The 57,671-nt window shown below is 69.5% G+C and carries 44 protein-coding genes and 1 tRNA gene (2 of these 45 only partly in view); 19 read left to right on the plus strand and 26 right to left on the minus strand.

What is annotated here, in order from left to right:
• Nucleotides 1–68, minus strand: the 5' portion of a protein-coding gene (locus ACIG5F_RS02605) for a hypothetical protein (RefSeq protein WP_396515610.1). Its footprint begins 619 nt before the window's first position; 68 of the gene's 687 nt are visible here — the first part of the coding sequence; its start codon is at nucleotides 66–68; its stop codon lies beyond the left edge, outside the window.
• A gap of 136 nt (nucleotides 69–204) precedes the next feature.
• Between ACIG5F_RS02605 and ACIG5F_RS02610 the strand changes: the two genes are divergently transcribed.
• Nucleotides 205–972 (plus strand): hypothetical protein, encoded by a 768-nt coding sequence (locus tag ACIG5F_RS02610; RefSeq protein WP_396515611.1) that lies wholly within the window; start codon nucleotides 205–207, stop codon nucleotides 970–972.
• Here the strand turns inward: ACIG5F_RS02610 and ACIG5F_RS02615 are convergent.
• Nucleotides 959–1,402, minus strand: coding sequence for a MarR family winged helix-turn-helix transcriptional regulator (locus ACIG5F_RS02615; protein ID WP_396515612.1), 444 nt, complete (start codon nucleotides 1,400–1,402; stop codon nucleotides 959–961). The two genes, ACIG5F_RS02610 and ACIG5F_RS02615, sit on opposite strands and share 14 nt — an antisense overlap.
• Nucleotides 1,403–1,612: 210 nt before the next feature.
• Between ACIG5F_RS02615 and ACIG5F_RS02620 the strand changes: the two genes are divergently transcribed.
• From ACIG5F_RS02620 to ACIG5F_RS02630, 3 genes are all read left to right on the plus strand, one after another.
• Nucleotides 1,613–3,370, plus strand: coding sequence for a glycosyl hydrolase family 18 protein (locus tag ACIG5F_RS02620; RefSeq protein ID WP_396515613.1), 1,758 nt, complete (start codon nucleotides 1,613–1,615; stop codon nucleotides 3,368–3,370).
• Between the two features lie 98 nt (nucleotides 3,371–3,468).
• Nucleotides 3,469–4,194, plus strand: a complete 726-nt coding sequence (locus ACIG5F_RS02625; RefSeq protein ID WP_396515614.1) for a TIGR00266 family protein — start codon at nucleotides 3,469–3,471, stop codon at nucleotides 4,192–4,194.
• A complete protein-coding gene (locus ACIG5F_RS02630; RefSeq protein ID WP_396515615.1) occupies nucleotides 4,194–5,189 on the plus strand; it encodes a GNAT family N-acetyltransferase in 996 nt (331 codons plus the stop codon). The genes ACIG5F_RS02625 and ACIG5F_RS02630 overlap by 1 nt, the downstream gene beginning before the upstream one ends.
• On the opposite strand, the gene ACIG5F_RS02635 is transcribed toward ACIG5F_RS02630, so the two are convergent.
• On the minus strand, nucleotides 5,154–5,777 hold the full coding sequence (locus ACIG5F_RS02635) for a maleylpyruvate isomerase family mycothiol-dependent enzyme (protein WP_396515616.1): 624 nt from the start codon (nucleotides 5,775–5,777) through the stop codon (nucleotides 5,154–5,156). The two genes, ACIG5F_RS02630 and ACIG5F_RS02635, sit on opposite strands and share 36 nt — an antisense overlap.
• A 74-nt stretch (nucleotides 5,778–5,851) precedes the next feature.
• On the opposite strand from ACIG5F_RS02635, the gene ACIG5F_RS02640 reads away from it, so the two are divergent.
• The 7 genes from ACIG5F_RS02640 to ACIG5F_RS02670 all read left to right on the plus strand — a co-directional run bounded on the left by ACIG5F_RS02640 (nucleotide 5,852) and on the right by ACIG5F_RS02670 (nucleotide 15,675).
• A complete protein-coding gene (locus ACIG5F_RS02640; RefSeq protein WP_396515617.1) occupies nucleotides 5,852–6,295 on the plus strand; it encodes a MarR family winged helix-turn-helix transcriptional regulator in 444 nt (147 codons plus the stop codon).
• 72 nt (nucleotides 6,296–6,367) lie between these two features.
• The gene (locus ACIG5F_RS02645) at nucleotides 6,368–7,372 is read left to right on the plus strand and encodes a LacI family DNA-binding transcriptional regulator (RefSeq protein WP_396515618.1); all 1,005 of its coding nucleotides are present in this window, start codon (nucleotides 6,368–6,370) and stop codon (nucleotides 7,370–7,372) included.
• A gap of 68 nt (nucleotides 7,373–7,440) precedes the next feature.
• Nucleotides 7,441–8,658 carry an extracellular solute-binding protein gene (locus ACIG5F_RS02650; RefSeq protein WP_396515619.1) on the plus strand — a complete coding sequence of 406 codons (1,218 nt, stop codon included), beginning with the start codon at nucleotides 7,441–7,443 and terminating at the stop codon, nucleotides 8,656–8,658.
• Nucleotides 8,659–8,919: 261 nt separating this feature from the next.
• Complete coding sequence (locus tag ACIG5F_RS02655) at nucleotides 8,920–9,774, plus strand: carbohydrate ABC transporter permease (protein ID WP_396515620.1); 855 nt, start codon at nucleotides 8,920–8,922, stop codon at nucleotides 9,772–9,774.
• A gap of 47 nt (nucleotides 9,775–9,821) precedes the next feature.
• Nucleotides 9,822–10,583 (plus strand): carbohydrate ABC transporter permease, encoded by a 762-nt coding sequence (locus ACIG5F_RS02660; protein ID WP_396515684.1) that lies wholly within the window; start codon nucleotides 9,822–9,824, stop codon nucleotides 10,581–10,583.
• 9 nt (nucleotides 10,584–10,592) lie between these two features.
• Nucleotides 10,593–12,569 carry a TIM-barrel domain-containing protein gene (locus ACIG5F_RS02665; RefSeq protein WP_396515621.1) on the plus strand — a complete coding sequence of 659 codons (1,977 nt, stop codon included), beginning with the start codon at nucleotides 10,593–10,595 and terminating at the stop codon, nucleotides 12,567–12,569.
• A 37-nt stretch (nucleotides 12,570–12,606) separates the two neighbouring features.
• A complete protein-coding gene (locus ACIG5F_RS02670; protein ID WP_396515622.1) occupies nucleotides 12,607–15,675 on the plus strand; it encodes a hypothetical protein in 3,069 nt (1,022 codons plus the stop codon).
• A 73-nt stretch (nucleotides 15,676–15,748) separates the two neighbouring features.
• Here the strand turns inward: ACIG5F_RS02670 and ACIG5F_RS02675 are convergent, their stop codons facing one another.
• Nucleotides 15,749–17,371, minus strand: coding sequence for a long-chain fatty acid--CoA ligase (locus ACIG5F_RS02675; RefSeq protein ID WP_396515685.1), 1,623 nt, complete (start codon nucleotides 17,369–17,371; stop codon nucleotides 15,749–15,751).
• Nucleotides 17,372–17,985: 614 nt separating this feature from the next.
• Between ACIG5F_RS02675 and ACIG5F_RS02680 the strand changes: the two genes are divergently transcribed.
• Both ACIG5F_RS02680 and ACIG5F_RS02685 read left to right on the plus strand, forming a co-directional pair.
• Complete coding sequence (locus ACIG5F_RS02680) at nucleotides 17,986–18,498, plus strand: ATP-binding protein (RefSeq protein WP_396515623.1); 513 nt, start codon at nucleotides 17,986–17,988, stop codon at nucleotides 18,496–18,498.
• Nucleotides 18,499–18,536: 38 nt separating this feature from the next.
• The gene (locus ACIG5F_RS02685; RefSeq protein WP_396515624.1) at nucleotides 18,537–18,959 is read left to right on the plus strand and encodes a DUF6292 family protein; all 423 of its coding nucleotides are present in this window, start codon (nucleotides 18,537–18,539) and stop codon (nucleotides 18,957–18,959) included.
• A gap of 15 nt (nucleotides 18,960–18,974) precedes the next feature.
• On the opposite strand, the gene ACIG5F_RS02690 is transcribed toward ACIG5F_RS02685, so the two are convergent.
• From ACIG5F_RS02690 to ACIG5F_RS02700, 3 genes are all read right to left on the minus strand, one after another.
• Nucleotides 18,975–19,130, minus strand: coding sequence for a hypothetical protein (locus ACIG5F_RS02690; protein WP_396515625.1), 156 nt, complete (start codon nucleotides 19,128–19,130; stop codon nucleotides 18,975–18,977).
• A gap of 203 nt (nucleotides 19,131–19,333) precedes the next feature.
• Complete coding sequence (locus ACIG5F_RS02695) at nucleotides 19,334–19,735, minus strand: hypothetical protein (RefSeq protein ID WP_396515626.1); 402 nt, start codon at nucleotides 19,733–19,735, stop codon at nucleotides 19,334–19,336.
• Nucleotides 19,736–19,779: 44 nt separating this feature from the next.
• Nucleotides 19,780–19,902, minus strand: a complete 123-nt coding sequence (locus ACIG5F_RS02700) for a hypothetical protein (RefSeq protein ID WP_396515627.1) — start codon at nucleotides 19,900–19,902, stop codon at nucleotides 19,780–19,782.
• 269 nt (nucleotides 19,903–20,171) lie between these two features.
• Here ACIG5F_RS02700 and ACIG5F_RS02705 point away from each other — a divergent pair, with 269 nt between their 5' ends.
• A complete protein-coding gene (locus tag ACIG5F_RS02705) occupies nucleotides 20,172–21,572 on the plus strand; it encodes a glycoside hydrolase family 28 protein (protein WP_396515628.1) in 1,401 nt (466 codons plus the stop codon).
• A gap of 125 nt (nucleotides 21,573–21,697) precedes the next feature.
• Nucleotides 21,698–22,198 carry a hypothetical protein gene (locus ACIG5F_RS02710; protein WP_396515629.1) on the plus strand — a complete coding sequence of 167 codons (501 nt, stop codon included), beginning with the start codon at nucleotides 21,698–21,700 and terminating at the stop codon, nucleotides 22,196–22,198.
• Here the strand turns inward: ACIG5F_RS02710 and ACIG5F_RS02715 are convergent.
• Together ACIG5F_RS02715 and ACIG5F_RS02720 are read right to left on the minus strand one after the other, a co-directional pair.
• Nucleotides 22,182–22,652 carry a heme-degrading domain-containing protein gene (locus ACIG5F_RS02715; protein WP_396515630.1) on the minus strand — a complete coding sequence of 157 codons (471 nt, stop codon included), beginning with the start codon at nucleotides 22,650–22,652 and terminating at the stop codon, nucleotides 22,182–22,184. The genes ACIG5F_RS02710 and ACIG5F_RS02715 overlap by 17 nt on opposite strands.
• Nucleotides 22,653–22,741: 89 nt before the next feature.
• Nucleotides 22,742–23,680 carry a glycosyl hydrolase family 18 protein gene (locus tag ACIG5F_RS02720; RefSeq protein WP_396515631.1) on the minus strand — a complete coding sequence of 313 codons (939 nt, stop codon included), beginning with the start codon at nucleotides 23,678–23,680 and terminating at the stop codon, nucleotides 22,742–22,744.
• A gap of 246 nt (nucleotides 23,681–23,926) precedes the next feature.
• Between ACIG5F_RS02720 and ACIG5F_RS02725 the strand changes: the two genes are divergently transcribed.
• Nucleotides 23,927–24,622, plus strand: a complete 696-nt coding sequence (locus tag ACIG5F_RS02725; protein WP_396515632.1) for a hypothetical protein — start codon at nucleotides 23,927–23,929, stop codon at nucleotides 24,620–24,622.
• 69 nt (nucleotides 24,623–24,691) lie between these two features.
• Here ACIG5F_RS02725 and ACIG5F_RS02730 read toward each other — a convergent pair whose 3' ends face one another.
• From ACIG5F_RS02730 to ACIG5F_RS02760, 7 genes are all read right to left on the minus strand, one after another.
• Nucleotides 24,692–26,101, minus strand: coding sequence for an amidohydrolase (locus ACIG5F_RS02730; protein ID WP_396515633.1), 1,410 nt, complete (start codon nucleotides 26,099–26,101; stop codon nucleotides 24,692–24,694).
• Nucleotides 26,098–26,898, minus strand: coding sequence for a dienelactone hydrolase family protein (locus ACIG5F_RS02735; RefSeq protein ID WP_396515634.1), 801 nt, complete (start codon nucleotides 26,896–26,898; stop codon nucleotides 26,098–26,100). The genes ACIG5F_RS02730 and ACIG5F_RS02735 overlap by 4 nt, the downstream gene beginning before the upstream one ends.
• Nucleotides 26,899–27,010: 112 nt before the next feature.
• Nucleotides 27,011–28,027, minus strand: coding sequence for a LacI family DNA-binding transcriptional regulator (locus ACIG5F_RS02740; RefSeq protein WP_396515635.1), 1,017 nt, complete (start codon nucleotides 28,025–28,027; stop codon nucleotides 27,011–27,013).
• Between the two features lie 9 nt (nucleotides 28,028–28,036).
• A complete protein-coding gene (locus ACIG5F_RS02745) occupies nucleotides 28,037–29,389 on the minus strand; it encodes a GH1 family beta-glucosidase (RefSeq protein WP_396515636.1) in 1,353 nt (450 codons plus the stop codon).
• The gene (locus ACIG5F_RS02750) at nucleotides 29,386–30,201 is read right to left on the minus strand and encodes a carbohydrate ABC transporter permease (RefSeq protein ID WP_396515637.1); all 816 of its coding nucleotides are present in this window, start codon (nucleotides 30,199–30,201) and stop codon (nucleotides 29,386–29,388) included. The genes ACIG5F_RS02745 and ACIG5F_RS02750 overlap by 4 nt, the downstream gene beginning before the upstream one ends.
• Nucleotides 30,198–31,145, minus strand: coding sequence for a carbohydrate ABC transporter permease (locus tag ACIG5F_RS02755; protein ID WP_396515686.1), 948 nt, complete (start codon nucleotides 31,143–31,145; stop codon nucleotides 30,198–30,200). Before ACIG5F_RS02755 ends, ACIG5F_RS02750 begins: the two co-directional genes overlap by 4 nt.
• Before the next feature lie 11 nt (nucleotides 31,146–31,156).
• Nucleotides 31,157–32,428, minus strand: coding sequence for an extracellular solute-binding protein (locus tag ACIG5F_RS02760; protein ID WP_396515638.1), 1,272 nt, complete (start codon nucleotides 32,426–32,428; stop codon nucleotides 31,157–31,159).
• 331 nt (nucleotides 32,429–32,759) lie between these two features.
• Between ACIG5F_RS02760 and ACIG5F_RS02765 the strand changes: the two genes are divergently transcribed.
• Nucleotides 32,760–32,833: transfer RNA gene (locus tag ACIG5F_RS02765), tRNA-Pro, on the plus strand.
• A 754-nt stretch (nucleotides 32,834–33,587) separates the two neighbouring features.
• Here the strand turns inward: ACIG5F_RS02765 and ACIG5F_RS02770 are convergent.
• Nucleotides 33,588–33,782, minus strand: coding sequence for a 2-hydroxymuconate tautomerase (locus ACIG5F_RS02770; protein WP_396515639.1), 195 nt, complete (start codon nucleotides 33,780–33,782; stop codon nucleotides 33,588–33,590).
• 277 nt (nucleotides 33,783–34,059) lie between these two features.
• Here ACIG5F_RS02770 and ACIG5F_RS02775 point away from each other — a divergent pair, with 277 nt between their 5' ends.
• Nucleotides 34,060–34,635 carry an SDR family NAD(P)-dependent oxidoreductase gene (locus ACIG5F_RS02775; RefSeq protein ID WP_396515687.1) on the plus strand — a complete coding sequence of 192 codons (576 nt, stop codon included), beginning with the start codon at nucleotides 34,060–34,062 and terminating at the stop codon, nucleotides 34,633–34,635.
• A gap of 116 nt (nucleotides 34,636–34,751) precedes the next feature.
• Here ACIG5F_RS02775 and ACIG5F_RS02780 read toward each other — a convergent pair whose 3' ends face one another.
• From ACIG5F_RS02780 to ACIG5F_RS02790, 3 genes are read right to left on the minus strand one after another with little or no spacing between them, the layout of a single operon-like run.
• Nucleotides 34,752–35,306 (minus strand): hypothetical protein, encoded by a 555-nt coding sequence (locus tag ACIG5F_RS02780; protein WP_396515640.1) that lies wholly within the window; start codon nucleotides 35,304–35,306, stop codon nucleotides 34,752–34,754.
• 17 nt (nucleotides 35,307–35,323) lie between these two features.
• Nucleotides 35,324–39,742: a ricin-type beta-trefoil lectin domain protein gene (locus tag ACIG5F_RS02785; RefSeq protein ID WP_396515641.1), complete on the minus strand. Its 4,419-nt coding sequence runs from the start codon at nucleotides 39,740–39,742 to the stop codon at nucleotides 35,324–35,326.
• 14 nt (nucleotides 39,743–39,756) lie between these two features.
• A complete protein-coding gene (locus tag ACIG5F_RS02790) occupies nucleotides 39,757–48,648 on the minus strand; it encodes a LamG-like jellyroll fold domain-containing protein (RefSeq protein ID WP_396515642.1) in 8,892 nt (2,963 codons plus the stop codon).
• 236 nt (nucleotides 48,649–48,884) lie between these two features.
• Here ACIG5F_RS02790 and ACIG5F_RS02795 point away from each other — a divergent pair, with 236 nt between their 5' ends.
• Nucleotides 48,885–51,782, plus strand: coding sequence for a BTAD domain-containing putative transcriptional regulator (locus ACIG5F_RS02795; RefSeq protein WP_396515643.1), 2,898 nt, complete (start codon nucleotides 48,885–48,887; stop codon nucleotides 51,780–51,782).
• Between the two features lie 336 nt (nucleotides 51,783–52,118).
• Here the strand turns inward: ACIG5F_RS02795 and ACIG5F_RS02800 are convergent, their stop codons facing one another.
• From ACIG5F_RS02800 to ACIG5F_RS02825, 6 genes are all read right to left on the minus strand, one after another.
• On the minus strand, nucleotides 52,119–52,463 hold the full coding sequence (locus ACIG5F_RS02800) for an SDR family oxidoreductase (protein ID WP_396515644.1): 345 nt from the start codon (nucleotides 52,461–52,463) through the stop codon (nucleotides 52,119–52,121).
• A gap of 229 nt (nucleotides 52,464–52,692) precedes the next feature.
• Nucleotides 52,693–53,568, minus strand: a complete 876-nt coding sequence (locus ACIG5F_RS02805; protein WP_396515645.1) for a hypothetical protein — start codon at nucleotides 53,566–53,568, stop codon at nucleotides 52,693–52,695.
• A 15-nt stretch (nucleotides 53,569–53,583) separates the two neighbouring features.
• The gene (locus ACIG5F_RS02810; RefSeq protein WP_396515646.1) at nucleotides 53,584–54,849 is read right to left on the minus strand and encodes an FAD-dependent oxidoreductase; all 1,266 of its coding nucleotides are present in this window, start codon (nucleotides 54,847–54,849) and stop codon (nucleotides 53,584–53,586) included.
• A gap of 1 nt (nucleotide 54,850) precedes the next feature.
• Nucleotides 54,851–56,200, minus strand: coding sequence for a cytochrome P450 (locus tag ACIG5F_RS02815; protein WP_396515647.1), 1,350 nt, complete (start codon nucleotides 56,198–56,200; stop codon nucleotides 54,851–54,853).
• A 7-nt stretch (nucleotides 56,201–56,207) separates the two neighbouring features.
• Nucleotides 56,208–57,182, minus strand: coding sequence for a terpene synthase (locus ACIG5F_RS02820; RefSeq protein ID WP_396515648.1), 975 nt, complete (start codon nucleotides 57,180–57,182; stop codon nucleotides 56,208–56,210).
• Nucleotides 57,166–57,671, minus strand: partial view of a class I SAM-dependent methyltransferase gene (locus tag ACIG5F_RS02825; RefSeq protein WP_396515649.1) — the 3' portion only. Its footprint extends 349 nt past the window's final position; the window shows 506 of its 855 coding nt (coding positions 350–855); the start codon falls outside the window, past its right edge; the stop codon is at nucleotides 57,166–57,168. Before ACIG5F_RS02825 ends, ACIG5F_RS02820 begins: the two co-directional genes overlap by 17 nt.

Genomic DNA, 57,671 nt, shown 5'->3' on the forward strand with positions numbered 1-57,671 from the left:
AGGTCGGCGAGGTGGAGCACGGATCGCAGCACCGTGTCGCCGCGGGGCGCCACATTCGTCATCGTCACGGGTGTCTCCTGACGTCGTCGATGGCTGCCCCCATCTGGCGTCGATCACAGCATCACGCCAGGGTTGCGGCAGGGTTGCGTCAGGGCTGCGCGCCGGCCGTCTACATTGTCCGAGGATCATCCAAGGAGGACTGACGTGCACGCAGCCGACCTGGCTACGGCCCGCCACCTGCTCAGACCCAGACGGGTCGTGGTGGCGCACCTGGCCGAGGCCGAGGCGCTCATCGACCACCTGATGCTGCCCGGCGCCGGGGCCAACCTGTACAAGGAGCCCGACGAGCCGAACATCGTCACCTGGGGCGTGCCGGGCGAGCCCGGGACCTGGTCCAACCAGAGCCAGTGTGCCTCGTTCGTGACGGCGGTGCTGCGGCGGGCCCACCCGTCGTGGGCGCGGTCCCGGTTCTTCACCGAGCACTTCGACAGCGCCAGCCCGTTCGCCCGTGACTACCAGCGGGTCTTCGCCGCTGGCGGCGCTGCCCACTTCCGCCCGGTCCGGCGCGTGGCCGACCTGCGGCCCGGCGACCTGATCGCCATCGACTACGCCAACGCCCAGGACACCAACACCGGGCACGTGGTGATGGTCCGGCGCATGCGCGGCGTCTACACCGCCCCGTCGGCCGGGCTCAACTTCGACGGCGAGATCCAGTACGCCGTGCAGGTCGCCGACTGCACCGCCGAGCCGCACGGCCTGGCCGGGGTCGGCAACTACGAGGACTTCCCGGACACCCGGATCGCCGGTGACCGGCAGGCCCAGGGCGTCGGGTACGGGCACATGATGTTCTACGCCGACGAGCTGACCGGGGAGTTCACCCGCTACCGGTGGAGCGTGAACACCAGCTCCGCCGGCGTGTTCGAGGTCGGCGAGCGGCCGGTGTCGGCGGCGCGGGTGGTCAGCGCCGGCTGAGCGTGTCGACCAGCCGTTCCAGCGAGGACGCGAACCGCTGGGCCTCCTCGTCCGGCCAGTCGGCGGTGGCCTCCTCCAGGTGCCCGACCAGGCGGGACCGCATCGTCTCGACGATCTGCTCGCCGGCCGGGGTCAACCGCAGCAGGGTGGCGCGGGCGTCGGCCGGGTCCGGCACCCGGTCGACCAGGCCGGCCTGCTGCAACCGGCTGGCGTAGCGGGTGGTCGCGGTGCGGTCGATGCCGATCTCCTGCGCCAGGTTGGTGGCGCTGATCGGCTGCCAGCGGGCCACGCCGCTGAGCACCGGATAGGTGGTCGAGTCCACCCCGTCCAGGCCGGCGACCATGCTGTCGTAGAGGTGGGTGCGGGTGCTGCGGCGCAGCAGCTGCCCGATCGCGGCCTCGATGCGCGCCGACGTGGTCCGGGACGACATTCGGGGGAGGATAACCGCCCTCCGGTCCGGCCGGAACACACGGATGTGAACCAGTGGCCGAACGCACCGCCCGGAACGCCCGAAACGCCGCTCGACCCGCCCTCGCGTGACCACCCCTCGACCGTTCGGACCCTTGACACGACCGGTGGTCTAGTCCAATTGTGAGCAGGCCGTCGCCCTGTCCTATCCCGCCCACCTCCTGGAGCCAGGATGCGTTTGAGAACGGCACTACTGAGCGCGGCCGTGCTGGCCGCCTCGGTGTCCGGCCTGGTCGCGACCGCCGCGGCGGCGACCGCGCCGAAGGCGGCCACTCCCCTGCCGACGCATGTGTTCGCCCCGTACTTCGAGACCTACCAGGAAGGCCAGAGCCCGTCGGCGCTGGCCAAGCAGGCCGGCGTGAAGTACCTGACGCTGGCCTTCCTGCAGACCGCCCAACAGGGTTCGTGCACCCTGCTGTGGGATGGCGCCACCGCGATCGGCGGCGGCAGCTTCGGCGCCGAGATCGCCGCACTTCAGGCCGCCGGCGGCGACGCGATCCCGTCGCTGGGCGGCTACGCCGCCGACACCACCAACACCGAGCTGGCCGACAGCTGCACCGACGTCTCGAAGATCGCCGCCGGCTTCGAGAGTCTGATCACCACGTACAACATCAGCCGGATCGACCTGGACGTCGAGGCCGACTCCCTCAACAACAGCGCCGGCATCGACCGCCGCAACAAGGCCATCAAGCTGACCGAGGACTGGGCCGCCGCCAACGGGCGCGGCATCCAGTTCTCCTACACGCTGCCGACCACGCCCACCGGCCTGGCCACCGGCCTGGCCGTGCTGCAGAACGCCGTCAGCAACCAGGCCCGCGTCGACGTCATCAACCTCATGACGTTCGACTACTACGACAACGCCCAGCACAACATGGCCACCGACACCCAGACCGCGGTGGCCGGTCTGATCAACCAGATCACCCCGCTGTACCCGGGCAAGACCCAGGCGCAGCTCTACGCCATGGTCGGCGTCACCGAGATGCCCGGCCGCGACGACTACGGCAGCAGCGGCGAGACCGGCCCGCCGGAGATCTTCACCGTCGCCAACGCCACCACCGTCTACAACTGGGCCGTCTCCAAGGGCATCAACACCCTGTCGTTCTGGGCCCTGCAACGGGACAACGGCGGCTGCAACGGCACCCCCGGCAACGACTCGTGTTCCGGGATCCAGCAGAACACCTGGGACTTCAGCCACGTGTTCGCGCCGTTCACCAGCGGCTCCACCCCGCCGCCCGCCAACGACTTCTCGGTGGCGGTCAACCCCGGCTCGGCCGCGGTCAACCCCGGCGGCTCCACCAGCGCCACCGTGCAGACAGCCGTCACCGCCGGCTCCGCGCAGAACGTCGCCCTCAGCGTCAGCGGCGCGCCCTCCGGCGTCACCGCCTCGGTCAGCCCCACCTCAGTGTCCGCCGGCGGAACCGCGACACTGTCCGTGAGCACGACCTCCGGCGCCGCGCCCGGCAGCTACCCGCTGACCGTCACCGGCACCGCCGGCTCGACCAGCCACTCCAGCACCTTCACCCTCACCGTCAACGGCACCGCGCCGCCTGGCGCGATCGTCAACCCCGGCCTGGAGACCGGGGCCCTGAGCCCGTGGACCTGCCAGTCCGGCGGGGCCGTCGTCGGCACGCCCGTGCACGGCGGCGCCCACGCCCTGTCCGTGGCCGCCACCAGCAGCCAGACCGGCGAGTGCGACCAGACGATCACCGTGTCGGCCAACGCCAGCCACAGGCTGACCGTGTGGGTGCGGGGCAACTTCGCCTACGCCGGCGTCAAGGGCGGGGCCAGCGCCGAGACCTGGACCTCGTCCAGCGGCTACACCCAGCTCACGATTCCGTTCACCACCGGGGCTTCCGGCGCCGTCACCGTGTACGTGCACGGCTGGTACGCCCAGGGCACCGTCTACGCCGACGACTTCGCCGTCAGCTAGCCCGATCCGGCGACCCCCGCCCGGTCGGCGGGGGTCGCCCGGAACCGTCCTGCCATGATCCGCGTCAGACCGGGGCGACCCACTCTGGAGGGATCTTCATGCAGGACCGTGTGCACGGCACCGTGATGCCGGTGCTGGACATCATGCTCAATCCGGGCGAATCCGTCTGCGCCGAGTCCGGCGAGCTGTCATGGATGTCGGCCAGCATCCAGATGACCACCTCGACCCAGGGGGCCGGCAGCAGCGGCGTGTTCGGGGCGCTCAAGCGGAGCCTGTCCGGCGGCACGTTCTTCATGACCACCTACACCGCCGCCGGCCAGCCCGGCTCCGTGTCGTTCGCCGCCCACCTGCCCGGGCAGATCTTCCCCGTCGACGTCGCTCCCCAGCCCGGCTACGGCTTCATGGCCCACCGCCGGGCCTACGTCGCCGGCACCCCCGGCGTCACCCTCACCACCGGCTTCCAGCAGCGGCTCGGCGCCGGCATCTTCGGCGGCGAGGGCTTCCTGCTCCAGCGCATCGGCGGCCAGGGCCGGGCCTGGGTGCAGCTGTCCGGCGAGGTCATCCCGTACGACCTCCAGCCCGGCCAGGTCATCCGCGCCCACCCCGGCCACATCGGCATGTTCCAGGACACCGTGCAGTTCGGCATCACCACCGTGCCCGGCATCCGCAACAAGCTCTTCGGCGGCGACGGCTTCTTCCTCGCCGAACTGTCCGGCCCCGGCCGCGTGTGGCTCCAGTCCCTGCCCATCGACCGCCTCGCCCACTCCCTCACCCCGTACCTCCCCCAGAACGAGGGCGGCCGCCCCGGCCTGTTCAACAACTGATGAAGACTCAGCTTCTCGACGTCGACCGGGACGATCTGCTCGGCTACTACGACGTCTGGTCGGCCAGCTACGCCGACTGGAACGACGAGCCGTTCGGCGACTACGACACGATCGTCGCGGCGGTGCGCAACCCGTTGACGACCTTCGGGCCACAACTGCACTGGGCCGCCTACGAGGACGGGCGGATGGTCGGGCACTGTCAGCTCTCCCTGCCATCGGATTCGACCGTCGGGATGGCCAAAGTCACCGTGCATCCCGACTTTCGCCGCCGCGGCATCGGCGCGGCCCTGCTGCGCGCGGCCCTGCCGACGCTGCGTTCCCATGGCCGCACGACCCTTGAGGGATGGTCGCTGACCAAGGACGGTCCCGGCCACCGCTGGGCCGCCAGGCGTGGGTTCGCCACCGTGCACGAGACCGTCCTTCAGCGGCTCATGATCGACGAAGTCGATCAGTCGCTTTGGGACGTTCCCGATGTCGCCGGCTACCGCACCGTGTCCTGGAACGACCGCGCCCCCGACGATCTCGTCGCATCGTACGCCGCCGTGCAGGACGCCATCCAGGACGCGCCGTTGGGCGACACCGGTTTCCGCTACGCCCGGTGGACCGCCGACCGCGTCCGGCGGGCCGAAGACGAGCGTCGCTCACAGGGCATCGAACAGCGGGTCGTGGTCGCGGTTTCCTCGTCGACCGGCGAGGTCGTGGCGTACACCGAGATCGACCTGCGTCGCAAGGACCGGGCCGTTCAACTCGGGACCGCCGTGCTGCCGGCCCATCGCGGCCACGGCCTGGGCCGGTTGATCAAGGCCCGGATGGCCCGTTGGCTGCGGGCCGACCGACCCGATCTCGACCGGGTGCTCACCACCACCGCCTCGTCCAACGTGCACATGATCGACGTCAACCACCGGATCGGGTTCACCACCACCAGAACCATGCTGGTCGTCAGCCGCGCGGTCGAGGGTCTAGACCAGGGCGTCGACTCCCGGGCCGCGCAGTGAGTCGAGGGCCGACTCGATGCGGCCGGTGGTGAGCATGAGCAGAGCCAACACTGGGCCGGTGATCGTGGGGCCGGAGCCGACGGTCCAGTCGGTGTCGGTGGCGGTGAGGGTGACGCCGGCGAAGCGGCGGCGGGCGTGGAAGGGGAAGCCCACGGCCCAGACGCGGTCGAGGCCGGCGCGGGCGTAGTCGACGGGGATGGGGAAGTCGCGGCCGAGGGGACGCGCGATGTCCTGGCTGTGGACGATGGCGTCGAACAGGGAGTTGCGGGTGTCGAGGACCTTGGCGGTGCGGCGGTCGGCGGCGTGGTCGCGGAGACGGGCGACGATGGCGGGGCCGCCGAGCGCGCCGTAGCGCAACGCCAGGACGGTGTTGATGTGGTGGGGATTGAAGCGACCACGGGGACCGGCGGCGATCAACTCCCACGTGGTGATGGTCGGCACGAGCGAGAGGTGGCCGGCGACCTCGCGGACCCGCCAGCCGGCGCACAGGGACGGGGCGTCCCACTCGGCCGGACTCAAGGTGTCCAGCAGGTCGGCGATGCGCAGCCGCATGGTCTGAACGGCCGACCAATAGTCGTCTTCCGACATCCGACGCCTCCCCAAATAGTCCGAACTTCGGACAAAGAGTAGTACGGAGTTCGGACTTCTGCAATGGTGGGCGGATGACGATCGAGGACGAGCCGCTGAACCTGGGGCTGCTGCTGTTCATCCCCTACCGCCACATGGAGTCGGCAGTGCTCGCCAAGCTCAAGTCGCACGGACACGACCTGCCGCTGAACCAGGCCCGCGTGTTCCAGCGGATCAACGCCGACGGCTCGCGCCTGAGCGAACTGGCCCAGGCGTCGCAGCTGAGCAAGCAGACGGTGGGCTCGATCGTCGACCAACTGGAGGCCGCCGGCTACGTGGAACGGATCCCGGACCCCAGCGACGCGCGGGCCCGCCTGGTCACCGTGACGGCGAAGGGGCGGAGCCTGGTGGAGCTGAGCATCCCGGTGATCCGCGAGATCGAGGCCGAGTGGACGACGACGCTCGGCCGGGCTCGCATGCTCCAGCTCAAGGAAACGCTCACCGCACTGCGCGCGATCACGGATCCGTACGACAACTGATCCACCCCTTGTGGCGGCACGGTCGCGTTGCTACAGTCCCCGTCGAATCGGTTCGACACAAGGATGTGGACGATGGCAGTGACGATCGGGGACGTGGCGAGCCACGCCAACGTGTCACGCAGCACCGTGTCCTATGTGTTGTCCGGCAAGCGATCCATCTCGCCGGAGACGGTCGAGCGGGTCCAGCGCAGCATCGAGGAGCTGGGGTTCCGCCCGCACGCGGGAGCCCGGTCGGTACGGGCGCGGCGCAGCGGAGTGATCGGCCTGTCGCTGCCGATGGTGCACGGCCGGCGCAACTCCGTGCAGATGCCGCACGTGTGGGCGGTGTTGGCGGCGGCCCAGGAGATGAACCTCAAAGTCCTTGCCCTCGTTGACGACGACGGCGAGACGGCGGTCCGGGACGCGGTCGGCAGCGCGATGGTGGACGGCGTGATCCTGATGGAGGTCCAGCGCCATGACCCCAGGATCGCCCTGCTCAAGGAACTCCGGTGCCCGGCGGTGATCGCCGGGTCGCCGGACGACCCGACCGGACTGTCCCAAGTGGACTATGACTTCGACGCGGCGGCCCAGATGGCGGTCGAACACCTCCAATCGTTGGGCCACCGCAACATCGGCTACCTCGGGCACCCGTCGGCGGTGTTCGAGCGCAGCCTGGCCTACGTGGCCCACGCCCGCGACGCCGTGCTCAGGCACGTCCGGGACCGATGCGGCCGACCGGCGGCGTGGTCGGCGTGCGAGTCCACTCCGGATGGTGCGCTGGAGTCGGTCAAGGGACTGTTGAGCCAAGATCCCGACCTGACCGCCCTGATCGTCTACAACGAGCGGGCCCTGCCGCTGGTGGTGCACCACCTCGGCACGCTCGGGCACCGCATCCCGCAGGACATTTCCGTGGTGGGCATGGGATACGACGACGAGGCCGAGCACTGCGTGCCGCCGTGCACCTCGGTCACCCTGTCCGCCGACAGCATCGCCCGGGCCGCCGTGAACGGCCTGGCGCAACTCATCCGGGGCGAGCAGCTGCCCGCCCGCGTCGACCTTCCCCCGACGCTCACCGTCCGCGCCAGCACGGACTCCTGACTCCCCGAGCGCCGCCCTCCGCCAGCCCGCGGCCTGTATCGAATCGATTCGACGAAGGGTCGGACACCATGGTCACCACCCACCGCCGCGCGGCGCTCGCCCTGGCCACCGCGCTGAGCGCAGTCCTGACGCTGGCCGCCTGCGGGGACAACGGCAGCACGTCGTCCGACACCGCGTTGACGGAGATCGACTACTACAACGCCGCCCCGCAGAATACCGTGCTGCCCAAGCTGCTCCAGGAATGCGGCGCCCAGGCCGGCGTCACGATCCAGCGGCAGGAGGTGCCGCAGGCCCAGCTGATGTCCAAGCTGCTGTTGCAGGCCTCGGCCCGCTCGATGCCCGATCTGGCGTTGGTGGACAACCCGAATCTGCAACAGCTGGCCGCCACCGGCGCCCTGGTCCCGCTGACCGACCTCGGCACGAGCGGGCTGTACCCGTCGATCGTCGCCGCCGGCCAGTACCAGGGCCAGACCTATGGCATCGCGCCCGGCGTCAACGGCCTCGCCCTGTACTACAACACCGATCTGTTCACCGAGGCCGGCCTGACCCCGCCGAAGAACTGGGACGAACTGACCGCGGCGGCCAAGAAGCTGACCCAGGGCTCACGCTACGGCCTGGCGTTCAGCGCCGCCGCGACCGAGGAAGGCGCATGGCAGTTCGAGCCCTTCCTGTGGACCGGCGGCGGCGATCTGTCCAAACTGGACTCCCCGCAGGTGACGGCCGCGCTGACGTTGTGGCAGGGCATGGTGCAGGCCGGCTCGGTCTCCAAGTCGGTGGTCACCTGGACCCAGTCCGACGTCAACGACCAGTTCATGGCCGGCAACGCCGCGATGATGGTCAACGGCCCGTGGCAGCTGCCCACCCTGAACGCCAACAAGAACCTCCACTTCGGCATCGTGCCGATCCCCCTGCCCACCGCCGCGGACAAGCCGGTCACTCCGCTCGGCGGCGAGGTCTGGACCGTCTCCCACAGCACCCCGGCCCGCGAGGCCAAGGCGCTGGCGGTGGTGAAGTGCCTGCTGGGCAAGGACAAGAGCGCCGAGTGGTCCAAGCAGGTCGGCTACGTCCCGAGCGACCAGGCCGCCGCCGCGCAGCTGGCCGCCACCGATCCGCAGATGGCCGCCTTCGTGCAGGAGATCGCCACCGCCCGGTCCCGCACCGCGGAGCTGGGAACCAACTACCCCAAGGTCAGCCAGGCCCTCGCCGAGGCCATCCAGGCGGTGCTGGCCGGCACCACCAGCCCCCAGGCGGCGCTGACCCAGGCCCAGCACGCGGCGCAGGGATAGCCCATGGTCCAGATCCGACGCAGTCAACGCCAGGAAAGGCCCGATACTGGCGCTGGACGCGGTGAAAGGCCCGTTCCTGGCGTTCCGCGCCGCGAAGGGACCGATCCTGACGTTGAACGTCAGGAAGGGCCCCATCATGACACTCCACGCGGTGAAGGGACCCTTACTCACGTTGAACGTCAGGAAGGGGCCCTTCATGACATCAGATGCAGCGCGAGCCAGCAGGGTGGGCGGTGGTGGGGCGGAAAGCGGTGGGCGGCGGTGGCCTTTCTGGCGCCGGCGTGGATATATATCGCGGCCTTCTACCTCTACCCCCTGGTCGCCAACATCAGGATGGGGTTCCAGGACTACAGCGTCTCCTCCTTCTACACCGGCATCGCCCCGTTCGTCGGCTGGGCCAACTACGCGGCGGTCGTCAGCGACGGGAACTTCGGTCGGACGGTGCTGAACACCGTGCTGTTCACGGTGGGATCGCTGGTGTTCCAGTTCGGCATCGGGCTGGGGCTGGCGGCGTTCTTCAACCGGAAGTTCCCGTTGAACGGCCTGCTGCGGTCGCTGTTGCTGGTGCCGTGGCTGCTGCCGCTGGTGGTCTCGGGCACGGCCTGGCGCTGGATCCTGGACACGGACTCGGGCGTCCTCAACCACGTGCTGCTGACGCTGCATCTGACCGACCACCCGATCCCCTGGCTGGCCAGCACTCATGACGCGCTGACGGCGGTGACGATGGTGAACGTCTGGATCGGCATCCCGTTCAACACGGTGATCCTCTACGGCGGCCTCCAGGGTGTCCCGGCGGAACTGCACGAGGCGGCGGCGCTGGACGGGGCGGGGGCGTGGCAGCGGTTCTGGCGCATCACTTTTCCCCTGCTGCGCCCGGTGACGGTGGTGGCACTGGCCCTCGGCCTGATCTACACGGTCAAGGTGTTCGACGTGATCATGGTGCTCACCCAGGGCGGCCCGGCCGGCTCCTCGCAGACGCTGACCATCCTGGCCTACAACGACTCCTTCCAGCAGCTGCTGTTCGGCCGGGGTGCGGCGGTCGGCAACCTGCTGATCCTGGTGGCGGTGGTCTTCGCCGCGATCTACCTGCGCGCCACGAGAAGGGAGGCGCAGTGAGCAGGCGCTGGCTCAGCACGGTGATCGCGCTGGGGATCCTGGCGGTGATGTTGTTCCCGCTGTACTGGATGCTCAACGCTTCCCTGCTGCCGTCGACCGATCTCGTCCGGCCCGATCCGACCTGGTTGCCGATCAACGGCACCCTCGCCGGCTACCGCAACGCCCTGTCCAGCCAGGGCGGGCACCTGCTGACCAGCGTGCTGGTGTCGGCCGGAACCATGGTGCTGACGCTGGTGATCGCCGCGCCCGCGGCCTACGGGCTGGCGCAGCTGGGCGCGCCGAGCGGGCGGGCGATGCTGTTCGCACTCCTGGTCGCGCAGATGATTCCGGGCGTGGTCATCGCCAACTCGCTGTACGTGGCGGCGGATCGGCTGGGCCTGTTGAACTCGCCGCTGGCCCTGGTGCTGGCCGACTCCACGCTCTGCGTGCCGTTCGCGACGCTGATCATGCAGGCGTTCATGCGTTCGATCCCGGCCGCCCTGGGCGAGGCGGCGATGCTCGACGGGGCGTCGCGGCTGCGCACCTTCCTCTCGGTGATCCTGCCGGTCAGCCGCAACGCGGTGCTCACCGCCGGCCTGTTCTCGTTCCTGTTCGCCTGGGCCGACTTCCTGTTCGCGGTCACGCTGACCACCAGGGACGACCGGGCGCCGGTGACCGTCGGCATCTACCGGTTCATCGGGGCCCACCTCAGCGACTGGAACAGCGTCATGGCCACCGGCGTGATCGCCTCCGTGCCGGTGGCGTTCCTGCTGGTCTTCGCCCAGAAGTACGTCGCGGCCGGGGTGGCCGCGGGTGCCGTCAAGGACTGAGGAGAAACGTTGCCCGCGTTTGCCATCGCCCCCAACCGCCTCCAGTGGCGGCACGACCACCACGTGTTGACCGTCGAGCCGTGGGGAGCCGACAGCGTGCGGGTGCGGGCCGCCCCCGGTCAGATCCACAGTGGACTTCCGGGCGCGCTGGCCTACGGCGTCGCGCCGCGCACCAACTGCCTGGTCGTCGAGCACGGCGATCACGCGACGCTGGTCAACGGCTTGATCACGGTGCGAGTGGACACTGTGGACGGTCGGGTCACCGCCACCCGAACCGACACCGGTCAGGAGCTGCTCCGCGAGGAGCCGCCGCACTTCTGGTGGCCGGGCGCGCGCAACTTCGACGCCGCCGGCGCCGGCCTCTACCGGATCGAGCAGCGCTTCGCGGCGTACGACGACGAGCGCTTCTACGGGCTCGGCCAGCGCGGTCACGGCCGGTTCGACCAGAAGGGCCTGGTCCTGGACCTGGTGCAGCGCAACGGGGAGGTGACGATCCCGTTCACGGTGTCCAGTCGCGGCTACGGCTTCCTGTGGAACAACCCGGCGGTCGGGCGGGTCGAACTGGCGGCCAACGCCACCCGCTGGGTCGCCGACCGGGCCCGCCAGATCGACTACTGGCTCACCACCGCCGAGAACCCGGCCGGGATCATGGCCCACTACGCCGACGCGACCGGGCACGCGCCGACTTTTCCGCGCTGGGCCTCGGGTTTGTGGCAGAGCAAGCTGCGCTACCGCGACCAGGAGGAGATCCTGGAGGTCGCCCGCGAGTACCGGCGGCGTGACCTTCCGCTGTCCGCCCTGGTCGTCGACTACCTGCACTGGCGCCGGGTCGGCGACTGGGACTTCGATCCGCGCGACTGGCCGGACCCGGCGGCGATGGCCGACGAACTGCGCGAAGCCGGTATCGAGCTGGTCGTGTCGGTGTGGCCGACCCTGAGCCCGATGTCGGCCAACTTCGTGGCCATGCGCGAAGCCGGGCACCTGGTGACCGACGACAACGGGGCCGTCCTGCACGCGGCCTGGCCGGACACCGACGAGCCCGACACCCACATCGGCGTGGCCTTCTACGACGCCACCAACCCCGACGCCCGCGACGCCCTGTGGGAGCGGCTCGACGACCACTACCACAAGCGCGGCATCCGGACCTTCTGGCTGGACGCCTGCGAACCGGAGATGCAACCGACCGCCCCGCACCACCTCCGCTACCACCTGGGCGCCGGCCACGAGGTGGCCAACCTCTACCCGCGCGAGCACGCCCAGGGCGTCTACGAGCACCTCCGGGCCGCCGGCGAGGACGAGCCGCTCACCCTGATCCGGTCGGCCTGGGCCGGCTCCCAGCGCTACGGCGCGGCCCTGTGGTCCGGCGACATCCCCACCACCTTCGCCGCCCTGCAAGCCTCGGTGCGGGCCGGACTGAACGTGGCCATGAGCGGCATTCCTTGGTGGACAACGGATATCGGCGGCTTCCACGGCGGCGATCCGGACGACGAGGCCTTCCGGGAGCTGATGGTGCGCTGGTTCCAGTTCGCCGTCTTCTGCCCGATCCTGCGCCTGCACGGCCACCGCGAACCCCGCACCTTCAGCGGACCGGTCGGCACTGGTGGCGGCCCCAACGAGCTGTGGTCGTACGGCCCGGACGCCGAGCAGGCGATGACCCGGGCGCTGCACCTGCGCGAACGACTACGCCCCTACCTGCACGAACACCTGGCCCAGCGCAACGGTTTGCCGCTGATGCGCCCGCTGCTGCTGGAATTCCCGGACGATCCGGTCAGCTGGACCGTCGAGGACCAGTTCCTGTTCGGGCCCGACCTGCTGGTCGCGCCGGTGACCGAGCCGGGCGCGCGCACCCGTGAGGTGTACCTGCCGGCCGGCGCGAAATGGTCGCACCACCAACGCGAAGGCGGCCCGACCAGTCACAGCGGCGGCGCGTGGATCACCGTCGACGCGCCGCTGGACACCATCCCCCTGTTCGTCCGCGTGCCGTAATCCCATCCCCTGCACAGTTCGGAGTTGCACTGTGTCCTTGCGACGACAAAGAAACCCGATCGCCCTGGTCCTGATCGCCTTGCTGGCGACGGTGTTCCTGGCCGCCCCCGCGCAGGCCAGCGCGATCCCGGCCGCGCCGACGATCTCCAAGTCGCACTGGGTCTACTTCGGCTGGCCCGGCGAGCCGACCAGGCTGAAGTCGCTGGCCTTCCCCGGCGGCGGCCTGGCCCCGGCCCGCCGACAGGCCATCACGTACTTCGTGAGCCAGGGATCGACCACCTACTACCCGAACGACAACGCCACCGACCTGCGCGGCCAGCTGGGCTGGTCGCTGGCCGACGGCTACCTGCCGAGCCCGATCTCCACCTGGCCCGCCGGCTCGGCCCAGGTCACCGTCCAGCACTTCGCCAACTCCGTGCACGGCGCGACGGCGGTCTTCTCCCGGGTGACGGTCACCAACCGCGGCGCCACGCCGTTGACCATGGCGCTCAACATCACCGCGCCGGCGACCGCGGAACGGCCTCTTTCCGGCACGCCGACCCGTAGCGACGCCGCGTCCATGGCCTACGACCTGTCGGTCCCCGCCGGCAAGAGCGTGGCCAAGGACTTCGTCACGCTCGCGGCCGGCGCCACCGATCTGACCAAGGTCGGCACCTTCGACGCCAACTACCAGGCCATGGCCAAGTACTGGAACGACCGGCTGAGCCACGTGGCCGTGCCGACCTCGCTGCCCGACCCGCAGCTGGTGAACATGTTCAAGGCCACGCAGATCACCATGTGGGAGTCGGTGGAGGTGATGCCCAACGGCGACGCGCAGCAGATCACCTCGGGCGGCAACCAGGCCGGGCTCTACAGCTACGACGCCGAGAACGACAACGACGAGATCGACATTCTGTTGCAGCACCTGAGGATCGGTGACTACGCCACCGCGGCCTCGATCATGTCGTCGACGGCCTACGAGTCGATTCCCAGCACATGGCAGGACCGCAACCAGTACCTGGAGGCGGCCCTGAAGTTCACCGAGCCGTACGAGCTCTACCTGCGCCTGTCCGGCGACAAGTCGTTCTTCACCGCCGCGCGCAAGGACCTCATCCGCTCGGCCGCCCACCAGATCCAGGGCTACATCGTCACCGATCCGGCCGATCCGCACCGGGGCCTGATCATGAAGTCCAACGACTTCGACAACGGCAGCGACTATCTGATCAACGACGAGTTCGCCGCGATCTACGGCCTGACCTCGTACCAGAACCTGGCCACGGTGTTCGCCAAGACCGACCCGAGCTGGGCCGGCGAGGCCGACTGGGCCAAGGGCGTGGCCGCCGGGATCAACACCGCGCTGAACAACTACCTTGTCGCCTATACGTTCCCGCGCGTCGGCGAGCCGCATTACTACGCCTGCCTTGACGCCTGCGACAAGGCGGCCGTCTACAACGGCAACTACCTGAGCACCACCTGGCTGATGAGCAGCCTGCCCTGGGACGGCGCGCTGACCGGCAATACGCTGGGCGGCGCCTGGCGGGACACCTTCGACGCCACCAACTACGCCGCCTTCACCGCCCGCGACTTCCAGGCCCCGCCGATCCCGCCGCACAGCTGGGGCGCGTGGTGGAACGACGCCGGTGGCTACGGCAACACCTTCAACGGTGGCGGCGGTGTGCAGCTGCTGGCGTCCTCGGACACCTATCTCCGCACGGAGGCGATCAGCAACCTGGAATGGCTGCTGGCCAACCAGTCCGCGCCGATGCAGTGGGGCGAGAGCTTCCGCAACGGCTCGTGGACGCAGCCGGAGGCCGACTTCAACGCCTACGGCCTGGCCAGCACCGGCAAGGCCCTGCTGGAGTCCAACGTCTCCGTCACCGCCGACGGCGTCGCGATCATCGGCCGCGGTGTGCCGACGAGCTGGATCACCTCCGGCAAACCCGTGTCGTGGCAAGGGGTTCCGGTCGGCGGCAACAAGACGATCGACTTCACCATCACCCCGCAGGGCAGCAACCAGGTGAAGCTCACCGTCAAGGGCAACGCGCCGGTGAAGTTCGAGCTTCCCCTGTTCGCCGACAACATCGTCTCCGCCACCGCCGGCAAGGTCGACAACGACACCGTGTCCCTGCCGGCCGGCACGACCTCCACCACCGTCACCGTTCGCACCGAAGCGGCCCCGCCGCTGGTGGTCAACTCCTCCACCGCCGGCTCGATCGACGTCGGCCGGACCGGCGACAACCAGGCGGTGGGCCAGAGTTTCTTCGCCAACTCCTCCCCCACCGTGTCCGGCGTCAAGGTCAACCTGCGCAAGGTCGGCACCGGCCAGAGCGACGTCACCGTCAGCCTCCAGGCCATGTCCGCCGGCCTGCCGTCGGGAATTCCCCTGGCCACCGCCACAATCCCCGCCGCCTCCGTCGGCGCCGGCTTCACCACCGTCACCGCGCCGCTCAAGTACGACGGCCTGGTCGACGGCCGCAACTACGCCATCGTGGTCGGGCAGCAGCACAACAGCCCCGACGCCTACTACCAGTGGGCCACCACAGGCAGCGGCGGACCGCTGGACATGGCTGCCTACAACGGATCCACGTGGACCAGCCGTAGCGTGCAGTTCGGCAACGCCTGGCTCACCCTCGACGTCCAGGGCTCGCTGGCCCTGTCGCCGGACCTCTCGACCGACAGCACCGCCAGCTACTACTTCGGGCAGCCCACCGACCAGGTCTCCCGGGGGCAGCTGTTCGTGGACACCGGAATCACCACCCTGCACGACGTTCGCGTGAAGGTCCGGCGCGCCGTCGGCACCGGGCAGAGCGCGATGACGGTCGGCCTGTACGCCACCGACAACGGCAAGCCGACCGGCAAGCCGCTGGCCACCGCCACCGTGCCGGCGTCGCAGATCGGCGCCGACGACACTCTCGTCGACGTCCCGCTGGCGTACTCCGGCATGACGCCCGGCGCCACGTACGCCATCGTGCTGGGGCAGCAGACCCCCGGCGATTCCCTCTACGGCTGGACGACGTCCGGCTCCAACGGCCTGTTCGGCTTCGGCAAGTTCCAGCCCGACGGCAGCTGGCAGCCCGAGAGCGGCCTCGGCGACGCCTGGCTCCAGATCAGCGGCACCCTCCACTGATCCGATGTCATGAAGGGCCCCATACTGACGTTCAACGTCAGTATGGGGCCCTTCATGACACAAAAAGCAGCGGTCAGCGGAGGCGTTCGATCTTGAGCTCGTCGTCGCGGTAGCGGGTGCGCAGGGGCTTCTTGTCGAACTTGCCGACGGTGGTCTTGGGGATCTCGGGGACGAAGGTCCAGTTCTCCGGGACCTGCCACTTGGCGACCTTGGCCGCCAGGAAGTCGGCCAGCTCGGCGGCGGTGACCGCCGAGCCGTCGCGGACCACGACGAAGGCCAGCGGCCGCTCGTCCCAGCGCTCGTCGGGGATGCCGATGACGGCCGCCTCGGCCACCGCGGGGTGGCCCATGAGGTGGTTCTCCAGCTCCACCGAGGAGATCCACTCGCCGCCGGACTTGATGACGTCCTTGGCCCGGTCGGTGATCTGGAAGAAGCCGCGGCCGTCGACGGTGCCGATGTCGCCGGTGCGCAGCCAGCCGTTGTCGAACTTCTCCGGGGCGTCGTCGCGGAAGTAGGAGCCGGTGATCCACGGCCCTCGCACCTCGATCTCGCCGACCGACTCGCCGTCCCACGGCAGCACCTCGCCGAGGGCGTCGACGATGCGCAGCTCGACGCCGGCGGCGACGCGGCCGGATTTGAGACGCCACCGGAGGTCCTCGGGCGTGCCCGGCTCGACCTCGGCCGGCGGCATGGCCATGCCGCCCAGCGGGCTGGTCTCGGTCATGCCCCAGCCCTGCACGATCCGCAGCCCGTACTTCTCCTCGAACGCCCGCAGCAGCGACTCGGGGATGGCCGCGCCGCCGGAGGTGCCGGCCCGCAGCGAGGACAGGTCGAGCTCAGTGCCGGCCCCGTAGTTGAGGATGGCGTTCCAGATGGTCGGCACGGCCGAGGCCAGGGTGGACTTCTCGGCGGCGATGAAGCGGGTCAGCTGGTCCGGCGTCATGAACGGGCCGGGCATGTGCAGGGCCGCGCCGGACAGGAAGGCTCCGTAGGGCAGGCCCCACGCGTTGACGTGGAACATCGGCACGATGGTCAGCACCCGGTCGGCCTCGGTGATGCCCATCAGGGTCGCCGACAGCACGGCCATGGAGTGCAGGTACGAGGAGCGGTGCGAGTAGACGACGCCCTTGGGGTTGCCGGTGGTGCCGCTCGTGTAGCACATGGTGGCGGCCGACCGCTCGTCCAGCTCTGGCCACGCGAAGCCGGGCTCCTCGGCTGCGACGATGTCGGCGTAGCGCAGCACCCGGTCGCCCAGCACGGTGGCGTCGCCGTCGCCGACCACGATGAACTTCTCCACGCCGCCGAAGTCGGCCAGGCTGCGGGCCAGCAGCGGGATCAGGTTGTCGTCGACGATGATGATCTTGTCTTCGGCGTGGTTGACGATGTGCGACAGCTGCTCCGGGAACAGCCGGATGTTCAGCGTGTGCAGGACCGCGCCCATGCTCGGCACCGCGAGGTAGGTCTCCAGGTGCTCCTGGTGGTTCCAGCAGAAGGTCGCCACCCGGTCGCCGGCCTGCACGCCCAGCTTGGTCAGCGCCGCCGCCAGCCGCTCGGCGTTGGCGGTGACCTCGCGGAAGGTGGCGCGGCGGAAACCGGTCCCGGTGTTGGTCACGCACTCGCTGTCGCCGTACACCGCGGCGCCGTGCCGCATGATCGCGGTGATGGTGAGCGGGTACTCCTGCATGGTGCTGGCGATCACGCGGCGACCTCCGTTGGACGACTTGTCGCCACGTTAGTACCGACCAGTTGGTATGGCAACGCCGGTCGGCCCACCGCATGACCGAACAACCTTTGACCGCACCGGAACCGGTCGTCGCGGCGCGCCGGCCCGGGGGTCGGTGACCGCGGCCCCGCGCACCGTGGCGGCCGACGATGCGGAGCGGATCGCCGCCGACCGGCAAGCGTCCATTGTGGACATGGCCGAGCCGCGGCCGCGGCTACCGGTCGAGGCGCTCACCTCGGCTGGACCGGATCGCCGAGGCGCCGTGCGGCCCACTAGTCCGTCCGGCCGAGTCGAGCGCCTCCCCCGGAATCGCCGCCACTGACCGGCCGCTGGCCGTGCAGACCTTCCTGACCACGCCCCGGCGACCCGGCGGGTGGCCACCGGGCCGAGCGCCTGCTCACCCGGTTCGACCTGCTGGAACAGGAGGCGGAGGAGTTCGACGACGCCGACGCCCGCCGGCGGGAGGACCAGCTCGGTCACCTGCGGAACCGGGCGCGTCGCGACAAGAAGTGACCCGGTTAGCGTAACGTTCGCGCAGGTTGGCAAGATACGCGGCACCACTGCTCCGACTTCGGGAAGGAACTCGGTTGAACAACCAGACCTCCCAGGTGGACGATCTGCGCTTGGTGGCGACGCCGAGCGCTGTCAACGTCGCCGAGATGTTCGTCCGCTTCTCGCTCATGGAGTGGTCGCTGCGACCTCTCGTGCCGTTGGCGACCCAGGTGGGTCGGCACATGGTGGCCGCGGTGGTGGACAACGCCGGACCGGGGGTCGCCGGCTTCCTGACTGTGCGGCTGCGCCTGCAGGGCGACGGCCTGGTCGTGGAGATCGAGGACGAGCAGGTGGCCACCCGCCCCGTCGTGTCGCCCGAGGTGAACGGGGCCCGCATCGGCGTCGTGCCCACCGCCTACGGCACCCGGCTGTGGTCGGAGTTGGCGCTGCCCAACAACATGAACGCCAAGTCGGTGCCGCTGCCCCGCCGCGAGCAGCGCCGCTCCCCGGCCGCCGAGGCGCTGGCCGACGAGCCGCTGGGCGTGGACCCCCAGGTGATGCAGCGCATCCTGAGCGCCCTGGGCGGGCCGCAGGATTTCCGGAATTGAGCAGTTTCGGCGGGCGGTCCCGCGGGTAGTCACGGGGCGTGAATGTTGATCCCGATAGCCTCACCGCGCGGGGCCTGACCCGCTACGTCTACTCCGTCGCCGCCGCGCTTGCGGTGCCGAGGCACGCGGTGCACCACGAGGTGAGCGAGCTGTCCAGCGCCTACCTGGCATTGCCGCGGCGCAGCCCGGTGTTCCCGGAGCTGGACCTGATGCTGCTGTGGGACGAGCGGCATGGCTGGTCGGTGGCGCTGGAGACCGCGCCGGCCGACGACCCGGTGGTGCTGGCCTATCTCGGCGGCGACGTGCTCGCCGAGGCGGACGAGGTCCACCGGTTCGTCCAGGACGTCATCGCCGGCCGCTGCCCCGGGCAGCCCGATCCGCCGCCGTCGCTGGACGCCGACCAGGCCGAGGAGCTCGTGTGGCGGCTGGCCACCCGGGCCGAGGACGGCCTGGCCGCCTGACCCTCCACTGTAGACCTACCAGGGCACCGTCCGCCCGAACCGGTCCACGTACTCCAGGCCCGGTTTTCCCAGCCGGGCCAGCAGAACGTCCACCACCTGCGGGATCGCCTCGGCCATGGTGAACGGCGCGTCGGGTCCGCCCAGGGCCGTGCGGATCCAGCCCGGCGCCATCGGCGCGAAGCCGCGCCCGGAGATCGATCGCCTTCGCCGCCGCCCTGTCCGGGCCGCACAATCTCCACGCGGTGGCCGGATTCCGGGACTTCGACGAGCTTGTCGAGTTCACCTCGGACCGGGTCGGCGCGTTGGCCGGGATGGAGAGCCTGGCGGTCTCGCCGCTGCTGCGGCACGTGAAGCAGGCCGGCTGGCGCGACCCGCTACTTGGCCGCGGCGGCCGTGCGGATGAAGCGGACCAGATCCTCGATGTCGTAGCCGAGCTGCTGTCCCCGCGAGGACGCCATCAGCAGCAACTGGCCGACGATGGTGGCGCCGAAGCCGTCCCGGCCGTCCGGCGACCACTCCCACAGCTTCTCGATGCCCAGATCGGTCATCAACAGGTCGTATTTGGTCCGGACCTCGTGGCACACCTCGGCCACCGCGTCGAGCAGGGTCGGGGCCTCGCGTTCGCAGCGCAACCCGAACAGGCCGCCGAAGTCCTCGGGCACGCAGCCGGCCGGCGGGTCGGCCTTGATGGCGTCGTAGATCGGGTCCTCATACTTCGGCGCCGGCCAGGACTGGGTCACGTGCAGGAGTTGGAACTCGTGGACTGGTTCGACCACCTGTGCCTCCTCCGCCGACCCGATCAGAAGAGGATACCGCCTGATCAGCGCCATGGGAGAGTCGTCCATCCGCCGCACGCGGCCGGATCGCCGACCGGTAGCACCGCGTCGGCCACGGGCGTGACCGCATCGGGCGTCCCGGCCTCGACGGCGGCCCGTCTGGTCACCTACCGTCACCAATTGGTCGCTGTGGGCGGGTTCGCTTGTGCTGACCGTGACCGAGATCGCGCCGAAGATCATTGTGGCCTCGCCCACCCGGCCAGGCCGGCCGGGGCAGTGTGAACGGCGATTTCACCGGAACGTCGGTGTCAGCCGCCACACTGTGGGCGACGCACCAGCCCCAAAATGTGACCCACGCCACACTGCGTCAGATACTGGAAACCTTTACAGTTACGAACGGCCCGCCGCCGCGACCCCTCACCGAGGAGGAACGTCGATGGCTGGCGCGCTCTCGCGCAGGCAGACACTCAAGCTGGGCCTCACGCTGGGCGCGGCCGTGACCGGCGCGGCCTCGCTGCTCACCGCCCCCGCATCCGCCGCCTGCTTCGGCCGTCACGGCCACGCCGTGCCGACGCTGCCGTGGCCGGCCGCGAACGACATCGTGGCCAACACCAAGCTGCCGGTGTTCCCCGACCGCACGTTCAAGGTCGCCGACTACGGCGCCGTCGCCGACGGCAAGACCGACAACACCGCCGCCTTCGCCAAGGCCATCACCGCCGCCAACGCCGCCGGCGGCGGGCATGTCGTGGTGGCCAAGGGCGCCTACGTCACCGGCGCGATCTACCTCAGGAGCAACGTCGACCTCAACCTGGCCGACGGAGCCACCCTCAAGTTCAGCGGCGACGCCTCGAAGTTCCCCACCGTGCTCACCCGGTACGAGGGCATCGAGTGCATGAACCGCTCCCCCATGATCTACGCCAACGGCGAGCACAACATCGCCGTCACCGGCAGCGGCGTGCTCGACGCGGGCGGCACGTCCTCGTGGAACAAGGGCAGCGACCGGGCCTACCTCGACGACCTGGTGGCCAAGGGAGTGCCGGTGGCGCAACGGGTCGTGCCCGGCTCCGGGCACACCATGCGGTCCACGTTCATCGAGCCCTACTCGTGCGACACCGTGCTGATCCAGGGCATCACTCTGAAAAATCCCATGTTCTGGCAGATCCACCCCACGCTGTCCCGCAACGTCACCGTCGACGGCGTCAGCACCGACCCCAGCACGTCCCACTCCAACACCGACGGCTGCGACCCCGAGTCCTGCGACCACGTCGTGATCAGCAACTGCGTGCTCGGCGCGCACGACGACAACATCGCCATCAAGTCCGGCCGCGACGCCGACGGCCGCCGGGTCGACGTGCCGTCGCAGAACATCGTCGTCGTCAACTGCACCATGAACGGCAACTGGGGCGCCATCACCGTCGGCAGCGAGATCACCGGCGGCGTCCGCAACGTCTACGCCTACCAGCTCAAGGTCACCGGGGCCACCAAGTTCGCCCTGTACGTCAAGTCCAACACCCTGCGCGGCGGCTTCGCCCAGAACATCAACCTGGACACGGTCTCCGGCTCCTTCGACCGTGACATCGCCTACGTGACCATGACCTACAACGGCCAGACCGGTGGCTATCCCCCCAAGTTCGGGCCGTTCAGCCTCACCAACTGCACCAGCGCCAAGGTCAACGGCAAGGCCTTCGACGTCAGCGGCCTGTCCGGCGACCACATCGCCGGCCTCACCGTCTCCGACTGCGCCTTCAAGGGCGTCTCCGACACCGGCAACACACTGTCCAACATAGACAGTCGCAAGTTCACCAACGTCACCGTGAACGGCAAGAAGGTCACCTGACCCCCTGACCGGCCCGGGCCGCCACCCGGGCCACCCTTGGGCCATCGGGGTCAAGCCACCTGAATGTCCGACAGACGGGGACAAAACGCCGGGTGACACTGGGCCCGCCCGAAAGGGGGGTCCCCATGGCGAACACACCGGCCCAGCACAGACCCAACGTCCTGTTCAACCTGATCGGCGTGCTGCTGATCGTCGGCGGCGTCGCGCTCACCGTCTACGGCCTGCTGTCGGCGTTCCAGGTCATCCGCGGCTTCGACGCCTTCCGCGACGACGCCCCGCCGTTCCGGGTCGCCGACTACACGGCCGCCGCGTTCTGGGGCATCATCGTGCTCACCATCGGCCGCTACTTCTGGCGCGGCGCCCGCAGACGCGGCGCCCGGGACCGCTTCGGCCGGCTCCTGATCATCTGCGGCTACCTCCTGCTCGGCGTCGCCCTCGACCGCGGCGTGCACGCCGCGGTCCGGCTCTGGAGTGCTCGGTCCGAGGCGGCCATCCAGTCCGCCGGCCTCAACACCCTGGCCGTCGTCGCCCTCTGGGGCATTCCCGCCTCCGTCCTCGCCATCATCGGCTTCAGGCTCGCCAACGAGAAGGCCCTCGCCAAGGCCGAGATCAACGTCGAGACGTGAGGAACCGCTCCAGCTGCTCCACCACGAAGGCATGGTCGTCGGCCTGCGGCAGGCCCGACACCGTGATCGAGCCGACCACGCCGACATCGCGGATCGTCAGCGGGAACGAGCCGCCGTGCGCCGCGTACAGGTCCGGGTCGAGCCGGGACTTCTCCTCGAAGGCGCCGCCCTCGGCCCGGAAGTGGCAGCCCACCTGGTACGAGCTGCGCCCGTAACGCCGGACCACCCGCACCTTCCGCTCCACCCAGGCGTCGTTGTCCGCCGCCGTCCCCGGCAGCGCCGCGTGGAACAGCCGCTGCCCGTTCCGCTCGATCGACACCACCACCGGCAGGCCCCGCTCCCGGGCCGCCGCCACCATCCGCGCGCCCAGTTCCCACGCGTCGTCGTAGTCGAACCGCTCGAACACGAGCCGCCGCTCCTGCTCCACCAGCACACTCAGCTCCGGGTCAGCCATGCCCCCGACTTAATCAACACTGTTGCAAAAGGGCAAGCCGGAGCCGCCGACCGGCCCCGCCGCGCGGCGGGGCCGGTCGGACGCGCAGGTCAGCCGATGCCCTTGAAGATCTTCGAATAGGCGTAGCCGACCTTCTTGTCGTACGAGTCGACCTCCCAGAAGGCCAGCACGCTGACGCCGTTGCTCTGGGCGAACGACAGCAGGGTCTTGGCGTTGGCCTGGGTGAAGTTCTCGTTGTCGTCGTTCTTGCCGGCGATCGGGGTCAGGCCGAGCAGGGCCCAGGCCTGGGCCGAGGAGACGCCGTAGAGGCTGGCGAGCTGCTTGGCGGTGGCCTTGGCCGCGGCCTCGGCGTCGTTGAGGGCGTTCTCGCCGTCGCCGAAGTCCATGGTCATGATGTTGACGGTGCTGACCTTGACGCCCTTGGCCTTGGCGTCCTTGAGCAGGTTGAGGGCGTTGCTCTCCAGGCCCGACGGGTCGACGGGCAGGGTGAAGTCGACCTGGACGGACGGGTCGGCCTTCTGGAGGGCGGCCAGCGCGGTGTCGCGGCGCTGGATGGAGGCGGTGTTGTCGAGCGGGCTGCCCTCGATGTCGAAGTCGAGGCGGTGCACGTTGTAGGTGTTGACGACATTGGCGTAGGCGGCCTGGAGGCTGGTGGCGCTGGTGCAGGTCAGGGCCAGCTCACCGCCCTCGGCGCCGCCGAAGGAGATGATCACGTCGCCGCCGCCGGACTGCAGCGAGCTGATCTGGGACTTGAAGGTGCCGACGGAGTAGCCGCCGGCCTCCCACTGCGGGGTGCACCCGCTCTTGGGAATCAGGAAGGCCAGCGTGTAGTGGTTGACGCCGGAGGCGCTCTTGTCGGCGGCCAGGTCGCCGACGGTGCTGTTGGACAGCTCCAGGTAGGGCGCGGCGAACTTGGCGGGGAAGGACTTGGGGGTCGTGGCGGCGGAGGCCGTGCCGGCGGCCAGGGCGGCCGCGGGCAGCAGCGCGGCGGCGGCGATGGCGAGGGCACGGCGAACTGCGGTCACCATGGGGCAGGGTTCCTTCCTAGCAGGGACGAGGAAGGCGGCGGTCGAGCCTCCGTGTCGGAATGGTTAGGAAACCTTCCTGACGGATTGGGACGACGCTAGAACCCCGCCCGATGGCCGTCAAGACGCGCGCCGGTTAGGCGGCTTTTGCCGCTTTCGGCGGGTTGGCCGGGACAAGACGGCTACCCGGACGATCCCTATCCCCGGTTCGGGTGAACGTCGACATGATCGTCTCAGTAGGGTGGAGGTATGACAGGCGACGAAGCGGCTGGCCCCGAGGCCCGCAGACCCAACCACTTCGACGTGGTCATCCGCGGCTACAACACCCGTCAGGTCAACGAACGCGTGACCCGGCTGGAGTACGACCTGCGCACCGCCGGCCGCGAGCGGGACCTGGCCCAGGCCGGCAACGCCGAGCTGGCCAAGCGGCTCGGCGCGGCCGAACAGGAGCTGATCACGCTGCGCGAGCGGGTCCGCAAGCTGGCCGAGGAGCCGGTCACCGGCGAGAACGTCAACGAGCGCGTGCGCATCATCATGGACCTGGCCGCCGAGGAGATCCGCGAGCAGCGCGGGGCGGCCGAGCGCGAGCTGGCCGAGCAGCGCGCGGAGCTCCAGCAGCGGCGGATCGCCCTGGAGCGCAAGTACAACGAGCACAACGACACGCTCGACCGGGAGTACGACGAGCTCAAGGCGAAGCTGGGCCGCGAGCACGAACAGCTGATGGCCCGGGCCCGCGCGGAGGCGGCCAAGGTGACGCGCTTCGCCGAGGAGCGAGCGGCCCTCACCGTGCGCGAGGCCGACGAGCACGCGCGGCAGCAGACCTCGGCCGCGGACGAGCACACGGCCCGGATGCAGGCCCTGCACAACGAGTTCCGCGAACGTCTGGTCGCCGCCCGCAGCATCGCGCACGAGGCCGTGGCGGAGCTGGAGCGGATGGTCGACTGAGGGGCAGAACTTCCCGTACGTGAACCACCTGGCCAGCAGCGTGTCGTCGCCACTGGCCTGGACGCGCGGTCACGGTTGTCCACCATGGGTGATGCGGCCGCCCAGCATGGTCAGCGCGACCGGCATCTCCCGCAACTCCTCTTTCCACGGATCCCGTTCGGCGACAAGGAGATCCGCCACATCCCCGACCTCGACCGAGCTGCGCCCGCCGCACGCCGCCGCCAGCGCGACCTTCAGTGGGATGCGCTGCTCTGGATGCCAGGCCGGCCGGTCGTCGTCGGTGCGGGTGACGGCGCTGGCGATGCCGTCCCATGGATCCAGCGGCGCAACCGGGGCGTCGGAGCCGATCTCCAGCGTCGCCCCGGCGGCCAGCAGCGAGCCGTACGGGAAGGCCCGCCCGGTGCGGCCGGCCCAGTGCCGATCGGCGACGTCACGGTCGTCGGGCGCGTGCGCCGGCTGCACGGAGGCGATCACTCCCAACCGCGCGAACCGAGGCAGGTCCGACTCCGACACCAGCTGCGCGTGCTCGATGCGCCCCGGGCAGCCGACGGTCTCGAACGCGTCCAGGGCGATCTGGTTGGCCCGGTCGCCGATCGCGTGCACCGCCGGCACGATCCCGTGCTGCCAGGCCCGGCGCATCAGGGCGACCAATTCCTCTTGCGGCACAACGGCTACGCCGTGCCCATCGCCCTCGTACGGGTCGTGGCAGAGGGCGGTTCGCGTGTTCAGCGAGCCGTCCGAGAACAGCTTCAGCGGCCCGACGGTCAGCAGGCCGCCCGTCCCCGGCACCACCTCGCCGGTTCGATGCCCACGGTCGATGGCCACGTCCAGCAGGTGCTTGGCGATCACACAGGCCACCCGCACCGACAGCTGACCCGAGCCGAGCCGCCGGGTCCAGTCGGCGACCGTGTCGGTCAGCTCGTAGTCACGGATCCCAGTGACACCACGGGCCGCCGCCGCGTCGGCCGCCGCCAGCACCCAGGCATCCGGGTCGCCGGCCGGCAGCTTCGCCGTGACGGCCATGCATTCCGCCTCGACCAGCACGCCGGTCGGGTGATCCACGCCGACTTCCCTCAGCGCCGCCGGGCTCAGCCACAGCGTGTGCAGGTCGGCGCTGAACAGGGCGACCTTGCGGCCCGGCAGCGCCCGCTCGATCAGGTCCTTGTGCGGCGCGTCCGGCCACAGCCCGTCCACGAAGTTCGCACCGAACACCCAGTCCTCGTCGCCGCCGCGCACCAGCTCCACGGCCTCCGCCGCGGATTTGGCCGCCGCCAAGGAGATCCGCCGTCGATTCGACGCCCACTGCTGCATGTGCACGTGCGCGTCCACCAGCCCCGGCAGCAGGTAGCCGCCCTGGCCGTCGACTCCGTCACCCGACAACACCCCGGGCGCGGCGAAAGCCTCGACCACTCCCCCACGCACCTGCACGTCCACCACCTGCCCGCGCCGATGGACGTTGCGCAGCACCAGATCCGTCACGCCGACAGCCGCTCGCGCAGGAAGGCCACCACCCGCTCGCGGGCGGCCAGCGCCGGATGCCCCGGCTGGTCCCGGACCTCGGCCGTCAACACCGAGTGCGCCATCTTCCCGAAGCCGCCGGGGTTGCCGGGCTTGGAGTCCAGCTCGATCACCTCGAACGCGTCGCCGAGGCGTTGGCGCAGCGTGCCGAACCGCTCCCGCGGCGCGGTCCGGTCCTCGCTGAACCGCAGGCCCAGCACGCACAGGCCGTCCTCGGCCCGCTTGGCCACCGTCTGCATCTCGGCCTCGGACAGCCCCGGATCGGCCTTGCGGGCCGCGCCCAGCGGGAACGGCACCGATGGCTGGCTCAACACCGGCGCCAGCACCACGTCCTCGACCGCCGTGGCCAGCGCGAAACCGCCGGTGAAGCACATGCCGATCACGCCGACGCCCTTGCCCGGGGTGCGGCCGGCCAGGTCACGGGCGACCGCGCGCAGGTACTGGGTGATCGGCCGCTCGGCGTTCACCGCGAACGCCCGGAACTCGGCGCTCACGCACAGCCGGGCGATCACGCCGAGCGCGTAGCCGGCGCCGACCGGCTTGCCCGGCGTGCCGAACGGGGACGGCACCACCACGGTGAAGCCCTGGTCGACGAGGTGATCGGCCAGGCCAAGCACCTCCGGCGTGATGCCAGGCACCTCGGGCACCAGCACCACGCCCGGGCCATCGCCCTTCTCGTAGCAGTCGTAGGTCAGGCCGGCCCCGGTGAACGGCGCCTGGCGCCAGCCGGTGAGTTCGGAAGTGGGCGCCTTGCTCATGCTGCCTGGTCCTCTCCCCACGATTGATCTTGCGGCCCATCGTAGGCGGCATCCGGCGACCACAGCGCGATGACCTCGAACGAGATCCCGTGCCGGACGCCCGGACCGGCGCTCAGGCCGTTTCCCGTCGAATCAGCTCGGTCGGCAGCAGCACCGACGGCGGCAGGTCCTCGTCGCCATCGAACTGGGCCAGCAGCCGCCACGTCATGGTGCGCCCCAGATCCTCTATCGGTTGCCGGACCGTGGTCAGCGGCGGCACCGAGGTGGCGGCCAGGCCCGAGTCGTCGAAGCCGATCACCGCCACGTCCTCGGGCACGCGCAGGCCCCGGCCCCGCAGCACGTGCAGGGCCCCGACGGCCATCAGGTCCGAGGCCACGAACACGGCGTCCAGGTCGGGATGCTCGGCCAGCAGCTGCTCCATCGCCGCCGTGCCGCCCTCCAGGCTGAAGTCGGCGTGCGCGACGGTGTCGGTCGGCCGGCCGGCCATCGACAGCGTGCGCCGCCAGCCGCTGAGCCGGTCGATGCCCACCGCCATGTCCCGTGGGCCGGCGATGGTGCCGATGTGCCGGCGGCCCAGGTCGATCAGGTGCTGCGCGGCCTGCCCGGCCCCGTTGAAGTTGTCGGCGTCCACATAGGGCACGTCCACTTTGGCCAGCGGCCGGCCGCACAGCACCACCGGCAGGCCGGAGGCGACCAGCTGCGCCGGCAGCGGGTCCTCCCCGTGCAGGCTGACCACCAGCGCGCCGTCCACGTGGCCGGAGGTCAGGTAGTTGGCCATGGTGGTGTGGTCCTGCTCGTCCTGGGACATCAGCACCACCAGTTGCAGGCCGCTGCCGGCCAGGCCGGCGTGCACGCCGCGCAGCACGCGGGCGAAGAACGGGTCGCCGAGCACCCGGTCGCCATGCTCGGACACCACCAGCGCGATCGAGTTGGTCCGCTTCATCGCCAGCGACCTGGCCAGCATGTTCGGGCTGTAGCCGAGGGTGGTCACGGCCTGCGCGACCGCCTCCCGGGCCTTGGCGCTGACGTAGGTCCGGCCGTTGATCACCCGCGATGCGGTGGACCGGGACACCCCGGCCACCCTGGCCACCTCGTCGAGGGTCGGGACCTCCCGGCCGTCTTCGGCCACGCTCTACCCCTACTCCGGCAGGGCGTTCGCCCTCGCCACCGTCGCGTACCACCTGCCGCTCAGCTTAGGAGTGCGGACGAAGGTGTCGAAGTCGACGTGCGCGACGCCGAACCTCTTTCCGTAGCCCTCGGCCCACTCGAAGTTGTCCAGCAGCGACCACGCGAAGTAGCCGCGCACGTCCACCCCGGCCCCGATCGCCGTCTCCACCGCCCGCAGGTGCCGTTCGAGATACCAGCGCCGGGCGTGGTCTTCGACATAGCCGTGGGCATCGGGCACGTCGTCGTAGGCCGCCCCGTTCTCGGTGATGTGCACGGGCAGCCGGGGGTATTCGGTGTGCAGCCGGTTCAGCACCCTGAACAGCCCCTCCGGCAGTTCCTCCCAGCCCATCGCCGTCGTCGGCAGCCCGCGCGGCACCGCGTGCACGTGCTCGGAGCCGATCCATTCCGCCGTGTGCCCGCCGGGCCGGCCGGTGACGTGGTGGCCGGTGTAGTAGTTGACGCCCAGCGTGTCCAGCGGCGCGCCGATCAGCTCGAGGTCGCCCGGCTTGATGTGGTCGGTGAACCCCAACGCCTCCAGGTCCCCCAGCACGTCCGACGGGTAGGCCCCTCGCAGCACCGGGTCCAGGAAGATCCGGTTCTGCAACCCGTCAACCCGCCTTGCCGCGTCCACGTCCACCTGGTCGTTCGGGTCCGCGGGATCGACCGGGTACAGGTTCAGCGTGATCCCCACGCTGTTCCTGTCACCGATGACCGACCGCGCCGAGCCGTGCGCCAGCAGGAGATGGTGCACGGCCGCCGCCGCAGCCCTCGGTTCCCTCCGACCCGGCGCGTGCACACCGGCCCCGTAGCCGAGCAGCGCCGCACAGTACGGCTCGTTCAGCGTCGTCCAGTCGTGGACCCGGTCGCCGAGCGTCTCGTGCGCGATCTGCGTGTAGTCGGCGAAGTGCTGGGCCGTGTCCCGATCGGCCCAGCCGCCCCGATTCTCCAGTCGCTGCGGCAGATCCCAGTGGTACAGCGTGAGAAACGGCCGGATGCCCCGCTCGAGCAGCCCGTCCACCAGTCGTTCGTAGAAGTCGAGGCCCTTGCGGTTGATCGCGCCGTCGTCGTCCACGATCCGGGGCCAGGACACGGAAAACCGGTAGGCGTTGAGGTTCAGCCCGGACATCAGGGCCAGGTCGGCGCCGAGCAGGTGGTAGTGATCGGCCGCCACGTCGCCGGTGTCGCCGTTGGCAATGCGCCCCGGCTGCCGGCTGAACACGTCCCAAATGGACTCACACCGCCCGTCCTCGGCCGCCGCACCCTCCACTTGGTACGCCGCCGTCGCCGCACCCCACAGGAATCCTTCGGGAAAAGCCACAGTCATCCCTTCACGGCGCCCTGCATGATGCCGGCGACCAGTTGACGGCCGACCGCCACGAACAGCAGGAAGATCGGTATCGTGGCCAGCGTGGTGCCGGCCAGCACCAGCGCGTAGTTCACGTAGTAGCCGGCCTGGAGCTGTTCCAGGGCCAGCTGGATGGTCGGGTTGTTCTGGTCGAGCGCGATCAGCGGCCACAGGAAGTCGTTCCAGGACTGCATGAACGTGAACAGGCCCAGCATCGCCGCCGCCGGCCGGGCCGCCGGCGCCGCCACGTGCCAGAAGACCCTGATCATCGAGCAGCCGTCGGCCCGGGCCGCCTCGATCAGCTCCGAGGGCACCGCGTCGGCCAGGTACTGGCGCATCCAGAACACCCCGAACGCGCTGACCAGGTTGGGCACGATCACCGCCTGGAGGTGGCCGGCCCAGCCGAACTCCGACATGGCCATGTACAACGGGATGATGCCCAGCTGGGTGGGCACCGCCATGGTCACCACCACGAGTGCGAACAGGATGTCGCTGCCGCGGAACCTCAGCTTGGCGAAGGCGAACCCGGCCAGCGTCGAGAAGACCACCACCGACAGCGCCACCGAGCCCGACACGATCACGCTGTTCGCCATGGCGTGCCAGAACGGGACCGTGTCCAGCACCTGCTGGGCGTTGGCCGGGAAGTTGCCGCCGGGCAGCAGCGGCGGCACCTGGTCGGTGAGGATGTCGTTGCCGTGGCTGGGAACCAGGAACGACCAGTAGAGCGGGAACACCGAGCCCAGGATGAAGGCCGCGAGCAGGCCGTAGGTCGTGAAGCGCGGGCGTCTCACCGGCTCAGCCTCCTGGTCAGGAAGTAGTTGCCGACTGCGGCCAGCACGATCACCAGGAACAGCATCCAGGCGATGGCGCTGGCGTAGCCCAGGCGCAGGTTCTCGAAGGCCGACTGGTACAGGTAGAGGGTCACCGTCTGGAACTGGTTGGTGGACCCGCCCGTGTTCGCGCCCGGCATCGCGCTGAACAGCTTGGGCTCGGTGAAGATCTGCAGGCCCCCGATGGTCGACGTGATCACCACGAACGTGATCGTCGGCCGCAGCAACGGCAACGTCACGCTGCGAAACCTCCGCCAGGCGCCCGCCCCGTCGATCATCGCCGCCTCGTGCAGCTCCGGCGGTATCGCCTGCATCGCCGCCAACACGATCAGCGCGTTGTACCCCGTCCAGCGCCAGTTCACCATCGTCGCGATCGCGATGTGACTGGCCAGCCGGTCCGCCTGCCAGTCGATCCGCCCGATGCCCACCAGTTCCAGCACCGAGTTCACCAGGCCGTAGTTCACCCCGAACAGGTTGCCGAAGATGATGCCCACCGCCACCAGGCTCGCCACGTACGGCACGAGGACACCCATCCGGAATCCCGTGCGCAGCCTCAGATTCGTGTTCAGCAACGCCGCCACCCCGACCGCCACCACCACCTGCGGCACACTGGAGAGCAGAAAGATGCTCACCGTGTTCGCCAACGCGTTCCAGAACTGCGGGTCCCCCAGCAGCTCCCCGTAGTTCCCCGCCCCCAGGAACCTCGCCGTGTCATCCCCCAGCCGCCAGTCGAACAGCGAGACATATCCCGTGTACAGCAGGGGAAACAACCCCACCACCGCGAACAACACGAAGAACGGCGCGATATAGAGGTAGGGCGACACCTTCAGGTCCACTCGCGCCCAGCGCACCCGACGGACCTGCCGGGCCGCGACCGGTGAGCGTCGCGGCCGCCGCGTCGGCAGTCCGGCCAGCGTCACTTCGCCGCCTTCTGGGCGCCGGCCACCGCCTGCTGCCAGCCGTCCGCCGCCGACTTGCCCTGCTCCACCGCCTGCAACGCCGGGGCGAACACGTTGTCCTGGATCTGGCCGTCCTGCGGGCCCTTGTACTGCGCCTTGGCCACCTTCTTGGCCTGTTCCGCATACAGGGCGCCGGTTTTCGCGCCGCCGAAGTAGGCGTTGGTCTGGTTGAGCAGCTCCGGCGACTGGAGGGCCTGCACCTGGCTCGGGAAGGGGCCCTTGGCCACGAACGCCTTGATCTGCTGCTGCGGCGCCGTCAACCAGGCCGCGAGCTCGGCCGCCTCCTTGGGATGCTTGCTCTGCGACGGGACCGTCAGGTACGAGCCGCCCCAGTTGCCGCCGCCGTTCGGGAAGGCGTCGGTCACCGCCCACTTGCCCTTGTTGTCCGGGCCTGCGTTCTGCTCGACGACCCCCAACATCCAGGCCGGGCACACCGTGGTGGCGAAGGCCCCGGTCTTGAAGCCCGCCTGCCACTCGTTGCTGAACGACACCAGCTTCGCCGACTCCTTGTCGGCGATCGCCTGCGTCACGAGGTCCCAGTCCGCCTTGATGTCCGGGTTCGTGGTCACGACCAGGGTGTTGTCGCGGTCGTAATAGCCCGTGTCGTGCTGGTTGTGCACCGCGTTGAAGATCTGCGTCGACGTGTCGAACCAGGCCTTGCCGGTCTTGTCCGCATAGGTCTTGCCCGCCGCGAAGTAGCTCGGCCAGCTGGCGAACAGCGCCTTCACCCCGTCCGGGTCGCTGGGCAGGCCGGCCTGCTGTAACAGGTCCTTGCGGTAGCACATCGCCAGCGGCCCGATGTCCGTGCCGTACCCGATCAGCTTGCCGTCCTTGGACTTGCCCGCGTCGTACTTCCAGGGCAGCCACCGGTCCGGCCCCGCGTCCGCCGGCCCGATCTTGCTCAGGTCGTTGAACTTGTCCGCCTTGGTCAGCACCTGGGCCAGGTAGCCCTCCTCCACCGCCTCCACGTCGTCGAGCCCCGAGCCCGCCGCCAGCTTCGTGAACAGCTCCTGGTGGTGCGGCGCCGCCTGTCCCACCTTGTGCTGCGTCACCACCACGTTCGGGTGCTCCGCCTCGTACTGCTTGATCAGGTCCTCGTACCCGAACTCCCCGAACGTCGCGATGGACAGGCGCACCTTCCCGTCCGCCGCGTCCCCCGCCCCGCACCCCGCCAGTCCACCCGCCACCAACCCGGCCCCCACCAGCACCGCGATCAGCCTCCGCCGCATGCGTCCCCACCCCAATCCTGGAAGCGCTTCCACACGATCCCGGCGAGTCTGAGCCGCCCCCACCGCCACTGTCAACGTTTACAACCCGATTTCCCCCTAATTTCTGGAAGCGCTCCCAGACCCTCGAGGTTCACCCCGGGGCCATTCCCTCGACACACCGCCCTCACCCGAGGTCCGCGCCGGCCAACCCGAATCCCGATCCCCGCCGCCAGCGTCCCCCACCTTCCGACCCCCCATACCCGCAGCTCAGCGCCCCCCAACCCCCCGATTTCGATCTTTCCCCCGAGTGCGCTAAGCTGTGCGAGCACTCAACGAACACCGAGTGCCAGACCGGGACGTGGCGCAGTTTGGTAGCGCACTTGACTGGGGGTCAAGGGGTCGCAGGTTCAAATCCTGTCGTCCCGACGGTCAGCGGAGCCCCGCCGATCTCGCCGAAAGGCCAGGTCAGCGGGGCTTTTTGCCGTCTCAACCACACATCCCCATGATCAACTCACCCCGACCGCTGGGGACCACTTGGGGATCAAACCGCTCACCACCCAACGCCACCCTTCGACCCAGCCATGGTCCCCACACAGGTCGGCAGGCGCCGCTGAACATCGATGCCCCGCGACCACCTCACGGTCCCTACCCAGTCCCGAGAGTGATCCAACATCCGCATGGACCGCCCGTCCCCAGCGGCGACCCCCGCCCACCAGCTACGCACAGCAAGACGTCCTTCACCCGACCACCCCAGCGACACGAGCCCAGCAAACGTGGTCCCCAAACACGACACAGACACCCCGCCCTCCACCCGCACCATCGCCCAGGCCAGACCCTCAATGCCGCAGGCACACCTGCGCTCTGACGCACGCCAGAAAGCAGGCACCGAACGATCCTGGTCCCCACGCCAACCGACTCGCACGCCGCGACCACAACCGCCAGACGGGTCCGCCCTTCAGCTCGCCCCGTTCGACCAGCCGCAGTTCTAGCCGGACGCCGTGCTCGGGACTCTCCTGTCCCTTGTGCGGATGCGGATCGACGAAGAACAGGTCCCCGACCACGACGCCGATCCGATCGAACCCGAACATATACAGCATTCGCGCCCCTTCCCCAGAAACCGGCTTCCGACAACCACCCCGGTTCCGTCGCCGGACGGTCAGCGGGGGGCGAACCGGCCGGATCAGGCCCGGTTGCGCTCCTGAATCGTGACGTCGCCGGCGGCCCAGTGGGTGGGCGGCACCTCGGTGACGACGACCCGGACGTTGGCCGCGGGCGCGTCCACCGCGCGGGCCACCGCGGCGGTGACCTCGCTGATCAGCGCGCGAATCTGCTCCGGGGTGCGGCCAGTGGCCAGTGAGACCTGGACGAACGGCATGGAACTGCCTCCAACGACGTGATCGACTACTTCGGCCGGACAACTATGGCATCGGACGTCGTGCTCGGTCAGCCGGTCGGGAACAGTTGGGGCAGCAGCATTCGCGTGCCCACGCGGAGATCGTCGAGTGCGCCGGCGGCGCCGCCGAGGTGGCGGATCAGCGCCTGCTCGAACATCGACTGGGCCCGCAGGTCGTACCAGAGCCGGTGCAGCGCGGCGTCCTCGGTGAGGGTGGCGGCGAGCCCGTCGCCGCAGGCACACCGCCGAGATCGGCGCGCTGGGCGTCGCCGCCGACGTCGGCCGCGAGCAGGACATCGAGCGCCTCGTCGAGGCGACGGTCGAGCACTTCGGCCGCATCGACCTGTTCGTGTCCAATGCCGGCATCGCGATCGACGGCGGCCTCGACACGACCGCCGAGCAGTGGCGGAAGATCATCGATCTCAACCTCATGTCCCAGGTCCACGCCGCCCGGCACGCGGTGTCGCACATGCTCGCCCAGGGCGGCGGCTACCTGCTCAACGTGGCCTCGGCGGCCGGCCTGCTGGTCATCTTCGACACCGTGTCCCACACCGTGACCAAGCACGCCTCGATCGGCTTCACCGAATGGCTGGCCGCCACCTACGAGGACCAGGGCATCGGCGTCAGCGTCCTGTGCCCGGCCGCCGTGCGCACGGCCATCCTCGCCGGCAAGTACGACACCCCCGAGGGCGGCCGGGACGCGATCACCACCGACGAACTGGCCGACATCGTCGTCAAGGGCCTCGCCGAGGAGCGCTTCAGATCTCCACCCACCCCTGGGTGCTGGAGCGCTTCGCGGTCAAGGCCCGCAACTACGACGAGTACATCGACCTGATGCGCGCCGGCCGCCGGCGGTCCTAGCCGAAGGCGTCCGCGGCGAACGTGGCACGCGTTGCCCGGCAGCGTCGCTCACATCCCATCACACGGAGGTGAGCGACGCCGGGATTCAGCTCAGCACGGCGGGGGAACCGGCCCGGCGACGGAGCTGGCCCAGGTGAAGCCGGCCACGTTGCTGCCATGGTCGACGACCACGTACCAGGTCCGGATGCTGTTGCCGTCGGAGGGGTCCTGGATGTTGGGCACCGTGCACGCGGCCGCGATGTCCGTGCTGGTCGCCATGGTCAGCGCCTCGTAGTCGACGGTGTTGCCGCGCGGCTGGAAATGCACCCACACGTCGGTGACGAACCTGTGGTTGTGACCGAGCGACATGCATGACTGGTAGGCGGCGGTCGTGAGGTAGCTCTCCAGGGTGTAGCCGACGATGTTGTTGGCGTAGTCGACGATCAGGTCCCAGAACTGCTGACCGTCGTAGTACCAGCACATCGCGGCGATGTTGGGTCCCTTGTTGATGGTCGCGTGGGCGGAGTCGAGCGTGGGTCGCATGTGCACCCACACGCTGTCCGGGGTGAAGCTGGTGCCGGGGCCGATGGAGGCGCTTGCGGTGGGCGCCGACACGACGGCGGCCGTGAGCGCGATGGCCAGCGCCGCGGTCAGGGATCTTCTCATCTGCTTCCTCATCTCGATCAGATCTGGCGGCGCAGGAGGGCCCACCGCTGGCTCGACGCCCCGGTGCACGTGGCGATCACCATGCCGTTGCCCGACGGCGTCAGGCACTTGCCGGACGCCTGGTTGGCCAGCGAGCCGTCCGGGCGGACCATCCACCGCTGCGACCCGCCCCAGGTGCAATCGCCCAGCCCGACCGGGCTGTTCTCCGCCGTGGCCCCGTTGCCGACCTCGAGGCAGCGTCCGGCCATCATCAGCTGGCCGTCGTCGATCACCTGCCAGGCCTGGATCTCCGTGTTGACGCACGCGGCAAGTTGGGCCGTGCCCTGGCCGGCGTCGCCGCTGAGGCATTTGCCCGACAAGGAGGCCACCTTGCCCGTGGCGACCGCCCGCGCGGTCAGCTTCCACTGCTGTGCTGGCTTGCCCGCGCACGGCGTCAGCATGAGCGAGCTCTCGGAATCCTCGGTCATCGTGGTCAGGCACTGCGACTCGGCCAGGCCGACCAGGGTGTCGTCGGGCCGCAGGCTCCACTTCTGGGTAGTCGCCCCGGAACAGACGGCCAACTGCACGACGGTCGGCTGGTTCGGGATGCGGCCGTTGGCGTCGAGACACTTCCCGAGGCTCCGGACCGAGCCGTCCGGGTCGAGCGTCCACTCCTGGTTGATGCTGCCCTGACATTCGAACGCCGTCACGTGCACGGTGTTCGGATCTCCGCCGGTGACGTCGACACACCGCTTGCCGGTGGTCACGAGCGCACCGTCGCGGCCCGCCCCGAACTGCGGCCGCCACTGCTGTTCCGGCAGGTTCCCGCAGTCCCGAATGACCAGCCCGGCGCCGTCGGATCCGGAGCCGGCGGTCAGGCACTTGGCGGCGAGCAGACTGTAGATGGTGCCGTCCGGTCTCACCAGCCACTGCTGCGCGTAGGTGCCGTTGCACGACCACAGCTGCACGGCGGTGCCGTTGCCGCTGGCGCCGTCCTTGACGTCGAGACACCGCCCAAACGCCTGGACCGAGCCGTCGGAGACCGATGCCCAGACCTGCCCGGCTTCACCGTTGCACGACCACATCTCGATGGCCGTCCCGTTCGTGTCGCCCTCCGTGACATCGAGGCACTTGCCGTTGACCCCGGTCAGCGACCCGCTGGACAGCGGGCTGTTCCGGCGGACCCGCACATCGCGCAATCGCACCGAGTCGCCCGACCCGGAGCTCTGAATGCCGAGGTAGGTGTCGGGATGCAGCCGCGCTGGGTCGGTGATGGTGTAGTCGTTCACCTTCTGTCCATTGAGGACGACCGTGACCCGGTTGCCGGCGAAGGTGATCTCGTAGCTGTTCCACTGGCCGGCCGGCTTGGTCGCGTCCACGCTGGGCGCCTGGAGGCCGGCGATGCCGCCGGTCCGCCGGGTGGCGTCCGGGTCGCCTGCCCCGATCCGCACCTCCACGCCGGTGCGGCCCGGCGCGGTGCTGTCGGACCCCGGGTTGCCGAATCCCAGGTATATCCCCGAGTCCCCGTGGCCGGTGGGGTCGTTGAAGTCCAGCCGAACGGTGTAGTCGTCGCGGAAGCTCTGCTCGGGGTACCAGACGAATCCGGCCGCCTTGGGGGTGACCAGCTCGCAGCCCTCGACGGACGGGCCCACCGCTCCGACGACCTGCCACCCGGGCAGGCCGGATTCGACGCGGCCGTCGAAGATGCCGGTGAAGCCCGTCTCGTTCCTCGGCGTCACGCAACCGCCGGCCGGCGCCTTCGAGCCGCCGACGAAATAGCCGGCGACGTCCGCGACCGCCTGGGCGTGGCCGCGTTCGTTGCGCACGTCGACCAGCCCGCTGTCGCCCAGCGGCGCGAACACGGTGTTCGCGCCGGGCAGGCGCTGGTACATCGCCACCGAGCCCGTCGTCGGCAGGCCGGCCTCGGCCGGCCCGAGGGACAGGTCGGAGCCGAGCATGTTCTCGGTGCCCGCGACCGTGAGCACCGCGGCGGTGGCATTGCCGCTCACGCCGGCGAAACCGCCGACCTGCACCGGCACCGTCTCCCCGGCCTCGATCGCGCCCTGGCGGACTCCGGTGCCGTTCGCGGTGTCCAGAACCCGACTGGCGTCCGGGAACGACACGTACCGGCCGCCTTGCCCCGGGCCGAACCAGCCGAGCATGTCAACGATCGCGTCCGCCAGACCGGCGCCGTTGCGCAGCCGGATCCTGCCGTCCGGGGCGACCGGCACGATCGCGAGACCGGTTCGGCGCTGGTTCGGGCCCAGCACCAAGGTGCTGGTGCCCGGGAAGTCCTGGCCGTAGGCGGTGATCCAGGTGTGCAGCGTGTTGTCCAGGCCGGTCAGGTTCACCACGACCGACGTGGCGTCCTGCGGCACGCCCGCGACACCCCGCACCGGCAGGGCGTAGTCCTCGCCGCCACCCAGCGGCGTCGACCGTGGGCTGCTGGGCATGCCGCCGGCGGCTCCCCTGGTGTCCAGGATCCGGCTGGCCGTCGGCTTCGGGAAGTAGGTGCTCCCGCCGCCCGGGTTGAAGTAGCCGACCAGGTCCAGCTGGATGTTCGTCTTTCCGGCCTTGTTCCGGACGCGGACCGCGCGGTCGGCCCCGAGTGGCGCCACCACGGTGACCGACGCGTACTGGTCGGCCGCCAGCGGCAGGTGCGAGGTCGGCGAGTTGCCGCCCGTCGGGTTGGCCGCGAACAGGTCGATGCCGGTCGCCGCGTCTGCGTAGCCGGTGATGGTCAGCACCACGGCGGTGGTGTCGGTAGCGACGCCGGGCATCGGCAGCGTGAACACCTCACCGGCGGCGAACGGCCCGGAATGTCCGCCCGTGCCGTCGAAGGTGCTCAGGATTCGATTGGGCTTGGTCAGCGCCGTGAAGCCCGATCCGGCCGGCGCTGGGGCCGAGTCCGGCGGGCCGAGGGCGAGGGTTCCCTTGCCCCACTGGTTGTCCGAACGCTTCGGGTTGGTCCTGGCCAGCAGCGTCGACTCCAACTGCGCCGCGTCCAGCTGCGGGTTGGCCGACTTCAGCAACGCCGCCGCGCCTGCGACATGGGCCGCGCTCGCGGAGGTGCCGGTGAATGCCTTCGATCCGTACGTGAACGTGCTGACCTTGGCCGAACCCACCAGATCCGGCTTCTGCCGGCCGTCGATCGTCGGCCCCTGCCCGCTGTAGGCCTCCAGCACCCCGGAGTTGGGCTCCGTCGCGCCGACCGCCAACGCATACGGCGACGTGGCCGGCTCGGTCACGCTCCCGCCGGCCGTCGTGAACTGCAACGGGTTGCTGGTGCCCGAGACGAACAGATCGAAGTGCCGACCCGGCGTCGTGTTGTTGTTCTTGACATAGATCCAGTACTGCACACCTGTGCCACCGGTGTTGGTGAAGGTGACTTCCTCGGTCGGCCGGCCGCCGGCAGGAACATCCCGCTGGTCCACCGTGGACGCCGCCGCGATCTCCGGATCCGCCGGACCCGTCGGCGCGTGATTCGACTTCATCACGTACACGTCGAGGTCGTCCGTCGACTTCGGCCACGCGTCCCACCGCAACCCCACCGTCGCCGATCTGCCCGCCTCCAACGAGAACCCGTTGTTCTGTGTGGTCCCGTTGAACTCGACGAAGCCATCGCCGTTGGCATCCGTCGCGTTGCCGGCGAAGTGGTCCTGGGCCAGGTTGCCAGCCGCCACCGACCACACAATCCCGGCCTGCCTGGAGGCTCGCACCACGTCGGCGGGGCTGCCCGGGTCACCGGAACCGTCGCCGCGGCCCGAGGTAAGGAACCCGATCGACGCCGTGATCACCTGAACACCCTGTTGCCGCAACCAGTCCGCCGCCGGCCCCATGTCCAGTGGCCCGTCGATGCAGGCCAGGAACAGCTGCGCCTCGGGGGCCATGTCGTGCACCACCTCCGCCACCGCCGTCCCGTGCTGTTCCAACTTGGCGGTGTCACGACAACCGTCCATATTGGACGCCACTGCCGGCAGCTCACCGGCCTGCTGCGCGTCTTCGAGTCCCGTAAAGCCGACATCCAGAACGCCGACCTTGACGCCGGCGCCCTTCTTGCCGGCCGCGATCCACTGATCGGCCCCCGAGGCGGCCACTCCCTCGGAGGTCACCGCCATCGGGATCGCCCGCTCCGGCCGACGAATGTCCTTGACCGACGGCTGCTTGGCCAGGTCCGCCAGCTTGTCCGGCGGCAACGCCACTTCCAGCCGGCTCCCCGCGGCCGCGTTCACCACCCCGCCGACATTGCGCACAGCAGTCGTCACCGCGTCCCGGTCGCCGTCGACATACAGCAGCAACCGACCGCTACGATCCTTCGGCACCGCCTCCCCCGGCCGGGATGCCTGCACCGAATCGATCGACGCCGGCTTGGCCACCGCCGTCACCGGCACCAGGCCCAGAGAGATCCCCAACGTCATCCCCACGGCCAGGATCACCGCGCGTCTCAATGCAGTCATGGCTTTCACAGTCCTCAACATGTCGGATGTGTTCGGGTGGCGGCCCGGCCGGTACCGACCCGCCCTCCTGGATAGCTGCCTGGCATCGGTGGATTCACGATCGTCACCTGGCAGCTGAAGCCACCATTGCCAACGGCGTCAATGATTACCGCCGTCGGCGTGCCGGAATTCGGATTGACATAGACGGCCTTGACGTCGAGGTAGATCCGAGTGTTCTTGTTCTTGCCCACGGCATCCGCGATCGTACCCTCCACCGGTTCCATGTCATCCTGGTTGACCGTCTCCTCCAGAGGGACGATGTTCGTGCGTCCGTTACTTCCCCAGAACTGGTAACCGATCAGGTGACTGCGATTATCGCCCGACTGATAACCGACCGGTGTGTACGGCGTCCGCTTCTTACTCGGCCGGGTGCTGCTGAGACAGACATGTCCACCGGTGGCACGAAACGTCGGCTTCCCGGGCGTCTTGTATGGGTAGTAGCCCTGCCCGTTCCACGTGAACTGCTGCATCGGGTCATTCACCGCTATATCCGTCGCGGCGCTGCCGTCGAGGCATTCGTCCTCGTCGTCGTCCTCGTCGGGGCCGGGGTCCGGCTTCGGCTGGGGCTTCACGTCCGGCAACGGCAGCGGAATCGGAAAGGGCCTGTCGACCCGGACCGGGTTCGGCTCAGGGTTCGGGGTGATGTCGGTGTCCCCGGCGATGTGTTCGAGCACGTTGTCGATGACCGAGGTGGCGATGTCCACGACGGCGGTTTCGGCCGCCCTGAACAAGGTGACGAACGCGCCGGCGGCGGCCGCGGCGAGCGGCCCGAGCAGGTTGATGTCCCACAGTGGCGGGGGCGGCGGCGTCGGAATCACCGGGGGCTTCTTGTGCTGGACGGTCGGGTGGCCACCAGTCGGCTTCTTGGGTGACGGCGGCAGACCGGGCACAGTTCCGGCTCCGCCAACCGAGGACGACAAGCACCTGGTCGCGCCGACGACGACGCACGTGTCCTGGCACTTGCCGTATCGATGCTGACAGCCCACCGGCTGGCTGAGGGCGTAGTTAAACCATTCCTGCCTGAGCTGGTCGGCGGCGATCTTCATCAATTCGTCGACCACCGTCTGATCCGCCGGACCGACAATCCCGATGCATGGCGCTGGATAAGCGTCACATTCGACGATCGGATCGTGTCCGCTCGGATCGACGTTGCCGACCGGGTCGGTGTTGCCGTACTGGTGGCGGTTGGCGGCGGCGGAGGGTTGGGGGTCGACGGTCCAGTCGTCGCGGCTGGTGAACTGGCCGCTGGTGGGCGAGTACCAGCGGGCGGCCATGTTTACCGCACCGGAGGAAGGGTCGGACCAGGAGCCCTGGAAGCCCAGGGAGGAGGTGTCCCCTGTGGACGACAGGATGGCGCCGAATGGGTCGTAGGAGCGGCGGCCGTCGACGGAGGCGTTGAGGTAGCGGCCGACGACGTCGTCGTGCTGGTCGGCGTAGAGCATCTTGGCAGAGCCGGTGGTGGCCTTGTCGGAGAAGCCAGTGCCGTCGGGTAGGCGGCTTACGAGGCGGGAACCGTCGGAGACGACGTCGTTGCTGAGGCCGGAGTAGGTGAAGCTGGTGCCGTTGCGGTCGGCGACGCGGTTGAGGGAGTCGTAGGAGTACGTGGTGCCGGCGTCGTTGATGAGGCGGTCGAAGGCGTCGAAGGAGGAGGTGCGGGTGACGCCGTTCTGCGTGACCGAGGCGAGGGTGCCGCGCGGCGTGTACGAATAGGAGGCGCCGCCGCCGGAGAGGAGCTGGTTGCGCTGGTCGTAGCTGTAGGTCTGCGAGCCGGCGCTCACGCGGTTGCCGGCGTTGTCCCAGCCGTAGTTGGTGGTCTGGCCTGAGCCGTCGGTCCACGAGGTGAGCCGCCCGGCGCCGTCGTAGCCGTAGCCGTTGGGCGTGGACCCGACGGTGCTGGTGCTGGTCTTGGACGTGAGCTTGTCGTCCCGGTCGTACCCGTACTCGGTGCCGAGCAGGGTCCGCGGCGGCACGCCGGAATCGATGTACTGCACGACCTTGTCGGACGTGGTCCGCCCGAGGGAGTCATAGCCGATCTGCCGGCTGACCTGACCGTTCACGGCGGTGTCGGTGACGGTGGAGAGCCGGCCGGGAGCGTCGTAGCCGTAGCGGGCGGTCCGCTTGGACAGTGGATCGGCCACCGTGGTGAGGCGGCCGACGCCGTCGTAGGTGAAGGTGGCCTGGCCGCTGGCGTCGGTGCGGGAGGCCATGGTGCCATCGCCGTTGTAGCTGTAGCTGGAACTCCCGGCGGGCCCGGCCGAGGCGGTCAGGTGCCCGCGGTCGTCGTAGGAGTACGTCGTGGTGCCGCCGGGACTGTTGATGCTGGTCAGGTTGCCAACCCGGTCGTAGCCGAACACCCGGTCCGGCGCGCCGGCGCCGTGCTCGACGGTGATCCGGTCCTGGCTGTCGTATTCACGGCTGGTGGTGACGCCGCCGGGCTTGGTCAGCGACACGGCCTTGCCGGCGGCGTTGTAGCCGGTGGTCCAGGTCCGGTCGGCGAGCGCGGGGGTGGCGGCGGTCGCGGGTTCGACCACCGACTCGGGCAGACCCCAGCTGGTGTAGGTGTAGTTGGTGGCGTTGCCGTTGCCGTCGACCATCCGGCTGCGGGCACCGAGCTTGTCGTAGCCGGTGGTCGTGGTGATCGACTTCGTGGCGTCGACCCGCTCGGTCTGCACGGCCAGCCGGTTCAGCTCGTCGTAGCCGAAGGTGGTGGCGCGTCCCTCGGGACTGACCGTGCCGGTGATGTTTCCGTTGGCGTCGAAGGAATTGGTGGTGGCCCGCTGCTCCTGGCCGTTGACCGACTGCGCGGTGCGTACCGGCTGCCCCAGCAGGTTGTACGTGGTCGTGGTGACCACGCCGCCGGTGTCGGTGTCGTTGGCCGAACGGCCGGCGATGTCGTAGTCGATCGTGGTGCCGCGGCCGGTGGCGTCGACCCGCCCAGTCACCTCGCCGGCGCCGTTGTAGGTCGCAGTGGCCACGTTGCCCTGCGGACTGCGCACGGACACGATGTCGCCGGCCTCGTCGTAGCCCATCGTGGTGGTGAAGTACGACACCGGAGTGGTGGTCCGCTCGACCTGCGTGGTGGTCGCCTGCCGCCCCAACTCGTCGTAGGTGCTCTTAGTCTCGGCGCCGTTGGGGTCGGTGCTCGACACGACCTCGCCGAGGCGGTCGTAGTGCGTGGTGGCCGTGCTCGGCTGGTCGCCGACCTGGGGCAGGGTCGTGGTCAGCGGCCGGCCGAACGCGTCGTACGTGTGGGTCGTGACGCGGCCGAGCGGATCGGTCAGCTTGGCCACGTTGCCGGCCGCGTCGTACTCGGTGCGGGCGGTCGCCTTGATCGTCTGGCCGCCGGGCGTGGTGTAGTCGGGCGACGTCACCGCGGTGGCCCGGCCCATCGGGTCGTATGCCGCGGTGGTCACGCCGCCTGCGCCGTCAACGGTCTGGGTGGCCTCGCCGAAAGCGTTGCGCCCCACTGTCTCCACCCGGGCGAAGCCCTTGGTCTGGACGCCGGCGACCCAGACGTCAGTGGGCGGATAGGTGGTCCGCACCGGGTCGCCGTTGGCGTCGTAGTCCTGGGACGTCGTCAATCCACGCCGGTCGACCGTGCTGCGAACGAGCCCGCGCTCGTCCCGATTGTACACAGTGGACACTGCCGTGGTGGCGTCCAGGTAGTCGTCCTCACGGGTGACGAGGTCGGCGGCGTCGTAGCTGTAGGCGGTGACCTCGACCCGATTGCGGTCGGCGGCCCCGCGCCGCTCCACCCGGGTCGGATTGCCGTCGGCGTCGCGCTGGTAGCTGACCTGCCGGCTCAGGCCGCCCGGGTCGACGGTCGAGGTGGCGACGAGGCCGGCGTCGTCGTAGGTCTGCGACACCCGCCGTCCGCCCGCGCCGATCTGGTCGACGACATTGCCGGCGGCGTCGTAGTTCACCTGGCTCAGCACGACATCGTGACGGGTGCCGTCGGCGTGGAGCACGTTCGGCCGGGTTTGGGACGCGAGCAGGTTGTCGCCGTAGTACTGGTACGTGGTGAGCCGGCCCATCGCGTCCGTGACCGAGGCGAGCCGACCGCCCGGATCGTAGGCCATGGACTCGATCGTCAGGGTGCCGACGTCTGGGTTGTCCGGATCGACTCCGGGGCCGCTCACCAACTGCGCCAGGGGTTTGCCGAACTCGTCGGACCGGGTGGTCCAGGAGAAGCCCCGGACGTCCTTGTCCGTGACCGTCAATCCGTTGTCGGCGTAGGAGAACGTCTCGACGCCGCCGGCGGCGTCGGTGATCTTGGTGAGCCGGTCGGAGCCGTCGTAGGCGTAGCTGGTGGCGCGCGGAGGATCGCCACCCGGGGTGGCGTCGGACAGGATGTCCTGCGTGACATTGCCGTCGCCGTCGTAGCGGGTCTCGCTGACCTCCTGGTGGGTGGCGCCGGTGACCGGGTTGGTCACCGCCGGCCCGGTCACCTTGGACACCTGCGACCTGGGCGTGTACTCGATCGTCGTGGTGCCGATGTCCGCGCCGCCGCTGTTGGTCGTGGTGGCGGAGGTCTGCCGGCCGATCAGGTCGTAGCCGTAGCCGGTCCGCAGGCCGGTCGGGGACAGCACGGCGACCAGGTCGCCGTTGGCGCTGTACTGCCTGGTCGTCACCTGGCCACGCGCGCCGGTGGTAGTGACCAGCAGCCCGGCCGGGACCTTGCCGCCGCCGACGGCGTCCTCCGCGCCGGTCGAGTAGACGTTGGTCAGTGCCGGCGGGGCGGTCTGGCCGACCGGTCGCGGCGTCACGACGCCGGTCGGCCGGCCGGCTGTGTCGTAGCTGTAGGTGGTGCGGTAGCGGGTGTCGTCCGGCCCCGAGGACCGGGCGTCCGATGTGGACGCGAGCTTGTCGCGGCGCGGGTCCAACGGCGAATCGGAGGCCACGTAAGAGGAATACGTGGTGAAGCACGAGCCGCCGGCCCGGCAGGAGGTGCGGCTGAGCACATTGCCGCGGGCGTCGGTGGTCTCCGTGAAGGTGTTGCCGTTCTCGTCGGTCAGGCCGGACGGGAAACCCGCCTCGTTGTAGCGGTACGCCTTGGTCCCGCCGTTGTGGCTGCTGGAGACGATCCGGCCGCCGTTGTCGATGTCCTCGACATAGGTCCAGTCGCCGTGTGTGCTGGGGCCGTGCAGCACGGCGGTCCGCAGCGATTCCAGCACCGTCGGCGTGTCCATCGTCCACGAACGGTTCTGGTTATCCACCAGGGTTCGCACGCGATCGTGCGCGTCGTCGTAGGTGAGGGTCGCGAACTGGCGGTTGTCCTGGGGCAGGGTGATCGAGGTCAGCTGGTCGACCGCGCCGCGGGCGGCGAAGTGGCGCTGGGCCGCGAGCGCGCCGACGGTGTGCAGGTAGAGTGCGACCTCGTCGATCGAGCCAGTGAAGTAGTAGCCGGCACCGTTGGTGGCGGGCCAGTCCTTGCCGTTGCCGGCGCCGACCGTGAGCATGCCCTCCTGCCCGTGGTCGACGACGCCCGTGATCGTGCCGGCCGATTGCCCGTCCAGATAAAGGGTTTGCGAGGTGACAGCGGTCGACAGCACGGCGTGGTGCCACTGTCCGTCGTTGACCTGCCTGGCGCTGACGACCTGGCGCGCGCCGCCCGGGTCGTGCATGGCGAACCCGCCGTACAGCAAGCCGTCCGTGCCGACGTAGAGCACCGGCGTGGACTTGGTCGCCGCGGCCGGGAACTGCTGGTCGGCATAGCTGAGCAGCACGCCGCCGTCGGTGGTCTTGAACCACAGTTCGGCCGACACCGACATCGACTCGGCCAGCAGCTTCTGCGGCAGCGTGACGTAGCTGCCGTTGCCGTCGAAGGCGCCCGCGGTGTCGGTGGTGCCGTCGAGCGCGCCGCCCGCCCCGAGCACAACTCCGTGCTGCTGCGCGGCATCCGAGCCGGGTCGGCGGGCGGTGACGTTGGCGAAGCTGTCGCCGCCGTTCTCGTCCAGCCGCCAGTAGCCGCGCGGGTTGTCGTCGAGCACGGTGCTCAGGTAGTGCGACCCGCCCTTGCCTTGGTACGACGTGCAATTCGGGGCGTCACCCGGCACGCACGCCTTGTCCAGCCGGTCCCCGGTGTAGGAGTAGGTCCAGGTCAGCGGGGCGCCACCGAGCTGGGGCGCGGGCGTCTGCACGCTGCTGACGTGACTTCCGGTCCAGGTCAGGGAAAGCGTGCGCCGGCTGATCTGGTTGGTGATCGTGGTGACGTGGTCGTTGGTGTCGTAGCCGAGGCGTTCCTCGATGCCGGCCGGATCGAACACCGAGGTGAGCCGCCCCAACAGGTCGAACACCCACTGTCCGCCGGTGTTGTCGCGCAGCGTGTACGTGGCCGCGCCGCCGCCGGTGTAGACCAGTTCGAGGGCCGCGCCCTGCGGCGGCGCGAAGGTGCCGTCCGGGTTGCGGCCCATCCGGACCTGGCGGCCGGCCGGGAAGGTGATCACCACGTTGCCCGAGCCGTCGTCGTCCGGGCGCAGCCGCATGTCCACCCGGGACGACCAGCCCTCGCCGAACGCGGTGTCCCGCCGGGGATCCAGGCTGTTGTAGGTGCGGGTGACCGTCAGGTCCGGGCCTACCGTGGGCATCGACGCGTCGGTGGCAACCGTGGAGTAGTTGCCGATCTGCGGGTCCAGGCCGGGGCCGTCGGTGTTGCCCGGGCTGCCAGCCAGGTGCGAGGTGATCTCCGGCTGGTGCACCCGGGTGGTCAGCACCAGCTCGACCCAGTCCGGGGTGGCGTCCACGGTGTCGTAGACCTTGAGGCCCCAGAAGTAGGTTCGGTTCCACGACAACGGCTTCGGCGGCGCCCAGGACTGGCCGCCCCAGTCCGACTCCTGGCAGTCGGTGGTCAGCGCCTGGTCGGCGCAGAGGCGGAACTTGTAGCTGAGGCCCTTCTCCGGCCAGTCGTCCGGGTCCTTGCCCTCGGCGTAGAGCGTCGGCGTGAGTGTCTCCACCACCGCGCCGGTGCCGGGCGCCTGGTAGTTCGTGGTGGGCGGCTCGTTGTGCACCTCCATGGTGAACACGCCCCACGGCACGCCCTGCGCGTCGGCGAAGCTGCGCCCGTCCGGCCCCCACATGCTGAGCTTGATCTCGTGCGAGCCCGGCGGCAACGGGATCACCGGCACGTCGAAGGTGGCGGTCTGGCCCGGGCCGACGGCGGTGGCCGGGGCCCAGTCGGTCTTGGTGGTGCCCCCGTCGACTACGTAGCCGAGGTGGTAAGCGCCGCCCGCGGGCCAGGCGGACGCGCCCCAGTTGGTCGCGTTCACCACCATCCGGCCCTCTTTGTTGTTAGTGGCCAAGGTGATGCTGGTGACTTTGAAGGCGGCGCCGTCCGGCGAGTACTTGACGTCGAGGTAGGGGATCTTGTCGTCGGGCTGGGTCGGCGCGTTGGCCGACGCGAACCGCTTGCCCTGCCCGTCGTTCTCGTTGGTGGCCCGAACGCTGAGCCCGTTGGCCACGGCGTTGCCGTGCGTCCACTGGGTCATCACGTCCGGGTCGAGCGGAAAGCCCTCCCAGGCCTGCGACGGACAGCCCGCCGCGCCGTGCGCGAAGGAGGCGTTGCCCAGCGCCCGCCCGACACCCGCGCCCGGCCAGGTCATCCCACCGTCCCACGGCTGCGTGACCTCGAAGACCGTCATCGACTGCGGGGTGCACGAGGAGGAGCCGATGTTGTCCAGCACCAACGAGGCGCCGAGGATGTACTGGTTGCGCAGCTGGCCGAGGGCGTTGCCGAAGTGCAGGTAGGACCGCGCCTCCAGGCCGTCGACCTTGCCGACCTCCAGGACCTGGTTGGTGGACTGGGCCGGCTTGCCCGGCTGCACGAAGGTGTCGTCGGCGTCGGTGTGGAACTTGCCGACCGACGGGTCGACCACCACCGGGTACGCCCGCGCCGGATCGGCCAGCCACTTCGCGTCCAGGTCCATCCGCAACGTCCACGCGGGGCCGTTCGGGGTCACCGTGTAGCGCACGCCGGTCGAGCGCGCCGTCGCCCCGTCGGTCATGTAGCCGGCCGGGACGACGCCGACGACCTGATCGCCGGCCAGCAGCGAGATCCCGCCGTCGCTGTCCACACGCGGCCGCAATCCCTTGAGCCGCAGGGTGAACTCCACGCTCGCGGTCGCCGCCGAGGCGAGGACGAGGTCCTCCTTCACGCCGGACGCCGTCGGGGACAGGACCAGGTCCACGCCCGGGCGGACCCCGCGATAGGTCACCTGCGAGCCCGCCACCTCGGCCTTGGCGGCCGACGCGCCGACCAGCCCGTAGCTCAGGCCGTGGTCGCCGTCGAAGTCCACCTGCGCCAGTACGGGATCGTCGGCGTGGCCGGCGAAACTCGTAGCGATCGGCGACAGCTTCGGCCGGGCCCGTCCGTCATTTCCCATGGCCAGCGCCAGGTCGACCGGCTGCCACGAGCCGTCCGGCGTCCGCACGTTGGACTGACCGGCGTGTAGCCGAAGCGTGCGCGATCCGTCCGGGTTGTCGAACGTCTCCGTGGTCGCCGTGCGATCGCCGACCCGTTCGCGCGCATCCGGCGGTAGCACGGGACCGGTGCGCGGCTGCGAAACCGTGGGCTTGGTCTGCCGCTGGTCGACGCCGGGTTGGTGCACGGCCGGCGCCGGCGAGGCGGTGTCGGGCACCGCGTTGGCCGGACGTGGCTGCTCATGCGGCGAGCTGGCCAGGGACGTCGTTGTCGCCGACGTCGAGGCGGCATGCCCGAGGCCGTCCGCCGATCCGGAGCTCTGCTCGGGCGCGGTGGTGGCGGCACCCAACGGCAGGGCCTGCCTGGTCACGGCGGTCGGCGGGCTGGACATCGTCAACAGCGGCAAGGCCAGTGCCACGACCATCGCGAGTGCGGTCAGTCTGAAAGCCACGCGTGATCTCCGTGCACGTTGCACTGAGCCTCCCCACCCAGAGCCCGGGCGGCGACGCGAGCGCCGCCTCTGGTCGTGCGTGGTGACGAGCGTAGGGATCCGGCCGGCCGACCGGACGACTCGGAAAATCGCAGCTCAGGGCCGTGGTTACCGGCAATATTGCCGTTCGGGACTTGTCACCCGTGTGACCGGCAATGCGACAATTCCCAGAAACGGGCTCACTGGGGGGCACGGAGATGGAGTTGACTCCGTCGGCACTGTCGGCGCTGCTGCGGCAACGGCGCGTGGAGCTGGGCATAACTCAGGCCGAGCTGGCTCGCCGAGCCGGCCTCGGCATCCGCACCGTGCGCTATCTGGAGCAGGGCCAGATCCGACGGCCCCGCACCGCGTCCGTCCGCCAGTTGCTCGCCGTGCTGGCATCCGACGGGCAGTCGGCGGCGCCGACCGCGGACTTGTGGATCGGCGTGCTCGGCCCCCTGATGATCGTCCGCGACGGTCGGACGATCGAACTCGGCGAGACGCGGCCGGCCTGCCTGCTCGGGTTGCTGGCGTTGAACCCGAACCGGCCCCTGCCCTTGGACGACGTGGCCGAGACGCTGTGGTCCGGTCGGCCGCCCGCGTCGTGTGCCGGTCTGGTCAACCGATACGTCCGCCAACTGCGACGATTGCTCGGCCCACGGCTGTGCCTGGTCCGGATCGGCCATGGCGGCTACCAGCTGGACGCCGAACCGTCCCAACTGGACATGCTGGAGTTCGGCGCGCTGGCAGCGCGGGCTCGATCCGAGCAGACTCCGGACGCCGCTTGCGAGACCTACGCGCAGGCGCTCGCTTGTTGGCGTGGGCCGGTTCTCGCCGGCAAGGAACAGCTGGCGTGGCATCCGGCGGCGGTGGCCCTGTCGCAGCAGCGCCTGTCGGCCGCCCTAGCGCACGCCGACGTCAGCTGCCGGCTCGGCCGGCACGAGCAGATCGTCACTCAGCTGGAACCGGTACGCGCGGATGAGCCACTGCACGAGGGACTGCACGCCCGACTCATGGTCGCGCTGGCAGGAGCCGGACAGCGGCCGGCCGCCATCGACCTGTTCGACGACCTGGCGGCCAGGTTGCGCACCGAGCTCGGCATCGAGCCGGGCCCGGAGCTCCAGGCCGCGCAGTTGCAGGTGCTGCGGGACGAGCCGATCCCACGGGCCAGCGACAACTTCCTGCCGCGCACGGTGGACGACTTCGTCGGCCGTGCGGCCGAGATCGAGGCGCTGGCGGCCCGAAGCACCGTGGTGTGCGCCCTCAACGGCATGGCCGGCGTCGGCAAGACGACGCTGGCTGTCCACATCGGACACCGGCTGGCCGATCGATTCCCGGACGGGCAGCTCTATGTCGATCTACGGACGCACAGCGCGGAACGGGGGCCGCTGACCGCCCAGGGCGCGTTGGACGCCCTGCTCCGGCAACTCGGCGTGGACGGGCATCGCATCCCTGAGCAGGTCGACCACAGCGCCGCGTTATGGCGGTCACTGCTGGTCGGCCGCCGCCTGCTGGTCGTGCTCGACGACGTCGCCGATGCCGCCCAGGTTCGTCCGCTACTGCCCGGCGGCGGCACGGAATGCGGGGTCGTCATCACCAGCCGGGCCCGGCTGACGAGCCTGGAAGCAGTGCGGATGATGGCGTTGGATGTGCTCGGCGAACACGAGGCGGTCGAGCTGTTCACCCGGATCGTCGGCGAGCGGCGGGTCGCGGACTGCCACGAAGGCGTCCAGGAGCTGGTCCGGTTGTGCGGCCTGCTGCCCCTGGCGATCCGGATCGCCGCCGGCCGCCTCCGTGATCGCCCGTTGTGGACGATGGAACACCTGTTGACGTCACTGCGGGACGAGCATCGAAGACTCCCCGCGCTCAGCGCCGGCGACCGCAGCGTCGACGCGGCGCTGGCGCTGTCCTGCCGGCACCTGACCGACCGGCAGCGGCGGCTGTTCCAGGGGCTCGGCGACTTCCTCGGCGTGGACATCACCGCCGACGCGGCGACGGCGATCACCGGCCACGGCCCGGCCGAGACCGCTTCGCTGCTGGAAGGTCTGCTCGACGTCCACCTACTGCACCAGTCCACGCTCGACCGGTACCGCATGCACGACCTGGTGCGCGATCACGCCCGCACGATCGGCGACGCCGATCCCGCGATCGCCGGGCGGGTTCTCGACCACTACATCCACATGGCCGGGCAGGCGGCCGACGTGCTCGAACCGACCAGGAAACGATTCCCCGCCTCGAGCCCGCCGCCGGCGCACCTGCGTGGGCTGGCCACCACCGAGCACGCGCTGTCCTGGTTCGAGGCCGAACGCGTCAACCTCGTCTCGCTCGCTGCCGGCGCCGCCACGCACGGTCAGCACGAGCGCTGCTGGCGGCTGGTCCAGACCCTGTGGCGGTACTTCTTCATCCGTGGCCACCTCCACGACCTCATCGAGACCCACCGCACCGCCCTCGCCTGCACGCAGCGGCTGGGCGACACCGCCGCCGAGGCGGAAATCCGCAAGAGCCTCGGCCTCGGCTACTGGCGGATGGGCCGGCCGGCCGAAGCAATCGAGCAGCATGACCTCGCACTGGCCCTCGACCGTGCCAACCGGGACCCCTGGGACGAGGCCAAGACCCACAACCACCTCGGCTTCATCCACGCTCGTGACGGCGACCCAGCCCGGGCCCTCGTGCATCACCACCGTTCGGCCGAGCTCTACCACCAGACCGGCGACCACTGCGGCGCTGCGCGGGCGTACGTCGGCCTCGGCGACCTGCACTACCACGCCGGCCGGATCGACGAGAGCGCCGCCTGGTTCCGCAAGGCCCTCGCTCTGGCCCAAGAAGTCGGTGACCGCTGGAGCGAGAGCCTCGCCCGGATCGGCCTCGGCTTCACCAGTCCTCCCCCGCAGGCCCGCGCCCACCTGGAACTCGCCCTCGAACTCACCCGGGCCACCGGCGACCGCTGGGGCGAAAGCATGGCCCTGACCGGGCTCGGCGCGATCCTCGCCGGCACCGACAACGTCGCCGAGGCGATCAACCTCTACCGCCAGGCCGTCGCCCTGTCGCAGCAGATCGGCGACCGATGGTGGGAGCAACTCGCCACCGCCGGCCTCGCCGGGTTGCAAGACCCCTGAGTGACGTCGGTAGCTGCTCATCCGCATCTCGGATCCGCAGCTCTCCGAGCAGCCAGACGTCCACCAGATCGTCGGCGTCGAACCGTAGCCTCGGGCCGGCGAAGGCCGCTCGGAGAACATCCAAGCGACCGCCTGAGGTTTGCACCGGTCAACTCCAGGTCCGGTCGGTCCAGCAGCCTTCGCAGGGCATCGCACAGCCGGCGGCGAGCCGACACCTGGAGCATTCGGAACACCTTGTGCACATGGTGCTCGACGGTGCTGGGGCTCAGGAACAGCAGCAGGTCGTGGAGACGGCGCCGCGCCTCTCGACCAGCATCACCGTGTTCTGGTGGAAGATCAGTGGGTTTCGGTGGTGAAGCCGCCGTCGATGGTCATGTTGGCGCCGGTGACGTTGCCGGCGACGCGGTCGCTCGCCAGGAACAGCGCGAGGTCAGCGACCTCGGTCGGCGTGGTGAACCGGCCGGTGACGGCCTGGGCCGCTGCGGTGGCGGCGACGGAGTCCGCGGTCGCGTCTGCGGTGGCAGCCAGGGTCTCGGCCACCCCGCCGGCACCGAGCCAGAGGTCGGTCGCGACCGGGCCCGGACTGATCGCGTTGACCCGGATGCCGTGCGGGCCGAACTCCTTGGACAACGCGTTGGTGAGGTTGACCAGCGCCGCTTTCGCCGCGCCGTAGTCGATCACAGTCGGATCGATGTTGCCCCGGCCGGCGGTCAGGCGGCCTCAGCGGGGCAAAAGGTAGCGGAACATCGACTACATTTGTCTCAGAGGCATTGGAAAATTACGGATACTTCTCCGGCAGGATTGACTGCCAGCACTCCAACCTGCCCTCGTAGCGTATGCCCCGCTTGCGCGAGCAGCTCGCCGCCTTCCCGATTGACGAACAGACCGTGTCCGCATTCTGCGGTGACGATCAGCCTACTCCGCGCCTCCGATGATGGAAATGGAGAGCCCTATCGCCAAACACCGACGCGACAAACTCGGTTGAGGTGACAACGGAGCCGGCACGAACCAATTCGCCGTCCGCCGCGTACCGCACCCAGACCTCGTAGATCTCACTCGAAGCCGGAATCGTCGCCAACGCTCGACGAAAGTCGCCTTCCATCCGGGGCCGGCCCGCGAGCCTCGGCCGAAAGATGACCTGGTGGTGCGGCTTTCCGTCGTAGCAGATCGCACCCGACCGATCCCTGAATGCAAGGTGGTCGACGTCCATCCGAAAAGGGTCCTCTTGGCGGATAATCCAAGCCAGCACAGGGCGAGAAAGCTTACCCGCGGGAGAGGAAGGCGGGGGAAGAATGTTCGTCAACGGGTCCCGAAAGAAGTCATGGTAACGCTGCTGGCCGTCGATCGAGGTGGTGAGGTGCAGATTCACCGAGGGAAACCCGCTGATCAGGAACTTGACGGCAGCAGATGGCGAGAACCCGCCCTCCTCTGGATGGCCACTGATGGAGAGCCGGAGCAGGATCGGAGCGCCGTCGAGGACCCCGCCGGCCCGGGCGCCGGGATCGGCACGGAACTCCGCGGCCGCGACCACCCCGAACGGGTGCGAGAGCTTGGTGCGCGGCTCGAGGACATCGGCGCGTGCGGAGAACGTCCGTCGCCCGCGCCGGAGGAGGCCGCCCACGAGCTTCAGCGCCGGGAGAAGGCCGGCGGAGCGGCGTAGGTCGGGTAGCGCGGAGTAGCGTGTCGAGGCGACCTTCTGCCAGAGAATCGCGAGCTTCTCCGCAGCCTCACGGGACTCATAGTCGTGGGGCAGAAAAGTGCTCGGCGCCGACGGTCGGGCGATCATCAGGGCGACCCTCCTTCATGCGAAGCGCTGGAGCGCACGTAGATTCGACGACTCCGGATGAAGCCGGCTGACGACCTTCATCGCCGACCGGAGGCCGCTCTCGTGGGTGTCCACGTCCTCCAGGTAGCTGCCGGCTAACCACAGCCCGCCCGAGCCGGAGTCGAGTGCCGCGAGCCGCGCCTGGACGCGGTAGTACTCCGGCGTCATCCTGGGATGGAAATAGCGATACATCGCGTACAGGTCCTGAGGGACGCTCGAACCGAGCGTCACCCAGCTCCGGAAGACGCCCACCCCCTCCCGCATGCCGCACCAAAACGTCTTCTCACATTCGCCGCGGTCGTCGACGGACATGTTGACGTAGGACCAAGCCCCCCGCGGCTCGGGCATATAGGCATGGTCGGCGTGGACCGCGATGGCCGTCTCGTAGTATTCGATCCGCCGGAGCAGGCGGCACAACGATTCGGTGTCAGGCAGGGACGAGAGAAGCTTCTGGGCTTTGTAGGCGGGCGCGGCGATGACGACCTGGTCAAAGGCGTGCTGCTCGCCCTCTCGCCCCAGCAAGAGGAAGCGCCCCGCATCCTTCCGAATCGCTTTGATCTCCGAGCCCAGCCTGACCGTCACGGTCCGCAGCGATTCGAGCAGGGTGTTGACGTAGGCGCTCGCGCCACCATCGACCCGCAGCGCCTCCAGCGACAGGTGCGTCCCTTCGATTCGGGGACAGACGAGGAACTTCATGGCTGCCCGTGCCGAGAAGTTCATCGCCTCCTCACGGGACGTTCCCAGTATGGCGGCGAGTAACGGATGCATGACCCTCGACGCGAAGGCGGTCGGGAGCTGGGCGAGATAGTCCCGCACCGGCATGGTCCAATCGCCGTTCACTTCGAGGGGGACAGCGATGTCGATCGCCCGACCGAACGCCACAAGACGCTGCAGGATCGACGGACGTAAGGCGGATGCGAGATGCGCGGGCCGGGTCGACGGCACCACCATGAGATTCCGTCGATCGACCCGCGAGCAGAGTGCGAACGTGGCCAGCGACCGTTCGCAGCCGATCTTCAAACGTGCGAGGAGCCCCTTGAAGACCGGGTGGGTCGCGCTCGTGAGGTTCGAGAACGCGGTATCCACCTGCACATCCACCCCGCCGCGGCGGACAGTCAGGGTATGGGCGTGACCACCGGCAATGGCGTTCTCCTCGAAGAGGACGACTTCGTGGCCGGTGCCGTCCAGCATCCACGCCGTGGCGAGGCCGGTAATTCCGGCTCCAACGATGGCGATTCTCATCTCAGGCGTCCCCGGTCAGCACCCTTGACACACTCGTCCGGGCACGCACGGTCACGGTGACCGACTGCGGTCCGAGGGTGGCGGCGGCAATGGGTTTCGGGGCGCTGCCCGAAGGTAGATCCAAGTGCCAGCGCGCGGCTATGCTGGCGGTGAGCAGGGTGAGCTCCGCGAAAGCGAAATCTCCGCCGGGGCATCCATGCACACCCGCGGCGAAGGGGATGTAGGCCCCTCGAGGCAGGTGGTTGTGGCAGCCGGGATTCCATCGGTCGGGATCGAACGACTCGGGCTGGTGATACCAGCGGGAGTCGCGATGCATGGAATAGGGGCTGTAGAAGACCTGGGCGCCTTTCCTGATGGAGTACTGCCTGAGTTGGAGATCGGCGACGGCCCGTCGCGGAAACAGCCAGATGGGCGGATAGAGCCGTAGGGTCTCCTGGACGATCTGGCGGGTGTAGACCAGTTCGGGGAGGTCCGCGGGACTGGCGGGACGGCCGCCGAGAACACGGTCGACTTCCTGCTGAAGGCGTTCGCGGATCTCTGGATGCTGACCGAGGAGAATGAACTGCCAGGCCGCCGCCGCGGTGCTGGTGTGCGATCCGCCGATCATCATGGACACCACGTCATCGTGCAGCTGCCGCTCATCGACGCCGTCGGCCAAGCGGGTGATCGCCGGGCTGTGTCGATTGGCCGAGATGAGCGAGCCCACCGCCTCGTGGATGCTGCCCAGGGCGTTGTGGTAGTTCCGTCGTTCGGAACTCGGCAGCCAGTCGAGAAACGCGGCCACCGGCCCATAGGTTCGACGAGCGAGGCCGGCGACGACGACCGGCAGGGCGCGGTGCACGACCGCGCCGAACCCGGCCGGCAGTTGCTGTTCGAAGATGGTCGCGGCGACGACGTTCATGGTGAGGTCGGCCATCTCGGCACTCAGGTCGATGTCCTGGCCGTCACGCCAGGAAGCGGCCTTGGCCGCGGCCAGGTCGGCCATGGTGTCCAGATAGGTCGTCAGCCGGGCCGCGTTCAGCAGTGGTTGGACGGCGCGCCTGCGGTCGCGGTGATGCCTGCCGTCGGCCACTGCCACGCCGTCGCCGAACAGCGGGCGCGCCTTGGCAAAGATCTCACCACGGTCGAAGCGTTGCGTTGATCCGGTCAGCATGGCCTGAACCAGGTCCGGGTGGTTGAGGATGTAGGCGGCTTGCCGTCCGATGCGGAATTCGACGATGTCGCCGTGTTGGCGTTGCTTGTCCAGGAACGCCAACGGATCCCCTACCAGGCTCAGCGCATGCCCCACCAGGGGGAGGCCGTTGGGCATGCGGGGTATCCGCTGTGTTCCGTGGTCGATGAGCGCCGTCATGTCGGCTCTACCTTCCCTCTCCGACGAGCGCCGACTGGTATCGCGGTGTCTGGTATCCCCACTCCAGGTGGCCGCGGATCCAGACTCCGAGGGCCGCGCTGCAGTGGTCGACATGGCTGCGGTCGGCATCCGGCAGGCCCAGCGTCGCGGTGAGTCCGGTGAGTTCCTGGCATCCGGCCAGGTAGGTGTGGATTCGCTGTTCGCACGCGGTCGACACCGTCGCCGTCGCCGCCTGCCGGTCCTCACCGTGGTGGTGGGCGGTGACCAGCACGAGGTTGTGCAGGTCGCCTTGCTCGGCTTCCTTGTCCACAGTCAGCAGGTCGTTGGTCCAGCAGACGATGTCGGCCGCGGCGATCAGGAGGTCCTGATAGGGGCGTGAGTAGTAGACGGACGAGGACAGCGCGCCGCCGTCGGTCTTCTCGATCAGATCGAATGACGGCATGATCGCCCCGAACGCCCGGCGCCAGTGCGCGAACGCGTCGGGCTTGGGGACCTGGCCGGACTGCCGATGGGCGGCCTGCCAGACACAGCCGGACAGGTATTCGCTCACGTGCCGGCGGAACCGCAGCTGCCAGGCGTCGGTCATGCCGACCGACGCCCGCGCGATGATCGCCTCCAACGCGAGGCTCAACGGCCATGTGGCAGCGTGAGTCCCCATGGTCACGCCTTGGAGATTGTGCAGCTGCTCCTCCAGCGGGTCGGCCGCGCGGCCCAGGTCGCTCTCGTCGATCCGGTCGTCGAGCAGGAAGAGCCAGGCCATCCACTGCGCGATCAGCGTGACGTCGGCTTCCGTGGCGTCGGGGTGGCAGTAGGCGGCCAACAGGCCCGGTCGGATGCGAGTCAGATTTCGTCGCTCCGCCGAGTCCTCGCAGAGCTCGTGTGAGTCCACCCAGGCGTAGGTCGCGATATCAGCCGCCGCCGCGTGCGGACTACGTCGGGCGGGAATGCCCCAGATCGCTGATCCTTCAACGATTCTGATCACCGACTCGCCTTTCGTTCCGTCCACCGGATGGCATGACGCCCCACATGCCGATCATCGCGTGAGCCACGTCGACGAACTCGGGGCGCGTCATATGGGCAAGAATTGCGGTCGTATCAGTTTCCTGCAGGACGCCGAGCCGGTGCATCACCGGCATCAACTCGGCCACGGAAAGCTGCCACGCCGCTCCCGCGGCATTGTTCGAGGTCAGCGTGGAGCAGTGCACGCGGAGTCCGACCTCGACGGCGCCGTGCCTGAGCAGCGGGGCCGGAAACGAGCGGGCCCATGTCTCGACATCGCTGCCGAGTGTCTTGGCCAGCGTCGTGATGACCGCGCCGCCGATGCGTCGCACGGCCGGATCGACGGAGGACGCGGCCAGGAAGAAGGACGGGTCCTCGATGTAGATCCGTCCGCCCGGCGCCAGCCACGTCATCATCTTGGCCAGCACCGTCTCCCGCTCTCGCAGGTGACACAGCACGCTCCGGGCGACGA

Origin of the sequence: Kutzneria sp. NPDC052558, assembly GCF_044547355.1 — a bacterium.
In the GTDB taxonomy this organism is placed as follows: domain Bacteria; phylum Actinomycetota; class Actinomycetes; order Mycobacteriales; family Pseudonocardiaceae; genus Kutzneria.

Excerpts from the sequence above, each read along its gene's own strand:
- ACIG5F_RS02615 (WP_396515612.1), bottom strand. The coding sequence starts at position 1,402 with ATGTCGTCCCGGACCACGTCGGCGCGCATCGAGGCCGCGATCGGGCAG.
- ACIG5F_RS02620 (WP_396515613.1), top strand. The coding sequence starts at position 1,613 with ATGCGTTTGAGAACGGCACTACTGAGCGCGGCCGTGCTGGCCGCCTCG.
- ACIG5F_RS02625 (WP_396515614.1), top strand. The coding sequence starts at position 3,469 with ATGCAGGACCGTGTGCACGGCACCGTGATGCCGGTGCTGGACATCATG.
- ACIG5F_RS02630 (WP_396515615.1), top strand. The coding sequence starts at position 4,194 with ATGAAGACTCAGCTTCTCGACGTCGACCGGGACGATCTGCTCGGCTAC.
- ACIG5F_RS02635 (WP_396515616.1), bottom strand. The coding sequence starts at position 5,777 with ATGTCGGAAGACGACTATTGGTCGGCCGTTCAGACCATGCGGCTGCGC.
- ACIG5F_RS02640 (WP_396515617.1), top strand. The coding sequence starts at position 5,852 with ATGACGATCGAGGACGAGCCGCTGAACCTGGGGCTGCTGCTGTTCATC.
- ACIG5F_RS02645 (WP_396515618.1), top strand. The coding sequence starts at position 6,368 with ATGGCAGTGACGATCGGGGACGTGGCGAGCCACGCCAACGTGTCACGC.
- ACIG5F_RS02650 (WP_396515619.1), top strand. The coding sequence starts at position 7,441 with ATGGTCACCACCCACCGCCGCGCGGCGCTCGCCCTGGCCACCGCGCTG.
- ACIG5F_RS02660 (WP_396515684.1), top strand. The coding sequence starts at position 9,822 with ATGTTGTTCCCGCTGTACTGGATGCTCAACGCTTCCCTGCTGCCGTCG.
- ACIG5F_RS02690 (WP_396515625.1), bottom strand. The coding sequence starts at position 19,130 with ATGGCGCCGGGCTGGATCCGCACGGCCCTGGGCGGACCCGACGCGCCG.
- ACIG5F_RS02705 (WP_396515628.1), top strand. The coding sequence starts at position 20,172 with ATGGCTGGCGCGCTCTCGCGCAGGCAGACACTCAAGCTGGGCCTCACG.
- ACIG5F_RS02710 (WP_396515629.1), top strand. The coding sequence starts at position 21,698 with ATGGCGAACACACCGGCCCAGCACAGACCCAACGTCCTGTTCAACCTG.
- ACIG5F_RS02715 (WP_396515630.1), bottom strand. The coding sequence starts at position 22,652 with ATGGCTGACCCGGAGCTGAGTGTGCTGGTGGAGCAGGAGCGGCGGCTC.
- ACIG5F_RS02720 (WP_396515631.1), bottom strand. The coding sequence starts at position 23,680 with ATGGTGACCGCAGTTCGCCGTGCCCTCGCCATCGCCGCCGCCGCGCTG.
- ACIG5F_RS02725 (WP_396515632.1), top strand. The coding sequence starts at position 23,927 with ATGACAGGCGACGAAGCGGCTGGCCCCGAGGCCCGCAGACCCAACCAC.
- ACIG5F_RS02735 (WP_396515634.1), bottom strand. The coding sequence starts at position 26,898 with ATGAGCAAGGCGCCCACTTCCGAACTCACCGGCTGGCGCCAGGCGCCG.
- ACIG5F_RS02745 (WP_396515636.1), bottom strand. The coding sequence starts at position 29,389 with ATGACTGTGGCTTTTCCCGAAGGATTCCTGTGGGGTGCGGCGACGGCG.
- ACIG5F_RS02760 (WP_396515638.1), bottom strand. The coding sequence starts at position 32,428 with ATGCGGCGGAGGCTGATCGCGGTGCTGGTGGGGGCCGGGTTGGTGGCG.
- ACIG5F_RS02770 (WP_396515639.1), bottom strand. The coding sequence starts at position 33,782 with ATGCCGTTCGTCCAGGTCTCACTGGCCACTGGCCGCACCCCGGAGCAG.
- ACIG5F_RS02780 (WP_396515640.1), bottom strand. The coding sequence starts at position 35,306 with ATGAGAAGATCCCTGACCGCGGCGCTGGCCATCGCGCTCACGGCCGCC.
- ACIG5F_RS02785 (WP_396515641.1), bottom strand. The coding sequence starts at position 39,742 with ATGACTGCATTGAGACGCGCGGTGATCCTGGCCGTGGGGATGACGTTG.
- ACIG5F_RS02795 (WP_396515643.1), top strand. The coding sequence starts at position 48,885 with ATGGAGTTGACTCCGTCGGCACTGTCGGCGCTGCTGCGGCAACGGCGC.
- ACIG5F_RS02805 (WP_396515645.1), bottom strand. The coding sequence starts at position 53,568 with ATGATCGCCCGACCGTCGGCGCCGAGCACTTTTCTGCCCCACGACTAT.
- ACIG5F_RS02810 (WP_396515646.1), bottom strand. The coding sequence starts at position 54,849 with ATGAGAATCGCCATCGTTGGAGCCGGAATTACCGGCCTCGCCACGGCG.
- ACIG5F_RS02815 (WP_396515647.1), bottom strand. The coding sequence starts at position 56,200 with ATGACGGCGCTCATCGACCACGGAACACAGCGGATACCCCGCATGCCC.